Annotated in this window: 55 protein-coding genes and 1 other RNA gene; 50 read left to right on the plus strand and 6 right to left on the minus strand. The window is 38.5% G+C overall.

Going from position 1 to position 57,671, the window contains the following annotated elements; translation table 11 throughout:
• The first annotated feature begins 202 nt into the window (after positions 1–202).
• The 12 genes from ACVRWY_RS01635 (at position 203) to ACVRWY_RS01690 (ending at position 9,641) form a co-directional block, all read left to right on the plus strand.
• Positions 203–727: a biotin transporter BioY gene (locus ACVRWY_RS01635; protein ID WP_354367792.1), complete on the plus strand. Its 525-nt coding sequence runs from the start codon at positions 203–205 to the stop codon at positions 725–727.
• A gap of 64 nt (positions 728–791) precedes the next feature.
• Positions 792–1,568: an MBL fold metallo-hydrolase gene (locus ACVRWY_RS01640; protein ID WP_354367790.1), complete on the plus strand. Its 777-nt coding sequence runs from the start codon at positions 792–794 to the stop codon at positions 1,566–1,568.
• On the plus strand, positions 1,565–2,065 hold the full coding sequence (tadA, locus tag ACVRWY_RS01645) for a tRNA adenosine(34) deaminase TadA (protein ID WP_354367788.1): 501 nt from the start codon (positions 1,565–1,567) through the stop codon (positions 2,063–2,065). The genes ACVRWY_RS01640 and tadA overlap by 4 nt, the downstream gene beginning before the upstream one ends.
• A gap of 32 nt (positions 2,066–2,097) precedes the next feature.
• Positions 2,098–2,183: signal recognition particle sRNA small type (ffs, locus tag ACVRWY_RS01650), an RNA gene on the plus strand.
• 178 nt (positions 2,184–2,361) lie between these two features.
• Positions 2,362–2,910, plus strand: coding sequence for a hypothetical protein (locus ACVRWY_RS01655; protein ID WP_354367786.1), 549 nt, complete (start codon positions 2,362–2,364; stop codon positions 2,908–2,910).
• Between the two features lie 126 nt (positions 2,911–3,036).
• Positions 3,037–4,386, plus strand: a complete 1,350-nt coding sequence (locus tag ACVRWY_RS01660) for a glucose-6-phosphate isomerase (protein WP_354367784.1) — start codon at positions 3,037–3,039, stop codon at positions 4,384–4,386.
• Between the two features lie 130 nt (positions 4,387–4,516).
• Entirely contained in the window at positions 4,517–5,065 is a 549-nt protein-coding gene (locus ACVRWY_RS01665; protein WP_354367782.1) for a DUF4352 domain-containing protein, read from the plus strand.
• A 157-nt stretch (positions 5,066–5,222) separates the two neighbouring features.
• Positions 5,223–6,338 (plus strand): glycoside hydrolase family 3 N-terminal domain-containing protein, encoded by a 1,116-nt coding sequence (locus tag ACVRWY_RS01670; RefSeq protein WP_354367780.1) that lies wholly within the window; start codon positions 5,223–5,225, stop codon positions 6,336–6,338.
• A gap of 86 nt (positions 6,339–6,424) precedes the next feature.
• A complete protein-coding gene (dapD, locus tag ACVRWY_RS01675; RefSeq protein WP_354367778.1) occupies positions 6,425–7,123 on the plus strand; it encodes a 2,3,4,5-tetrahydropyridine-2,6-dicarboxylate N-acetyltransferase in 699 nt (232 codons plus the stop codon).
• A 108-nt stretch (positions 7,124–7,231) separates the two neighbouring features.
• Complete coding sequence (locus tag ACVRWY_RS01680) at positions 7,232–8,362, plus strand: N-acetyldiaminopimelate deacetylase (protein ID WP_354367804.1); 1,131 nt, start codon at positions 7,232–7,234, stop codon at positions 8,360–8,362.
• A gap of 78 nt (positions 8,363–8,440) precedes the next feature.
• Positions 8,441–8,980, plus strand: a complete 540-nt coding sequence (locus tag ACVRWY_RS01685) for a 5-formyltetrahydrofolate cyclo-ligase (RefSeq protein WP_354367776.1) — start codon at positions 8,441–8,443, stop codon at positions 8,978–8,980.
• Positions 8,964–9,641, plus strand: a complete 678-nt coding sequence (locus ACVRWY_RS01690; RefSeq protein ID WP_427895618.1) for a rhomboid family intramembrane serine protease — start codon at positions 8,964–8,966, stop codon at positions 9,639–9,641. Before ACVRWY_RS01685 ends, ACVRWY_RS01690 begins: the two co-directional genes overlap by 17 nt.
• Positions 9,642–9,693: 52 nt before the next feature.
• Here the strand turns inward: ACVRWY_RS01690 and galU are convergent, their stop codons facing one another.
• Both galU and ACVRWY_RS01700 read right to left on the minus strand, forming a co-directional pair.
• On the minus strand, positions 9,694–10,608 hold the full coding sequence (gene galU / locus ACVRWY_RS01695) for a UTP--glucose-1-phosphate uridylyltransferase GalU (RefSeq protein WP_354367772.1): 915 nt from the start codon (positions 10,606–10,608) through the stop codon (positions 9,694–9,696).
• Positions 10,609–10,970: 362 nt separating this feature from the next.
• Positions 10,971–12,350 (minus strand): DUF6287 domain-containing protein, encoded by a 1,380-nt coding sequence (locus ACVRWY_RS01700; RefSeq protein WP_354367770.1) that lies wholly within the window; start codon positions 12,348–12,350, stop codon positions 10,971–10,973.
• A gap of 467 nt (positions 12,351–12,817) precedes the next feature.
• Here ACVRWY_RS01700 and ACVRWY_RS01705 point away from each other — a divergent pair, with 467 nt between their 5' ends.
• On the plus strand, positions 12,818–13,756 hold the full coding sequence (locus ACVRWY_RS01705) for a helix-turn-helix domain-containing protein (RefSeq protein ID WP_354367768.1): 939 nt from the start codon (positions 12,818–12,820) through the stop codon (positions 13,754–13,756).
• A gap of 421 nt (positions 13,757–14,177) precedes the next feature.
• A complete protein-coding gene (gene galE / locus ACVRWY_RS01710) occupies positions 14,178–15,194 on the plus strand; it encodes a UDP-glucose 4-epimerase GalE (protein WP_354367766.1) in 1,017 nt (338 codons plus the stop codon).
• Between the two features lie 65 nt (positions 15,195–15,259).
• Here the strand turns inward: galE and ACVRWY_RS01715 are convergent, their stop codons facing one another.
• Positions 15,260–16,192: a glycosyltransferase family 2 protein gene (locus ACVRWY_RS01715; RefSeq protein WP_354367764.1), complete on the minus strand. Its 933-nt coding sequence runs from the start codon at positions 16,190–16,192 to the stop codon at positions 15,260–15,262.
• Positions 16,193–16,359: 167 nt separating this feature from the next.
• On the opposite strand from ACVRWY_RS01715, the gene ACVRWY_RS01720 reads away from it, so the two are divergent.
• Complete coding sequence (locus tag ACVRWY_RS01720; RefSeq protein ID WP_354367762.1) at positions 16,360–17,724, plus strand: tyrosine-protein kinase domain-containing protein; 1,365 nt, start codon at positions 16,360–16,362, stop codon at positions 17,722–17,724.
• A gap of 20 nt (positions 17,725–17,744) precedes the next feature.
• Positions 17,745–18,944 carry a hypothetical protein gene (locus ACVRWY_RS01725; protein ID WP_354367760.1) on the plus strand — a complete coding sequence of 400 codons (1,200 nt, stop codon included), beginning with the start codon at positions 17,745–17,747 and terminating at the stop codon, positions 18,942–18,944.
• A 16-nt stretch (positions 18,945–18,960) separates the two neighbouring features.
• Here ACVRWY_RS01725 and ACVRWY_RS01730 read toward each other — a convergent pair whose 3' ends face one another.
• Together ACVRWY_RS01730 and ACVRWY_RS01735 are read right to left on the minus strand one after the other, a co-directional pair.
• Entirely contained in the window at positions 18,961–20,454 is a 1,494-nt protein-coding gene (locus tag ACVRWY_RS01730) for a lipopolysaccharide biosynthesis protein (protein ID WP_447455778.1), read from the minus strand.
• Between the two features lie 120 nt (positions 20,455–20,574).
• Positions 20,575–21,501, minus strand: a complete 927-nt coding sequence (locus ACVRWY_RS01735) for a glycosyltransferase family 2 protein (protein WP_354367756.1) — start codon at positions 21,499–21,501, stop codon at positions 20,575–20,577.
• Between the two features lie 86 nt (positions 21,502–21,587).
• Between ACVRWY_RS01735 and ACVRWY_RS01740 the strand changes: the two genes are divergently transcribed.
• The 4 genes from ACVRWY_RS01740 to ACVRWY_RS01755 all read left to right on the plus strand — a co-directional run bounded on the left by ACVRWY_RS01740 (position 21,588) and on the right by ACVRWY_RS01755 (position 26,205).
• Positions 21,588–22,358, plus strand: coding sequence for a glycosyltransferase family 2 protein (locus tag ACVRWY_RS01740; RefSeq protein WP_354367754.1), 771 nt, complete (start codon positions 21,588–21,590; stop codon positions 22,356–22,358).
• 9 nt (positions 22,359–22,367) lie between these two features.
• Positions 22,368–23,159: a glycosyltransferase gene (locus ACVRWY_RS01745; protein ID WP_354367752.1), complete on the plus strand. Its 792-nt coding sequence runs from the start codon at positions 22,368–22,370 to the stop codon at positions 23,157–23,159.
• A 59-nt stretch (positions 23,160–23,218) separates the two neighbouring features.
• Complete coding sequence (locus tag ACVRWY_RS01750) at positions 23,219–24,619, plus strand: sugar transferase (protein ID WP_354367750.1); 1,401 nt, start codon at positions 23,219–23,221, stop codon at positions 24,617–24,619.
• A 101-nt stretch (positions 24,620–24,720) separates the two neighbouring features.
• Complete coding sequence (locus ACVRWY_RS01755; protein ID WP_354367748.1) at positions 24,721–26,205, plus strand: nucleotide sugar dehydrogenase; 1,485 nt, start codon at positions 24,721–24,723, stop codon at positions 26,203–26,205.
• A gap of 54 nt (positions 26,206–26,259) precedes the next feature.
• Here ACVRWY_RS01755 and ACVRWY_RS01760 read toward each other — a convergent pair whose 3' ends face one another.
• The gene (locus tag ACVRWY_RS01760) at positions 26,260–27,276 is read right to left on the minus strand and encodes an NAD(P)H-dependent glycerol-3-phosphate dehydrogenase (protein WP_354367746.1); all 1,017 of its coding nucleotides are present in this window, start codon (positions 27,274–27,276) and stop codon (positions 26,260–26,262) included.
• Between the two features lie 202 nt (positions 27,277–27,478).
• Here ACVRWY_RS01760 and ACVRWY_RS01765 point away from each other — a divergent pair, with 202 nt between their 5' ends.
• The 30 genes from ACVRWY_RS01765 to rpsG all read left to right on the plus strand — a co-directional run bounded on the left by ACVRWY_RS01765 (position 27,479) and on the right by rpsG (position 57,254).
• Positions 27,479–29,191, plus strand: coding sequence for an ABC transporter ATP-binding protein (locus ACVRWY_RS01765; RefSeq protein WP_354367744.1), 1,713 nt, complete (start codon positions 27,479–27,481; stop codon positions 29,189–29,191).
• Between the two features lie 23 nt (positions 29,192–29,214).
• Positions 29,215–31,011, plus strand: a complete 1,797-nt coding sequence (locus tag ACVRWY_RS01770) for an ABC transporter ATP-binding protein (protein WP_354367742.1) — start codon at positions 29,215–29,217, stop codon at positions 31,009–31,011.
• Between the two features lie 116 nt (positions 31,012–31,127).
• Positions 31,128–31,574 (plus strand): dUTP diphosphatase, encoded by a 447-nt coding sequence (locus tag ACVRWY_RS01775; protein ID WP_354367740.1) that lies wholly within the window; start codon positions 31,128–31,130, stop codon positions 31,572–31,574.
• 24 nt (positions 31,575–31,598) lie between these two features.
• Complete coding sequence (gene radA, locus ACVRWY_RS01780; protein WP_354367802.1) at positions 31,599–32,963, plus strand: DNA repair protein RadA; 1,365 nt, start codon at positions 31,599–31,601, stop codon at positions 32,961–32,963.
• A 105-nt stretch (positions 32,964–33,068) separates the two neighbouring features.
• Positions 33,069–33,569, plus strand: coding sequence for a beta-class carbonic anhydrase (locus tag ACVRWY_RS01785; protein WP_354367738.1), 501 nt, complete (start codon positions 33,069–33,071; stop codon positions 33,567–33,569).
• Between the two features lie 182 nt (positions 33,570–33,751).
• Positions 33,752–34,510: a TIGR00266 family protein gene (locus tag ACVRWY_RS01790; protein WP_354367736.1), complete on the plus strand. Its 759-nt coding sequence runs from the start codon at positions 33,752–33,754 to the stop codon at positions 34,508–34,510.
• 223 nt (positions 34,511–34,733) lie between these two features.
• Positions 34,734–36,188, plus strand: coding sequence for a glutamate--tRNA ligase (gltX, locus tag ACVRWY_RS01795; protein WP_354367734.1), 1,455 nt, complete (start codon positions 34,734–34,736; stop codon positions 36,186–36,188).
• Between the two features lie 421 nt (positions 36,189–36,609).
• Positions 36,610–37,485, plus strand: a complete 876-nt coding sequence (locus ACVRWY_RS01800) for a VOC family protein (RefSeq protein ID WP_354367732.1) — start codon at positions 36,610–36,612, stop codon at positions 37,483–37,485.
• A 102-nt stretch (positions 37,486–37,587) separates the two neighbouring features.
• Positions 37,588–38,112 carry a transcription repressor NadR gene (locus tag ACVRWY_RS01805; protein ID WP_354367730.1) on the plus strand — a complete coding sequence of 175 codons (525 nt, stop codon included), beginning with the start codon at positions 37,588–37,590 and terminating at the stop codon, positions 38,110–38,112.
• Between the two features lie 72 nt (positions 38,113–38,184).
• Complete coding sequence (locus tag ACVRWY_RS01810; RefSeq protein WP_354367728.1) at positions 38,185–38,733, plus strand: hypothetical protein; 549 nt, start codon at positions 38,185–38,187, stop codon at positions 38,731–38,733.
• A gap of 413 nt (positions 38,734–39,146) precedes the next feature.
• On the plus strand, positions 39,147–40,346 hold the full coding sequence (locus ACVRWY_RS01815) for an argininosuccinate synthase (protein WP_354367726.1): 1,200 nt from the start codon (positions 39,147–39,149) through the stop codon (positions 40,344–40,346).
• 210 nt (positions 40,347–40,556) lie between these two features.
• Positions 40,557–41,933 carry an argininosuccinate lyase gene (argH, locus tag ACVRWY_RS01820; RefSeq protein ID WP_354367724.1) on the plus strand — a complete coding sequence of 459 codons (1,377 nt, stop codon included), beginning with the start codon at positions 40,557–40,559 and terminating at the stop codon, positions 41,931–41,933.
• Positions 41,934–42,021: 88 nt separating this feature from the next.
• A complete protein-coding gene (gene rnpA / locus ACVRWY_RS01825; protein ID WP_354367722.1) occupies positions 42,022–42,381 on the plus strand; it encodes a ribonuclease P protein component in 360 nt (119 codons plus the stop codon).
• Positions 42,365–43,177 (plus strand): YidC/Oxa1 family membrane protein insertase, encoded by an 813-nt coding sequence (locus tag ACVRWY_RS01830; RefSeq protein WP_354367720.1) that lies wholly within the window; start codon positions 42,365–42,367, stop codon positions 43,175–43,177. The genes rnpA and ACVRWY_RS01830 overlap by 17 nt, the downstream gene beginning before the upstream one ends.
• A gap of 11 nt (positions 43,178–43,188) precedes the next feature.
• Positions 43,189–44,046, plus strand: coding sequence for an RNA-binding cell elongation regulator Jag/EloR (gene jag, locus ACVRWY_RS01835; RefSeq protein ID WP_354367718.1), 858 nt, complete (start codon positions 43,189–43,191; stop codon positions 44,044–44,046).
• Between the two features lie 245 nt (positions 44,047–44,291).
• On the plus strand, positions 44,292–44,426 hold the full coding sequence (rpmH, locus tag ACVRWY_RS01840; protein WP_002885866.1) for a 50S ribosomal protein L34: 135 nt from the start codon (positions 44,292–44,294) through the stop codon (positions 44,424–44,426).
• 78 nt (positions 44,427–44,504) lie between these two features.
• Complete coding sequence (locus ACVRWY_RS01845; protein ID WP_354367800.1) at positions 44,505–45,275, plus strand: TatD family hydrolase; 771 nt, start codon at positions 44,505–44,507, stop codon at positions 45,273–45,275.
• On the plus strand, positions 45,247–45,837 hold the full coding sequence (gene rnmV / locus ACVRWY_RS01850; protein WP_354367798.1) for a ribonuclease M5: 591 nt from the start codon (positions 45,247–45,249) through the stop codon (positions 45,835–45,837). The genes ACVRWY_RS01845 and rnmV overlap by 29 nt, the downstream gene beginning before the upstream one ends.
• 78 nt (positions 45,838–45,915) lie before the next feature.
• Positions 45,916–46,542 (plus strand): CPBP family intramembrane glutamic endopeptidase, encoded by a 627-nt coding sequence (locus ACVRWY_RS01855; protein WP_354367715.1) that lies wholly within the window; start codon positions 45,916–45,918, stop codon positions 46,540–46,542.
• Between the two features lie 123 nt (positions 46,543–46,665).
• A complete protein-coding gene (locus ACVRWY_RS01860; protein ID WP_354367713.1) occupies positions 46,666–47,133 on the plus strand; it encodes an HIT family protein in 468 nt (155 codons plus the stop codon).
• Positions 47,130–48,002, plus strand: coding sequence for a 16S rRNA (adenine(1518)-N(6)/adenine(1519)-N(6))-dimethyltransferase RsmA (rsmA, locus tag ACVRWY_RS01865; protein ID WP_354367711.1), 873 nt, complete (start codon positions 47,130–47,132; stop codon positions 48,000–48,002). Before ACVRWY_RS01860 ends, rsmA begins: the two co-directional genes overlap by 4 nt.
• A gap of 84 nt (positions 48,003–48,086) precedes the next feature.
• Positions 48,087–48,959, plus strand: coding sequence for a ribosome small subunit-dependent GTPase A (gene rsgA, locus ACVRWY_RS01870; RefSeq protein WP_354367709.1), 873 nt, complete (start codon positions 48,087–48,089; stop codon positions 48,957–48,959).
• Positions 48,960–48,965: 6 nt separating this feature from the next.
• The gene (rpe, locus tag ACVRWY_RS01875; RefSeq protein WP_354367707.1) at positions 48,966–49,625 is read left to right on the plus strand and encodes a ribulose-phosphate 3-epimerase; all 660 of its coding nucleotides are present in this window, start codon (positions 48,966–48,968) and stop codon (positions 49,623–49,625) included.
• On the plus strand, positions 49,585–50,253 hold the full coding sequence (locus ACVRWY_RS01880; protein WP_354367705.1) for a thiamine diphosphokinase: 669 nt from the start codon (positions 49,585–49,587) through the stop codon (positions 50,251–50,253). The genes rpe and ACVRWY_RS01880 overlap by 41 nt, the downstream gene beginning before the upstream one ends.
• 1 nt (position 50,254) lies before the next feature.
• Complete coding sequence (locus ACVRWY_RS01885; protein ID WP_354367703.1) at positions 50,255–51,508, plus strand: DNA recombination protein RmuC; 1,254 nt, start codon at positions 50,255–50,257, stop codon at positions 51,506–51,508.
• Positions 51,498–52,442: a 3'-5' exoribonuclease YhaM family protein gene (locus ACVRWY_RS01890; protein ID WP_354367701.1), complete on the plus strand. Its 945-nt coding sequence runs from the start codon at positions 51,498–51,500 to the stop codon at positions 52,440–52,442. The genes ACVRWY_RS01885 and ACVRWY_RS01890 overlap by 11 nt, the downstream gene beginning before the upstream one ends.
• Before the next feature lie 92 nt (positions 52,443–52,534).
• On the plus strand, positions 52,535–53,350 hold the full coding sequence (purR, locus tag ACVRWY_RS01895) for a pur operon repressor (RefSeq protein ID WP_354367699.1): 816 nt from the start codon (positions 52,535–52,537) through the stop codon (positions 53,348–53,350).
• Between the two features lie 85 nt (positions 53,351–53,435).
• The gene (locus tag ACVRWY_RS01900; protein WP_354367697.1) at positions 53,436–56,033 is read left to right on the plus strand and encodes an SEC10/PgrA surface exclusion domain-containing protein; all 2,598 of its coding nucleotides are present in this window, start codon (positions 53,436–53,438) and stop codon (positions 56,031–56,033) included.
• Between the two features lie 315 nt (positions 56,034–56,348).
• On the plus strand, positions 56,349–56,762 hold the full coding sequence (gene rpsL, locus ACVRWY_RS01905) for a 30S ribosomal protein S12 (RefSeq protein ID WP_009854984.1): 414 nt from the start codon (positions 56,349–56,351) through the stop codon (positions 56,760–56,762).
• 21 nt (positions 56,763–56,783) lie between these two features.
• On the plus strand, positions 56,784–57,254 hold the full coding sequence (rpsG, locus tag ACVRWY_RS01910) for a 30S ribosomal protein S7 (protein WP_354367695.1): 471 nt from the start codon (positions 56,784–56,786) through the stop codon (positions 57,252–57,254).
• Positions 57,255–57,671 lie beyond the last annotated feature (417 nt).

Here is a 57,671-nt window from a genome sequence, read left to right on the forward strand (position 1 = left end):
ATAGCGAAGATTTTGTGATATACTAGTCATGAGAAGATTCCTTTTTTGATGAGTGGTGGTACTCTTATCATATCAGGGAATCTTCTTTTTTGACTTCTAGAAGTCTCACATCTATTGTAACGCTACACTTGCGGATAATCATTTTAATGCGATGGCTTGAACTTTAGCAGTCCTTGCTATTTATAATATTTAGGAGTTACAGATGAAAACAAAAGAATTATCACAAATTGCGTTAATGACGAGCTTATTAGTGGTATTAGGATTTATTCCAGCTATTCCTCTTCCTTTTATTGCTGTCCCTCTAACCCTGCAAAATCTTGGGGTCATGCTAGTAAGCCTGTTTTTAGGATCCAAAAACGGTAGTCTTTCCATGCTATTATTTTTTCTTTTGGGCCTAATTTTTCCAGTTTTTTCCGGAAAAGCAACGTCTATTCCAACCCTTATGGGACCCACAGGAGGTTATGTTTTGGCTTGGTTGTTAGTCCCTTTATTATTTGGATATTTGTCATCCTTCTTGAAAAAGCAGAGCTTTTTAGGATTATTTGGGATGATGTGGCTAGCAGGAGTTTTGTTTGTAGATCTACTTGGTGCGGTCTGGTTATCTCAAGTGACAGAGATGGCGCTTAGTCAGTCCCTGGTTTCTAATCTTGTTTTTATACCTGGAGACACTGTGAAAGCACTGATAGCAACCATTTTAGCCTATCGTCTATCAGATTTTCGAGCATAAGTCTGTCTGCTATGGCTTGAAATTTTGATATAATAGTCTTATCTAAAGTAAAGAAGGTAAGACTATGAAATTAACGACATTAGGTTGTTGGGGAGGCTATCCCTACAAAGATGCTGGAACAACAAGTTTTTTGCTAACAGGACAAGATGGTTTTCAACTTTTAATTGATGCAGGCAGTCGTGCTTTAAATGAATTAGAAAAAGAAATTAGCCCTTTAGCCTTAGATGCTGTCATTATTAGTCACTATCATCCTGATCATATCGCTGATTTAGGAGTGTTGCGTCATTATCGTCAACTTTATCCCAAACACTTGTGGACACCAAAAGTTTTACCAACTTATGGTCACAATGAAGATCAGGAGGAGTTCGCCAAACTTCATTTAGATGGGGTAACAGAGGCTCGTTCTTATAATGTCAATGGTGTGGAACAAATTGGACCTTTTGATATTACCTTTATCAAGACTGTTCATCCTGTGGTTTGTTATGCCATGCGTATTGTTGAACGTGAGACTGGGCAAGTTTTGGTCTTTACAGGTGATACAGGTTATTTTGAGGACTTAGCAGACTTCACTAAAGAGGCGGATTTATTTTTAGCGGATGTCTATTTCTTTGAGGGAACAGAAAACCATTTTGCTCATCTTAGTAGTAAGGAAGCCGGTCTGATTGCCAGGGAAGCTAAGGTTAAAAAGTTAGTTTTAACCCATTTACCACAATTCCCAGCAGAAGGGATTCAAGAAGCCGGCTACTTAGAAGTTTTACGTCAGCAAGCGGCTTCTTATAGTGGTGCTATCCCTGTTGATTTAGCAAGTCCACATCGTTCTTGGGATTTAGGGGCGCTATGATAGTATTTACTGAAGAAGAGAAAGCCTATTTTATGTCTCAAGCGCTAGCTGAAGCTGAAAAATCGTTAGAAAAAGATGAGATTCCGATAGGCTGTGTGATTGTAAAGGACAAAAAAATTATTGGTCGGGGGCATAATGCTAGAGAAGAACTTAACCTAGCTGTGATGCACGCGGAAGTCATGGCCATTAACCAAGCTAATCAGTTCCTAGAAAGTTGGCGCTTACTAGATTGTACCTTATTTGTCACAATCGAACCCTGTGTCATGTGTAGCGGTGCTATTGGCTTAGCGCGAATACCTCAAGTAATTTATGGGGCGAAAAATCAAAAATTTGGCGGTGCAGGAAGCCTTTATGATATCTTAACAGATGAGCGCCTCAATCATAGGGTCTCAGTTGAAGTTGGTATTTTGGAAGAAAGCTGTGCAAGTATCATGCAAGAATTTTTTAAGCAACGTCGTAAGAAACAAAAAGAAGCTAAGAAAAAGCCTGCAGTTTAAACTTGCTAAAAATTTCTTTTATGCTATAATATTATCTGGAGCAACATTTGTGCGTGAAGTGGGTCAGGGGAGGAATCCAGCAGCCCTAAGCGACATCAAGTGTGTGCTCTTTTTTTGTCTCATATTGTCACTAGGAGGTGTCAAGAGATTTTCTGAGTCCATAATCTCCATCTTTAGACTGATTTTTTGAAAATCAGCTTTTTTTGTTTGCTAGAATAGGCCAAAATACCCTATGATTAAGGTCTAATTAAGTCAGGATTCTTATACTAGTAGAGAGAATAGGAGTGAAAAAAATCATGATTTTATTTGCTTTTCCAGGAACAGGAAAGACCACACTGGCTACCCATCGCCAAGAGGTCATAGATTTAGAATTATCAGAAATCAAATATGACAATAGTGGGGTTAGCCACTTAAATAAAGAAGAACGAAAATCTATCAAACGCCCTTTAAAGTCAAAGGATTACAAAGCTATTTATGTTCAAAGGGCTCTTTCTTATCATCAAGATGGTAAGGTTGTCTTAGCTGCCTTAAATTTTCTATTTCCCATTTTGTTTGCCTTGTTGGCGCTAGGAGAAAGTGATTTTCATATTGTTATTCCTCATTATCGATTGAGAAAAGAGTATAAAAAGCGCTATATTGGTCGTGGCAATAATAATAAGTTTATTTTTGAGGTGATGGCAATTTGGTACCCAACCCTTATCAGCTTAGGTCTTTTAGCTAAACTTTTCCCCCAGCGTATCAGTGTGCTATCAAAAGGAGAAACTTTAGAGGATTATTATGCGAATATTTCCATGTCAAAAGTCAGCTATTCTCCTGTTAAACGCTTCTTTTACGATTATGAATAGTTTAGGTCTGGCAAAATTACGCAATCGTTTGCTTTTTTTGTTAAAAATCAGCAAAAATCATTGAAAAATTAAACGTAAAGGGGTAAGATAGTAAGGACCCTAATTTATGGAGGAAGAAAAGACAAAATGACACATATTAAATTTGATTATTCAAAAGTGTTGGAAAAATTTGCAGGCCAACACGAAATTGATTACTTGCAAGGTCAAGTGACAGAAGCAGATAAACTCTTGCGTGAAGGAACAGGACCAGGATCAGACTTCCTTGGTTGGATGGACCTTCCAGAAAACTATGACAAAGAAGAGTTTGCTCGTATTCAAGCTGCAGCTAAGAAAATCCAAGAAACCAGTGAAGTCCTTGTGGTGATCGGTATTGGTGGTTCTTACCTTGGTGCGCGTGCAGCGATTGACTTTTTGAGCAACAACTTTGTTAACTTACTATCGGCAGAAGATCGTAAAGCTCCACAAATCCTTTATGCAGGAAACTCAATTTCATCAAGCTACTTAGCAGACCTTGTGGACTATGTAGCTGATAAAGAGTTCTCTGTGAACGTGATTTCTAAGTCAGGAACAACAACTGAGCCTGCCATTGCTTTCCGTGTATTCAAAGAGCTTTTAGTGAAAAAATACGGACAAGAAGAAGCAAACAAACGTATTTATGCGACAACTGACCGCCAAAAAGGTGCGGTTAAGGTTGAAGCAGATGCGAATGGTTGGGAAACGTTCGTTGTACCAGATGATATCGGTGGCCGTTTCTCAGTGTTAACAGCTGTTGGCTTGCTTCCAATTGCAGCATCTGGTGCAGATATCACAGCACTTATGGAAGGTGCAGCAGCAGCTCGTAAGGCTTACTCATCAGATAAGTTATCAGAAAACGAAGCTTACCAATATGCCGCTGTTCGTAACGTCTTGTACCGTAAAGGTTACTCAACTGAGATTTTGGTGAACTATGAGCCATCACTTCAATACTTCTCAGAGTGGTGGAAACAATTAGCAGGTGAGTCAGAAGGTAAGGATCAAAAAGGGATTTACCCATCATCAGCTAACTTCTCAGCTGATTTACACTCTCTTGGTCAATACATCCAAGAAGGAGCACGTATTCTCTTTGAAACAGCTATTCGTGTTGAAAAACCACGTAAAAATGTCATCATTCCAGAATTGGCTGAAGACTTAGATGGCCTTGGTTACCTTCAAGGTAAAGATGTTGACTTTGTTAACAAAAAAGCAACAGATGGTGTACTTCTTGCCCATACTGATGGCGATGTGCCAAACATGTACATCACGCTTCCAGAGCAAGATGAGTTTACACTTGGTTATATCATTTACTTCTTTGAAATTGCTATCGCACTTTCTGGTTACCTCAATGCTGTTAACCCATTTGATCAACCAGGAGTTGAAGCGTACAAGAAAAACATGTTTGCCCTTCTTGGTAAACCAGGTTTTGAAGACCTATCCGCAGAGCTTAACGCTCGTTTATAATCAAAAAAGAATCGACTCATTTTTGTCGATTCTTTTTAATAACTTCTCTTGAAAAATTAAAATAATATTGATAATATAAATATATACAGCCGCTATAAAAAGACCATTAAGTTTAATCGGAGGAATGAAGATGAAAAGTAAAGGATTAGGATTATTGGTATTGTCAAGCTTTGTTTTGTCAACTCTAACGCTTTCTACGACAACTGAGGTGAAGGCTGAGAGTCAAAAAGTGATTCAATTGGCAAAGAAAAACAAGAAAAAAGAAAAAACTTACAAAGTTGGAGAAGTGGTGACGGTTAAAAGTGTTGAATACACCGTTAATGGCAAAGAATTAACCACAAACGTCGGTGGCGAATTTGGTGCAACGGCAAATGATATTTTTCTTGTAGTAGATGTTACCGTTAAAAATAATGGTAAAAAAGCTTTGACGATTTCGGATGACTTCTTCAAATTATACAAAGGAGAAACAGAATATGAGTCTGATTCTGCAGCAGGTGTTTATGCGAATCAAGACTCATCTGCTAACTTCTTTTACTCTGAACTCAACCCAGGTAGTACAGTGACTGGTAAAGTTGTTTTTGATCTTACTGAGGCTGCTGCTAATGATCCTGAATTAGTATTACAGGTACAAACAGGCTTCTGGGGAACACAGACAGCAAAAATTGCTTTGAATCAGTAAAAATAAGATCAATAGGACTAAAAATATCTGTCTTAATCAGATATTTTAGTCCTATTTTTGTTAAAGCACTAGAAAATGACTATAAGTTAGCGATAGCATTTTCTTCATGCGTATGGCGTGCATTTTCTTTTTTTAGTCTTTACGTTATAATATATTTATGATATATAAACGTTTAATATGGCTATTCTCATCTTTAATTATTTTAGTAGGGCTAGCCATTATCGGAGTCTATTTTTTTAATCAACCCCAATTAAGAACCCTTCCTGTTGATGTCTCAACGCCACGGGTGCAAGAGCAAGTCTCTAAGATGACTTTGGAAGAGAAGGTCGGGCAACTCTTTTTAGCTAGAGTTCCTATAGACAATCAGATTGAGGACATTAAGACCTACCATCCTGGAGGTTATTTGTTGTTTGCACGAGATATGGAAGGACAAAGCCTTGAAAGTTTGAAAGCCAAGCTCTCTTCCTATCAAGCTGCGAGTCAGGTTCCTTTATTGATCGCATCGGATGAGGAAGGTGGCCAGGTTAGTCGTCTTAGCGCTCTATTAGAGCAATCTTTTAGCTCTGCTTTTGACCTTTATCAAGCAGGTGGATTAGAGGCGATTAAAGAAGATACGGCAAATAAAGCTGATCAGCTCAATCAGCTAGGGATCAAGGCTGGGCTATTTCCTGTTGCAGATTATGCGAGTAGTGCAGACAGCTTTATCTATTCTCGGACGATAGGAAAAGATATTCAGGCAACTTCTGACTATGTTGCAGAAAGTGTCAGAGTCTTGAAGGAGAAGCACTCAGCTTCTACTCTCAAACATTTCCCAGGTTATGGGGATAATGGTGATTCCCACTTGGACTTGATTTATGATAATCGCAGTTTGGATCAGCTAAAAGCTCAAGACTTTAAGCCCTTTGAGGCTGGGATAAAAGCAGGTGCTGATAGTATCTTAGTGTCACACAATATTATGACTCAGATAGATGGTTTGCCAGCTTCGCTTTCGCCGACCATTTATCAAACCCTAAGACAAGATCTGTCCTTTCAAGGTGTTGCCATGACGGATGATTTTGATATGGATGGTTTAGAAAATTTTACCACACAAGAAGATGCCGCCTATCTAGCGATTGCAGCAGGTGCAGACATGATATTAAGTTCGCATTACGCCAGTCAGATTCCTTACTTGGTTGAACAAGTGAGACAAGGCAATCTCAGTGAAGATCGAATTGATGAGGCAGTGACTAGAATTTTAACCATGAAGGCGAATCTGGGGATTTTAAAATCATAAAAACCATAAAAATAAGTGAAATGGCATGAAAAATCTGAAAATTCTGTTATAATAGAACATAAGATTTTGAAGTAGAGGAGAACCTTATGACAGCAACAAAAATGTCAGCACAAGAAATTATTCAATTTATCGCTCAAGCAGAGAAAAAAACCAGTGTTAAAGTGACTTTTGAAGGTGACTTAGCTGGAGCTACTCCAGAAAATGTGACCAAATTAGGTAATGTTTTATTTGGAGATTGGAAAGATATCCAACCTTTGCTAGTTAACTTAGTTGAGAACAAGGACTATGTGGTCGAACAAGATGCTCGCAATTCTGCCGTACCTTTATTAGATAAACGTGCCATCAATGCGCGTATTGAGCCAGGTGCTATTATCCGTGATCAAGTTGAGATTGGTGATAATGCGGTGATTATGATGGGGGCTGTGATTAATATCGGTGCTGAAATCGGTGCAGGAACGATGATTGATATGGGGGCTATCCTTGGTGGTCGTGCCATTGTTGGAAAAAATAGCCACGTTGGTGCTGGTGCTGTTCTTGCAGGTGTCATTGAGCCTGCTTCTGCCGATCCTGTTCGTGTGGGGGATAATGTTTTAATCGGTGCCAATGCTGTTGTGATTGAAGGGGTACAAATTGGTAATGGTTCAGTTGTTGCGGCAGGAGCTATTGTGACACAAGATGTTCCTGAAAACGTTGTGGTAGCTGGTGTTCCTGCACGTGTGATCAAGGAAATTGATGAAAAAACACAACAAAAAACAGCCCTTGAGGATGCCCTTCGTACCCTTTAAGATAAGACAAGTTTTCAACTTAATGCTTTATTAGGTTGATCTGTATGAAAGATAAAGATATAAGAAGCTAGGCACTTTGTTCCAGCTTTTTATATTTATTGTGAGGATATTATGCTTGATTTAATCCAAACCAGACGTGACTTACACCAAATTCCAGAAATTGGCCTTGAAGAGTTTAAGACACAAGCCTACTTGCTAGAAAAAATTGCTCAGCTAACAGCAGGGTATGACTTTGTCCAACAAAAAACTTGGCGTACAGGGATTTTGGTTTACCTAGAGGGTTCCAATCCAGAAAAAACAGTTGGTTGGCGTACAGATATTGATGGTCTTCCGATTGTGGAACAGACAGGATTGGCATTTTCTAGTCAACATGAAGGGCGTATGCATGCCTGTGGGCATGATTGTCACATGACAGTGGCATTAGGGCTTTTGGAAGCTCTTTTAGAAGTTCGCCCTAAAGATAATGTGTTATTTTTATTTCAACCTGCCGAAGAAAATTTTGCGGGAGGTATGCTAATGTATGAAGATGGGGCCTTTGGTGATTGGTTACCAGATGAGTTTTATGGGCTTCATGTTCGTCCCGATTTAAAGGTTGGCGATATTGCTACGAATACTGGAACACTTTTTGCAGGGACTTGTGAGGTTAAAATAACCTTTAAAGGAAAAGGAGGTCATGCGGCCTTTCCCCATGAGGCTAATGATGCTCTTGTGGCAGCAGCTTATTTTGTGACACAAGTTCAATCTGTGGTCAGTCGTAATGTTAATCCTATAAAAGGAGGAGTGGTCACTTTTGGCTCCCTACATGCAGGGACAACCAATAATGTTATTGCAGAAACAGCTTTTTTACATGGAACGATCAGGACCTTGACGCAAGAGATGAGCCTTCATATTCAAAAGCGGGTTAAAACCATTGCAGAAGGTGTCGCTGCTAGCTTTGATATGGATGTTGAGATAGAGTTAATTCAAGGAGGCTATCTGCCTGTTGAGAATAATCCAGACTTAGCCAAAAATTTAATGGCGTTTTTTGAGGAGCAAGAGGGTGTCAACCTTATTGATTGTTTGCCCGCAATGACAGGTGAGGATTTTGGCTATCTCTTAAATAAAATCCCTGGAGTGATGTTCTGGTTAGGAATTGATACCCCTTATGCCCTTCACCATCCTAAGATGAGTCCAGATGAAGCTGCTCTGCCTTTTGCCGTCAGAGAAATCAGCCAATTTTTGAAATCACGTGTTTTATAAATCAATAAGAGGTAAGAAAAGTGTCTATTTTCTTACTCTTTTTTTCAAAAAAATAGAAGAATAGTGTATGATAGTAACATGTTAAAAAAACAACTGCGACAAGAGATCCTATCTCTTTTGAAATCTCAAGATCCTATCCAAAAAGCGCAAGCCGATCAGCGCTTACTGGAGCAACTTTGCCAAAGTGAGTTTTATAAAAATGCTCAGACAATTGCTACCTTCCTATCTTTTCCATTTGAGTATGATACTAGCCTTCTTATCAATCAAATGCAAAAGGATAAAAAGAAAATCCTTATCCCTAAAACCTATCCAAAGGGAAAAATGGACTTTGTTGTTTATGAACCTAATCAGCTAGTTGAGACCCATTTTGGTTTAAGGGAGATTCCAAATGGAAAGCCTGTGGACAAGTCTGCGATTGATCTTATTCATGTACCTGGGCTGGTCTTTAATGAAGATGGCTTTCGAATTGGCTTTGGGGGCGGATACTATGATCGTTATCTCGCAGATTATCAAGGGATGACAGTAAGCTTGATTTATCCGTTTCAAATTTGCAACTTTGAGGAGAAAGAATATGATGTGGCAGTTAGAGAGGTGATGCGTGATGAAACAGATTTTTGATAGAAATTATCCCGTGACGAGCTTATTGTTAGGGTTAACGACAGTTGTCTTTTTGTTAACTCAGTTGGTTTATTTTGGGCAGGCAACAAGTGCTCAAACGATTTTTAATGTCGGAGGGATGCTGGGAGCTTATGTCAAGTATGATCCTACACAGCTTTGGCGTTTGGTAAGTCCGATATTTGTCCATATTGGTTGGCAGCATTTTCTTCTTAATATGTTGTCGCTTTATTTTATGGGACGAATGGTTGAGGATATTTTTGGTTCTAAAAATTATTTGTTGTTGTATGTATTGTCGGGTGTGATGGGGAATGTCTTTACACTATTTTTGACGCCAAATGTTGTTGCAGCAGGAGCATCAACCTCCTTATTTGGCCTTTTTGCAGCAGTTGCTTTTTTGGGTTATCAATCTAAAAACCATTATTTAAATCAGATTGGAAGAAGTTATTTTACATTAATTGTCATCAATATGGTCTTTAGTTTGTTTTCTCCAGATACGAGTTTAGCTGGGCATCTAGGTGGTGCAGTAGGTGGTTTGCTTTTGAGTGTTATGTTGAAAACTCAAGTAGATCCTTTTGCGTTTAAAAAAGAGCAACGTGTCACAGCCAGTCTAGTGTTTATAGGTTTAAGTTTGGGGATGATTGGTCTTTCCTTGTGGGGATAAATCTAGTCAAATAAAAAATACGTTTGAGCTAAGATAAAGCTCAAACGTATTTTTATTCTTCTGTTTTTGAAGTCTGTTGTCCATCAAGTTGTTTGCCAAGATCAATGATGTATTGTTTTAAGTCATCTTTGACTTGAGGGTGCTTGAGGGCGTAATCAATAGATGTTTTCATGAAGCCAAATTTATCACCAACATCATAGCGATTTCCTGTGAAATTACGCGCAAAGACACGCTGAGTTTTGTTAAGGGTATCGATGGCATCAGTGAGTTGAATCTCATTTCCAGCACCTGGTTCTTGATTTTCTAAGATATCAAAGATTTCAGGTGTGAGGAGGTAGCGTCCAATGATAGCAAGGTCGCTTGGTGCCTCTTCTGGCGCTGGTTTTTCAACAAAGGTTTCAACGCTGTAAAGACCATTGACCCCCTCACCCTGAGGAGCAATTACCCCATAGGCAGAAACTTCTTCATGTGGAACTTCCATTACGGCAATGGTTGAAGCATGGGTAGTTTCGTAGTCATCAATGAGTTGTTGGGTTAGAGGTGTCGCCTTATCGTCTGTGATATCCATCAGGTCATCACCCAGCATCACGACAAATGGCTCATTTCCAACGAAGGCTTTGGCTTGAAGAACGGCATCTCCAAGACCGCGAGGATGACTTTGACGGATAAAGTGAAGACGGATACCAGTTGTTTCGTCAACTAATCTTAAAAGATCGTGCTTTCCTTTTTCTTTTAGGTTGTATTCAAGCTCAAAGTTTGAGTCAAAATGGTCTTCGATAGAACGTTTTGATTTTCCTGTGACAACCAAGATGTCTTCAATTCCTGATTTGAGAGCTTCTTCTACGATAAACTGGATAGTTGGTTTATCAACAATCGGAAGCATTTCTTTAGCAAGTGCCTTTGTAGCAGGAAGGAAACGCGTCCCCAAACCTGCAGCTGGGATAACGGCTTTTCTGACTTTTTTCATGTGAGACTCCTTGGTTATTTTTTTAAAATTTTTAAATTAATTAACACAATGATATTATATCAAAAAAAGCTGATAAGGACAATGACATAGCACATAGAGGGCACGCCGTACGCATGAAGAAAATTTCGATTTTAGAAAGTGGGAATTATAACTAAATATCCATCAAATTAACACTAGAGAGGTCGTTGTGGTTGACAAGTTGATGATTCTAGTAATTTAAAGTGAAACTAATCTACTGACGACCCCACTAAAATATACAATAGGCATAAGTATAAAAACACGATTAGAACTCGGGATATAAGCTTACATATTTTCCGATAGTCACTATTTTACAAGATTTACAAATGTTGCTAGAGTAGTTATTATTTTTTAAGTGATTTTACTTTAGTAAGAATAGCAGCTCCAACCAATAAAATAAGACCAATAACGAGATAAACTAGATTCGTTGATTCTCCAGTATTTGGAAGTCGTTTTGAAATTTCTTTAGCAATTTTGTTAGGAAGATTTTTCTCTGCTTCAACTGCTTTTAACTTACTAGATGATTGAGTTGTATTATTGGATTTATTTACTTTTGAAGTAGAGGTACTTGATTTAGTGCCACTGTTACTTGATGTAGTCGTATTTTTATTTTCAGACGGTGTTGATTGTGTTGTTGACGTTTCTACACGATAGAAATAATCATTTAGGTTACCGGAGTTGTCGCTCTGACCAATTAAAATTCGCTCTTTCGTTTTATCTGAAGCATCTTGGTCTGATGCCTTAGCGCCAATAGGCATATAGGCTAATCCGTAGTGTCCCACTGCAGATGTAGTGACATTAGCGTTGAAACCACCGCGTGTTTTATCTTTCATAGCTGTAAATTGGCTAAGTTGACCATTTCCGATACTACCTGTGATTGCCCCATTTTTATCAATTGTTAGGACTTGACCGTTATTATTTTTCCAACTTCCAGCCACTGTTTCCCAAGTAATAGTCGAAGTTGATGTTGTAGAGCTTGAATCTGTACCTGATGCGCTTGTTGACGTTTCTGTTTCAGAAGCTGACGTACTTGTTGATGTTTCTGTTTCAGAAGCTGACGTACTTGTTGATGTTTCTGTTTCAGAAGCTGACGCACTTGTTGATGTTTCTGTTTCAGAAGCTGGCGCACTTGTTGATGTTTCTGTTTCAGAAGCTGATGCGCTTGTTGATGTTTCTGTTTCAGAAGCTGGCGCACCTGTTGATGTTTCCGTTTCAGTAGTTGAAGAACTTGGTGTAGTCCCAGGCGCAGCGTAGCGTCCGTTTTTGACTTGGAAGGTTGCAGACTCTCCAGTGTACCAGTAAGTCACTCCGTCAGTAGTTGTTGATTCCCAATCAAATTCATTGTAGAGGACAACTTTGTAGGTACCATCTGGGAGACTACCGATATAAAGATCATCATGGTTTGATGTTTGATTGTTTCTCAAAGTAAGAAAGACTGGTCCCTGGGTATCAGCAATTTTCCCTGTATTGACATCAATAATATCTGCAGCGAAGTTGATAACCGGTGTAGGAAGGCTATCGACGCTACCGGTAACACGAATCTTATTGCCAGTTGTTGTTTCAGTTAATGAAACTGAAATAGAGCTTTTTACCTGACTCGGTTGTGTAGTAGATGGGCTAGTTGTATTTGTAGCTGCTTCTTCAGCAAAGGTAGGAACGGATATTCCGCTAGATAGAAGAGCGAGAGTTGCTGCACTTGTAAATAAAAATTTCTTTGATTTCATATTATTCTCCTGTTTAATTTCCAAAGGAATAGACAATGGTCTTTTTATAGACCAAGTGAACTATAACCGTCCTTAGTTTTATTTTAAACAATCTGATTTCAACTTTTTTTATATTATATGTCTAGAGATACAGATAATGTAAATGTGTTAGTAGTCTTAGTAACTACTTTTTGTCATTCTAATTGACATTATCAAAAAGAGACGGTTATCCTATTTATTGGTGGACCAAATAGATGATTTTATTGTACCTCCGATTTATATTTAAAGAATTTATGATTATCAAAATATAAATCCTTAATTTAATAATAAAACAAAATAGATCAAAAACTTCCAATCGAACGTAAAAGTTCATTTTTTCTAAAAACGATTTAAATAGGAAAAAAAGTAAACATATAGGTTCGCAATTTTCCAATTTAAGAAATATGAAATATAATAGATACAGGAGAATAACGAAAAAGGAGTTTTATATGACAGAAACACAAGGTATTAGTGGAAAAGTTTTTAAATATCTTCGAGAAAAACGTGGATTATCCTTAAAAGAAGCAGCAGCTGATACAGTGACTCCACAATTTTCAGGTCGATTTGAAAAAGGGCAGTCAAGTTTGTCAATTGATAATTTTTTCCCTCTTTTAAATAATATTGGTGTTAATTTAGAAGAATGGGGAAATACTTATCAAGAACTCTTTCCGAGTGAATTTACAAAACGGCAAATAGAAGTTATTAATCTCGTTCATAAAGAACAGTATGCACAATCAGTTAAGTTGGTAAATCAACCTCTTAACGAAAACATCCCATATTATTGGGTTGTTGCTCACCGCGTTGTGACAAAAGTCGGAGCTGCGAATATGTTGGGTGAATCTTTCTTGACGGATTCTGATTGGAATGAAATTGAATTTGTAAAGGACAAATTAATTGAATTGGAGGTATGGGGAAAAATCGAGTATAATGTCTATGCTCAATTACTAGTTTATTTCAATGATGAATTTGTTCTTTTTAAGTTAAGACAATTAATAAATGGTTTGAAAAATGGTGAAGATGGAGGGTATAATCACTTTTTCCAAGGGATTGAGTATCTTTTTCTTGTATTGAAAGCCAGCCTGGAACATTTATCCAAACGGGGTTACTACGATGAAGTAGAAGAATGTGCGAAGGATATTATTGAAGTGATGGAAGTGACTCCACAATTAGGGACCTATTTTTTAGAGGCGATAGATATTAATATGCGTCGGGCTTATAATCTGCTTCGTCAAGATAATGTTGCGGGGGTAGATTTGGCACAAGAAATTATTCAGACCCTGTCTCAATTTCAAAAACTTTGTAATAGTTTCAATGTAAATAAGCGACAAGAACATTTCTTTAAAAACGTTACCCAATTGAATAAAACAGGTGTAGCAATTAACCCGTAGGCTGTCTTGTCAGCTCAGCAATATTTAAATAGATCATTCCAAGTTCTTTTTCTTGGAATTTTTTTATTCTACTTATTGAAGTTTTACAAAGTAATTTCGAGTGGTCTTTAATTTAAGTGCTGTTTGTAAAGTTTGTCTTCAACTCTTACAAATGATGAAATCCCTAAGGAGAAGCGGAGTTACCATTATATTTCTATTCATTTTGGGGAGGATTTGACACAATTAGTTGGAAATCGAGGATAGTGTGATTGTGCAAAAATAGGTTTTAGATTTAGATAATAAAATTAAAGGAGGAAAGAAAGTTTTTATGTGTATGATGATATAGAGGGGTGATTTTCTTTACAAGTCAATATAAGGGTGTTAGAATGAAGGAGACTAGTGATGCTTGAGCTAGTTAGAAGTAGAAGGATATGGAGAAAATATGAGAAAAGTACTAGTGACAGGTGGAAGTGGTTATATTGGCTCACATACCTGCTTAGAATTATTAGAATCAGGTTATGAAGTTGTGGTTCTTGACAACCTAAGTAATTCTAGCGATCAGAGTTTAAAAAATGTGGAAAAGTTGACTGGAAAAGCGGTGACTTTTTATCAAGGAGATATCTGTGATGGACGTTTTCTTGATAGTATTTTTGAAAAAGAAAAAATAGATGCTGTGATTCATTTTGCAGCTTTGAAGGCTGTAGGCGAGTCAGTTGTTCGCCCTCTAGATTACTATGAGACAAATATCAGTGGTACCTTAGCTCTACTACAGGTGATGAAAAAACATGAGTGTAAAAATCTTATTTTTAGTTCGTCAGCCACTGTTTATGGTCACCCTAAAACAAATCCTATTAAAGAAGATGCCAGTGTGTCTGCAACTAATCCTTACGGACAAACAAAACTAATGGCGGAAAGAATTTTAGAGGATGTTTATCTATCGGATCAGAGTTGGAATATTATTTTATTACGCTATTTTAATCCGATAGGGGCGCATCCATCTGGTGAGCTAGGAGAAAGTCCTCAATCTGTTCCGAATAATTTATTACCATATATTACGCAAGTTGCTATTGGTCAGCTTCCTTTTATTAAGGTGTTTGGTCAGGACTATCCTACAAAAGATGGGACAGGGGTGCGAGATTACATCCATGTAGTTGATTTAGCTAGAGGTCACCTTGCGGCCTTAGATCACCTAGAGAAGAATGAAGGATTAGAAGTTTACAATCTTGGCACAGGTCAAGGCTATTCTGTTTTAGATTTAATCAACATAATGTCTGACGTTGTGGGCAGAGCTATTCCTTATCAAATTGAAGGACGTCGCCCAGGAGATATTGCGACGTGTTTTGCTGATCCCACAAAGGCAAAAGATAAGTTAGGATGGGAGGCTACGTTTACAATCGTAGATATGTGCCAAGATGCTTGGCGTTGGCAAGAAAACTATCCTAACGGCTTCAATGAGTAGGGAAGAATAAAAAAGCCTAGCAACCTATTAGGCTAGCCAGGCTCTTTAGTACCATAATAAACTAGTTAATTTAGCTTTGAAATCAAGCGGGCTAACAAGAAGTTACTAGGAAGTAGATAGACTTTAATAATATAACGATGCAAAGCATACTCATCTTTGTAGAAAGTAGGGATAAAAGGATTTTTAAGGTAATTAAGTTCCTTGAGTTCTTTTACGGCTACCTTATAAGTCGTATAATCATTGATTTTTACAGCATTTGCAACCATCTGCAATAAATCTTCGATCATCTTAAAGGTAAAATAATCTTTAAATTCAGGATTCCTCTCTCCCATGATGCGATTATTTTCGAGAGATTCTCTATTTTTTTGAGGATTTGGTGTGGTACTAAGAGAGCCGTCTCTTGACCGATAGACATAGAGTTTTTCAGGTACAGTTGTGATCATTTTTGCTGCTATCATCAATTCAAAAATAATCCCTTCTCCCATTCCGGGTAGAAAGTGAAACTGTACGCGGTCAATCAGTTGTTTTGAAAAAATACGACTGCTTGGCTGTGTGTTATGGAAAAGATCTTTTAGGGTAGGTTTTCCATAAATCGGTTTGTACCAAACTGTTTTCTTCTTACCGTTTGATGAGTAACTATCTGTATCGCAAAGGACAATGTCAGCTTGCTCTTTCAAAGCTTTTTGATAAAGTTTTTCAAACATATCAACTTTTACAAAATCATCAGAATCAACAAAGGCAATAAACTCACCGCTAGCGATTTTTAGCCCTTGATTTCTGGCTTCTCCTACCCCTTGATTGTTGTTTAGAGAAATCACCTTTATGCGGGGATCTTGCTTTTGAAAATCTGTCATGATTTCCAAAGAACGATCGGTTGAGGCATCATTGACAAGTATGATTTCAATATCTTGTAAGGACTGTTTCTGTAAAGACTTGACACAATCTGCTAGGTAATCTTCAGTATTATAAACTGGGATGATAATGGAAACTTTTGCCACGTTTTTCTCCTTGATGAAATAGTAAATGCTCATGTTTAGGTCATTATACCATAAACCTAAAATGGAACTCAATAAAGTGACTATGAAATAGGACAGTAGGGTATGTTTTTATCAAATATAATGGTACAATGAAAATTATAAAAATTGAAATGATAAAGGAAACAAAAATGGATAAAGAATTAAGTTTACCAGCGATATTTAGGTTATTAAAAAATAAGATTCGTTGGATTATTTCAACTATTCTGGTTTTTATGGTCAGTGCAGTAGTGTTGAGTCTTTTTGTGATGAAACCACTATATAGTTCAACTGCAGAGCTACTTGTGAGTCCAAAAACCGCTTCCAGTCAACAATTGACCTTAAATCAGTTAGATACGAATGCCAAGTTGATAAAGACATATGAAAATATTATTCTATCAGATGATATTTTGACCATGGTTAATAAAAAAATATCGGCAGACTATTCTAATCAAGATTTAAGAGGTAAGATATCAGTTACCACAGATGCTGATTCTCAAACATTTGGCATTAAGGCAGAGGATTCCTCGCCAGCCTTGGCAGCGGAAATTGCAAATACTGTCGCTGAGATTTTTCAAGATAAGCTAGATAGTTATTATGCTTCTAACTTAAAAATAAGAGTAATTTCAGCAGCTAAGGTAGCAAATCAGAAAAGTTCCCCTAACTTGCTAAAAAATTTAGCCTTTTCAATAGCTTTGGGTCTTGTCGTTAGTTTTTTAGCCATCATCTTATTTGAGCTATTGACTCCAACAGTTGGAGGTACAGGATTATTAGAACGCTTTAAGTGGTTAGAGTTAGGAAGTCTTCAACTAGGAACTTTTACACAGCGAACTTCGTCAGCCAAGCGGAAGCAAACACGTAAAAAATTATTCAAACCAGAAGTCATTTATGATAAGGCGATTTTGGATAACATTGAGGGCATTAAAGTTAAGTTAAAACTCCAACTTAAAAAGCATCAGGCAAAATCTTTCCTTATTACTTCTCCAGAAACAGCAACAGGAAAATCCACTTTTGCAACTTATTTAGCCAAGAGTTTTGCGCGTGATGGTCAGAAGGTTTTACTGGTGGATGCTAATTTTAGAAATCCAAGTTTACATCATATTTTATCCCTGCCTAATGATAACGGTTTGACAACCTATTTAGAAGGTTTTGATGACGTAGAGCTACCACTCATGTCTCATGAAAAAATGAACGTATTAACGACTGGTCCAAAGCAAGCTCATAACACAGATTTATTGACTGGGAAAAAAATGGATGAACTTTTAATCAAACTGGAGGAACAGTTTGACTATATTATTTTTGATGCTAGTTCCTTAAATGGCATTCCTGATGCACAGATTTTGGCCACTAAAATAAAAAATGTTGTCATGTTAGTAAAAAGAGATTATACAAGAACTGACGATTTAATTGAGAGTAATCAATTTATTGTAGATTATGACATACAGGTTTTAGGTTATGTCTTTAATGGTGAAATCCGTGATAGGGAATCAACATTTCAGAAACTATTTTATAAATAGAGGTTATAGGAGCTGTTGATATGTATGATCGAAATCGAAACAGCTGGGATGTAGCGCTATTCTATTTAAGTCTGTCTATTTATCCTTTTAGTGTTATTCTAGCGGCAGTATTACGGTTACTGACTTTAGATTTTTTTGCCTCAAAGACCATATTTTTAGGCTACGGTTTAGTTGCTTTAGTAGCATTCTTTATTCTTTTGAGATTTCCAGTTTCTTTGAAGCGTCTCTCATCTTTATTTTTTGTCTACTTAGTTTATGTTTTTCTATTTTTAACATCACATCAATCTGTTCAAGGTAGATACTTAGATAGTGATATGGTAATGATTTATAGTTTCTATCTACCTTATGCTATGTTAATTTTGTCACGGATTTCTGACTTTTCTCCCTTGTTTGACAATAAAATCATTGATAGTATTAATAGCTTTTTGATCATTGGGTCTTTTTTTGTAAAGTTTATTTTGAAAGATGCAACAGGATATATGACATTTTCTTATAATCTATTGCCGTTTTGGATTCTGACATCATTTAGTTTCCTAAAGAAACCTACACTAATAAAACTGGGAGTTTTATTAGTGATGCTAGTGGAAGGTGTTGTCTACGGTGCCAGAGGTCCTCTTATATGGTTAGTGATTAGTATTCTGGTGTTTTATATTTTACAACGATTCGATAATCAAAAACCCATTACAATCTCAATGAGGTCACTGTTTACAGTTACTGGTATAGGTTTGGGATTAGTTTTATTTGTAATAGTGTTATTTCAGATTCTAACGCGCCTTAATGTCGCAAATTCCTATATCTTAAACCGTGCAGCAACAGGAGTGTTGACGCAGAGTACGGGTAGAGATAACATGATAAAAATTGCTCTGACTTATCTGAAGGGCATGGGTGTAGATTTTAATGGCATGTTTTTTGATCGTACAATCATGCCAGATGGTGTCTATGTGCATAATCTTTTTTTAGAAACATTTTTATCTTTTGGTTGGCTATTGGGATCTTTAATTATTCTTGCCTTATTTTACTTTATAGGGAAAACCTTTTTTAAAACTGATATAACTGGGAAGAAAGTTGTCGTTTTTTTGACATCTAGTTTTTTTCTCAAATATTTTTTAACAGGCAGTATCTATGATGATTATACCTTTATTATCTATCTAACGTTAATGTATGCCGTTTATAAACAATCTCATCCTGATAAATTAGTGATTTATGATAAAAAACGTTAAATAAAAACTCGGCTTTTTAAGCACCGAGTTTTTTTCTTTTAACTATCATGAAGAATAGCTGTTTATTGTAATAGTAATTTATCAAACAACTAATACTAGTTGTGATCATAATGCTTATAATTGCAAATACCACCCATGATATGGTAGAGGTTATATGGTGTAGAAAAGGAAAGGCTAAAAGGTTTGAAAAGCTAAAGACACTGATATCAATGAGTAATTGTTTTATGACAAATTGATAGCTGGCTTGTAAAAGATGCTTGTAGCTATACCAGATGTAGTAACACAAGCTATAAAGAAATGAAATAGTAGTTCCGATAGCTACTCCGACTAATCCCATGTTAGACACTAGTAAGAGAGAGATGATTAAATTCAATAAAGCTTCTAAATAAGTTCCTATTTGTGTATCTTTAAATTCACCTGAAGCAAAGATCAGGGTTCGATAAGGAAGACGAAGGGCATATAAAAATAATGCTAGTGTCATCATATAGCCAAAGATTGGTTGGTTATAGTCAGTATCCTTAACGTTCTTTGTATAAAGGATGACAAATGGTGTAATCAGTTGAAAGGTAGTGCTTAGGACAATGGTTGAACCAGTATGAATTAACCATTCAATCTTATTAAATTGTCTTGCCAATTCTTTTTTATCTGCAATATGTAAAGCTTTTCCTAAGAAGGGGCGTAATCCACTTGTTGCTGCATTTAAAAAAGTTTTAATCCCTTGAAATACAGTATTATAGATGGCGTAGATAGAGACTTCTTGTAAGCTAGCAAAAAGCGATAGAATAACAATATCTGTGCTTTCTTGTATGGTATAGGCGATATGTTGTCCTATGCCATACCATTGTTGCTGAATTTTGTAATTTTTATCAATTCGTTTTTTAGAAATATGATAGTGACGATGCACATAATAGCTGATAATAATCGGCGGGATAACAAAGATTAAAGCTGAACCGAGTCGTACACCAAAGATAGATTGATTAGCATTGATGAGGACAAGAGAAAGAAGGAGATTGGCAATGTTAGCTAACCCCTGAAGAATCTCTTTGATGTAGGCTTTTTGGTCAGATCCTAATATGATTTGACTAGTAATTCCCACAAAAAATTGTAATAATTGAGATAAGGATAAAACCAATATCAAGCCGATAATTTGTTGGCTTGAGAAGTGACTTGATAAGGTTCGTGGGAGAATGAAGCAGAGTATCCCGATGTAAAAGAGAAGGGCTAGTCCAACTTTATTGAAAAATTGTTGTGACTTATAGTAAATGGTTGACAGTGTTTCAGTATCTTCTTCTAGCAATGGCTTATACATACTGGCTTGCACAACTGCTCCCATTCCTAAGTCCAGCAAGCTAATCAGGGTCAGGTATTGGGTAATACTAGACATTAACCCATTAACTTCAGAGCCAAAGGCTTCAATATAAAGTCTTGGAAGGATGAGACTGCAAATAATGGAGACTAGTTTATTCAGTAAAGAGATAATTCCATTTAATTTTAAAGATTTTGTATTCACGGCATGACTTTCAGGATAAAATATGTTTGCATTGTACTATTTTTTGTTAAAATAGTATAGAGGTAGTATCTTTTTAAAGGGGATTTTTACGATTGTCTTTTGTGATAAGAAGTGATGTTATCAGCTTCTTTTAACAAGGGTTTTAACATTTCGTAACATAGTCTTACATTTCATCAATTGGTGTAGGGAAGAGTATCCAAAAACAGCAAAAATAAAATAAATGATTGGTACAAGTTTTGGAGATCGTTTAATAGACTGCTTGAGATATGTTCGAGTATGTTTTATATCTTTTAGACCAAAGTAGCGCATGGCAAGGTAATAGTCTTGGTAGGCCTCTAACTCTTTTTGGGGGATGAGGTTGAGCTGGTGATTAAGGGTTTTGGCACGTTTTGACACGATTTGATAGCCTTGGATAACCTTGGTACTGTTTCTAGAGATGCTATCTTCCTGTGTTTCATAGATGACGAGATCCTCTGCTATTTTATAACCCTGACTGATGTTCAAGAGTTTTAAAAATAGGTCCCAATCTTGACAACTTAAAAGTTGTTCATCTAATCCTCCAACAGCAAGAAAAATATCTTTTTTTACCATGAGGGTAGAGAATCCACCTAGATTATTTTGCTTAATGGTATCTTTGATAGGAATAATACCTTCGCCCAGGGTGGTGAATGTCTTAGCTCCAAATCCAGTTACGACAAACCCAATTTCTGGAAATTGGTTAAAGATTTGGATTTGTTTTTCTAGCTTAGTTGGTAAGAAATAGTCATCAGAATCTAGGAAAGCGATGTAGTTTCCCTTAGCCAACTTAACTCCCGTATTACGGCAGACATTAGCGCCTTGATTTTTGGGAAGTTGGAGATAGGTTAGATTAGAAAGTTGACTTTTGAGTCTTTCTAATGTGTTCATAGATCCATCTGTTGAATGGTCGTCAACGACAATGATTTCGATATTGTGATAAGTTTGACTGGTAATACTTTTAATGACCTCTTCAATGAGGTGCCCACGGTTAAAATTAGGTATAACAACAGAAATAAGTGGCTGGTTCATATTTTTTTCTTTCTAACTTTAGTCGCTTTTTATATTACTATATGATTCAATAATTTTCAAACAATACTTATGTAGGAGCTTTTATAATGCCATCTCAATTATCTCAACCACTAGTTAGTGTTATTATTCCCATGTATAACGCTTCAAGTTTTATAAAAGAAACGCTTCAGTCTGTTTTTCAACAAACTTTTCAAAATTTTGAAGTTATTGTTGTTGATGATCAGTCCACCGATAATTCTTATCAACTGGTATCAGAAATGTTATCAGCTTATTCAAATCTTAGTTTGCTAAAGAATGTGCAAAATTCGGGTGTTGCGATTTCAAGAAACAAAGGGGTAAGCTATGCTAAAGGCCGCTTCATTTGTTTTTTAGATGCGGATGATTTGTGGTTACCAAACAAGCTAGAAGTACAGGTTGCTTTTATGCTAAAATATGGTCATGCTTTTTCATTTACATCATATCAATTTGCAGATGAAACAGGCAAACCTATCAAAGCTCCTATAACTGTTCCGGAAAAAATCTCCTATCAGGAGGCATTGAGGAATCATACCATTTGGACCTCGACAGTTATGCTTGATTTAGAGCAACTTAGTAAAGAAGAGATTGCAATGCCTAATGTCAGGAGGGGGCAAGATACAGCTACATGGTGGAAAATTTTAAAAGTTGTTAAGTATGCTTATAGCATCAATCAACCCCTTTCCATTTATAGAAGGACCAATCAATCGCTATCAGCTAATAAGTTTGCTGCGATTAAAAGAACATGGTATTTATTTAGAAAAGTGGAAGGATTGTCAGTTATAGAGACTGTTGGTCCATTTATAGGATATGCTTATAATGCTATTAAAAGAAGGATGTAAGGAGAATGTATGGTCGTACTAGTTGCAACCTTAGATACTGAAAATGTTAAGGGCTTGGTTAAGGAGATGAATTTAGAAAATCTTGAGACCATTGTCGTCAACCAATCAAGGCAAGGAAGAGTGGCTTCACAACTGTTGGAAGATGGTAAAACTAAAATTTTATATAGCGATCGTCTCGGACTTAGTGCTAGCCGCAATGATGCTCTAAATTTAGCTCCATATACTGCAATTTGTCAGATTGCTGATGATGACATGGTCTTTGTGGAAGACTATGAAAAACTTGTTGATCAAGCCTATCAAGAGTTTCCAGATGCGGATATGATCGTTTTTTATGTCGATCAAGAGCGTAGTGAATTATCGAAAAAACCGTTAAAAAAGGGAAAAATGAATCATATCACTGCTATGAAGACTTCCTCTGTTCAAATCAGCTTTAAAAAGTCAAGCCTAGTAGATAGAGGGATTACATTTGATGAACGGTTTGGTATTGGAGCTCCTTATACCTTTGGAGAAGAAAATATTTTACTTTTCGATGCCTTGAGGAAAGGATTAAAGATTTACAGCTACCCAGAAAAAATAGCGACCTTGAGAGATAGGGAATCGCATTGGGATCGTACCCCAACCCCATCTTTGTGCCAAAATCGAGGAGCTGTTTTTAAGCGCATGTCGCCCAAATGGTATTGGCTCTTGATTATACAATTTGCCATTCGTAAACGTCAGATGATGCGTCCAGAAATTTCTATTTTAGCTAATCTAAAATATATGTTTCAGGGAGCTAGGGAATTTCAAAAAGCTAGGACGTAAATCAAGAGTAAAAGCGTTGTAGCAGTTGTTTGATGCTACAAAATGAAAGAGGAGATGGAATGATAAAAACAAAAAGTTTATGGTCCATTATAGTTTATGCTGTTGAAGTTATTTTAATGTTAGCAGGAATAGTTGTATCTTTGCAGTTTCAAGAGCTATTTGATCAATTTTCTAATTTAAATAACAATCTTTTAGAGTTGAGTGGTTTTAGCCGTGTTCTTCCTTGGTTAGTTCTGATTTATCTCATCATTTGTAACATGTTTGATTCACATGTGTATTATAATCGTTCCAAGAGCTCTTTATTTGTTAATGCTTTTTTTATTCAATTATTCTTTTCACTTGTCATGCTAATAGTAGAGTGGGGAAGTTTTCATCAGCTCCATGTTACAGGATGGTTTTATCTCGCCTATATTATCTTAAGCACAAGTATTTCTGGAGCTTTTTATATAATGGTTTCTAGCCTGTATAAACTCGTTATTGGTCAGAAACGTCTTTTGATTTTAGGAAAAGAAAAAGAGGTACTAGCAGCTATTGCTAATTTTCAGTCCTCGGCTTCTTCATTTCATGAGCTTAGTTATGTTGCCTTTTCTGACTACCTTGAGAAGATAAAAAAAGTGATTGATCAGATAGATGTTGTTTATCTTGTTGGTCCTATCGATCAATCAGAAGTTTTGGAGATTTACGATTATCTGATGAGGGAAAAGAAGGACATGTATTTAACAGCGAATTTAGAAAGTACGCTTGTCCGTGATTCAGATCTCTTTAATATTTCTGATGAAAATATGCTTCGTTTGGCCCCTTATTCGCTCTCCAAGGGACAAGATATCGTTAAACGTCTGTTTGATATTGTATTAGCCCTTTTCATGTTAGTGTTAAGTCTGCCGTTGACCCTACTAGCAGCTTGTATGATAAAGTTAGAAAGTGAGGGGCCGATATTTTATAAACAGGATAGAGTGACACGTGATAACAAGATATTTTCTATTTTAAAGTTCAGATCAATGACTGTAGATGCAGAAAAACACTCTGGTCCAGTGTTAGCACAAGCCAATGATCAACGTGTGACAAAGGTTGGGAAATTCATTCGAGCAACTAGGATTGATGAGCTTCCTCAGTTGATTAACGTCCTAAAAGGAGAGATGTCGATTGTTGGTCCAAGACCTGAGCGTCCGTTTTTTGTGGATCAATTTTCACAAGAAGACTCGCACTATCCTTGGAGACATCATGTTAGAGCTGGTTTAACAGGTTATGCTCAAGTTTATGGTAAGTATACCTCGGATTTTAGAGATAAGTTGAAATTTGATCTCTTATATATCAAAAATTATTCCTTGTTATTAGACATCAAACTTCTTTTAAAAACGGCTATTATTATTTTTGATAAGATGAGTTCACAAGGAAAAGAGGAGCAAGCATCAGATCAGCTAAATTTGACAGAACTTGAGCGAATAGTAAAGATATTATGATATTAAAAATAACAAAATAGTAATTAGAAACAAGAATGTTCTGCATTCTTGTTTTTTTTTTGAACAAATGCTATACTGACAGAAAGATAAGGAGGGGACATATGAAAAAGTTTTCTAAAGAAATTTTGGCAACTGTTCTTAAAGATTATAGGATAAGGCACCAATTAACTCAGGAAGATCTGGCTAACAAAGTTGGTATCAATCGTTCATTAGTTTCTCGAATAGAACAAGAAAAGTTTGTTCCCAGCATTGCTCAATTAGAAAGCCTAGCTGAATTAACCAACCATAAAATTGAAGATTTTTTTTCAGTTGAACAAAAAACTGTACAAAATATTGAGTCCAGTAGCACTATTGCAGTGGCGGGATTAGGCTATGTCGGAATGTCAATGGCGGTGTTACTAGCTCAGTATCATCAAGTAATAGCTGTAGATGTTTTGGAAGAAAAGGTGGTTCTTGTTAATAAGGGAGTTTCTCCTATTCAGGATGATTATATTGAACGGTATCTAAAAGAGAAGGACTTAAATTTGAAGGCAAGCTTAGATGCTAAAAAGGCTTATGAGGATGCTGAATTTATCGTCATAGCAGCTCCTACAAATTATGATAGTGCTACAAATTATTTTGATACGCAACACGTTGAGACTGTTATTAAACAAGTACTTGCTGTGAACCCTCAAGCAATTATGGTGATTAAATCTACTGTCCCAGTAGGGTTTACACTTTCTATGAGAAAAAAATATGGCACAGAAAATATTCTATTTAGTCCAGAATTTCTGAGAGAATCAAAAGCTCTTTATGATAATCTTTATCCCTCGCGTATCATTGTTTCTAGCGAATTAAATGATTCGGTAGAGTTAAAAGCAGCTGCTTCAAAATTTGCTTCTTTTTTAAAAACAGCTTCTCTAAAGGAAGATGTCAGTGTTTTATCTATGGGGGCGACAGAAGCTGAGGCGGTTAAGTTGTTTGCCAATACTTATTTGGCTTTACGGGTATCTTATTTTAATGAGTTAGATACATATGCTGAAATCAAGGGATTGAATACACAATCAATTATCGAAGGGGTTGGTCTAGATCCTCGTATTGGAACTTATTACAACAATCCATCGTTTGGATATGGAGGTTATTGCTTACCAAAAGACAGTAAACAATTACTAGCTAATTATGATAATATTCCTCAAAATATGATGACAGCTATTGTAGAATCTAATCGAACACGAAAGGATTTTATAGCAGATCAAGTTTTAAAAATGGCGGGCTATTACGACTATAGTGAACATGATACCTTCCACTATCAAAGTGAAAAAGAAGTAACTATCGGAGTCTATCGTTTAACCATGAAGAGTCATTCCGATAATTTTAGACAAAGTTCGATACAAGGGGTCATGAAACGGATTAAAGCCAAGGGTGCTAAAGTCATTATATTTGAGCCAACTTTGGAGAATGGCTCTAGCTTTTTTGGCTCTGAAGTGGTCAATCATTTAGAAGAATTCAAGAAAAAAAGTCAGGCTATTATTGCAAATCGTTACGATGACAACTTAGATGATGTTCGCAATAAAGTTTATACAAGAGATATTTTTGGTCGAGACTAAGCCTTATAAAAAAATGAATGCTCAGAAGATAAGCATTCATTTTTTTTATAAGGCTTAGTGCCATTCATTTTCTGAGCGTAATTCGTTTGACATCATACTTAGTATAGTTTCTTTGATATCAGCCCCTTCATAGATCGACTGATAGATAGCAGTAGTGATGGGCATATAAACACCAAGTTCCTGTGCAATCTCGTAAGCTACCTTGGTTGTTGAGATGCCTTCAATCACCATTCCCATATTGCGTTCGATGTCTTCTAGTTTCTCCCCTCGTCCTAGGGCATCTCCAGCGCGCCAATTTCGTGAGTGGATAGAGGTTCCTGTGACAATCAAGTCCCCAACGCCAGATAGACCGCTATAAGTGAGAGGGTCAGCTCCGAGCTTGACACCGAGTCTTGTAATCTCAGCTAATCCCCTTGTGATGACAGCAGCTTTGGCATTGTCTCCAAAACCAAGACCATGTAAGGCTCCTGCTCCAACCGCGATGATGTTTTTAAGTGCACCAGCTGTTTCGACACCAATCACATCCGTATTGGTATAAAGACGGAAATAGGTGTTGCTAAAAAGATTTTGAACATACTTTGCAGTGTCTAAATCTTTTGATGCTGCAGTAATTAGGGTCAAGTCACGTACAATAGTTTCCTCCGCATGACTAGGCCCAGAGACTACCACAACCTCACTACGAAGCTCAGCAGGAATTTCCTCTTCTAATATAGTAGACAGACGTTCATGTGTGCCAGGCTCTAAACCTTTTGAAGCATGCATGATGGTAACTTTATGGTTTAAAAGTTCAGCAACTTGTTTGGCCACTAGACGAGTCACTTTTGTTGGAACGACAAAAAGAATGGCGTCAACCTGATCTAAAGCTTCTTTTAAATCAAGATAGGCTTTGATGGATGGATCTAGCACCACATCTTTAAAATAATGTGTATTCGTATGATGGGTGTTAATCTCTTCAATCTGTTCAGGAATATTTCCCCAAAGACGAACATCATGCCCATTGTCATTTAATACTTGCGCTAGGGCTGTTCCCCAAGAACCTGGGCCCAAAACTGCAATTTTTTGTTTTGTCATATTTTTCTCCTCTTAATGATAGAAAACCATTCATATTATACCATATTTACGCTAAACTTGTACAATTGGAAGGAGTTGGATTAAAACAATCTTAAGACTAGCAAAGTTAAGGTGTTTGTGTTAGAATGATAGGCATTGAATAATGCAATACTTCCTGTTCACACCTTGAACCAGGAGTTTTTTCATGAAAAAGGAGGAAAATATGCTTAAAAAAGCACTTAAGCCGTACAAGTGGTATGTTATGGCTTCTGTATTGATGACGATTGTAATCGTATCAAGTGCGCTTTTACAACCGAACTACCTCAAAGATGTGTTAAGTGCGGTGATGGAAAACGATAAGGATAAGATTACATCAATTGGGATTTGGTTATTGGGGATTGCGGGTGCAGGTCTCCTAGCTGGTATTGTCAATACCGTCTTAGCCGCTAAAATTTCACAAGGTGTTTCTGCTGATTTGCGTGAGGCAACGTTTAGAAAAATCCAGACTTTTTCTTATGCCAATATTGAGGAATTTAATGCAGGGAACTTGGTTGTTCGCATGACCAATGATGTCACGCAGATTCAAAACTTGATGATGATGATTTTCCAAGTCTTGTTACGTCTTCCTATTTTGTTTATCGGTGCTTTCATCATGGCAGTAAGAACGCTACCAAGTTTATGGTGGGTCTTGGTGTTAATGGTTATCCTGATTGGAGCAGTAATGGCTGTTATCATGGGATTGATGGGGCCGCGTTTTGGGATTTTCCAAAGCTTGATGGATAAGATCAACAGTATTGCTAAAGAGAACCTTCGTGGTGTCCGAGTGGTCAAATCTTTTGTACAGGAAAAGTCACAATATGCCAAATTCAAGGAAGTGTCTAATGACCTGCTTGATCTCAATTTATTTATCGGGTATGGCTTTTCTATTATGATGCCTGTCTTGACCTTTATTGCTTATATGGCAACGTTTGTTTCTATTTACATGGTATCTAAAATGGTTGATACTGAGCCAGAGGCTATCGGAAACATTGCTTCCTTTATGACCTATATGATGCAAATTATGTTCTCAATTATCATGGTGAGCTTTATGGGGATGCAAGCTAGTCGTGCCTTTGTAGCCCTTAACCGTATTAAAGAAGTATTGGATACCGAGCCTGCTATGACCTTCAAAGAACATGCAGATGAGGATCTTAAAGGAGATATTGTCTTTGAGCATGTGAGTTTTACTTATCCACATGATACCGAGCCAACACTCAAAGATGTCAGTTTTACAATTCAATCTGGTCAGATGGTCGGAGTTGTGGGGGCAACAGGTGCAGGGAAATCAACCCTTGCGCAGTTGATTCCACGTCTATTTGACCCCCAAGAAGGACGTATTACAATCGGTGGTCGCGATCTTAAAGATCTTAATCAGACGACCTTAAGAAAGACAGTCTCTATTGTTTTACAAAAGGCTATTTTGTTTAGTGGAACGATTGCTGATAATCTTCGTCAAGGAAGTGCTGGTGCAGACATTGCAGCAATGGAGCGTGCAGCAGGAATTGCTCAAGCTAAAGAGTTTATTGATCGTATGGATGAGACTTATGAGAGTCAAGTTGAAGAGCGTGGGAATAACTTCTCTGGCGGACAAAAGCAACGTATGAGTATTGCCCGTGGTGTGATTGGAAATCCTAAAGTTTTGGTCTTAGATGACTCCACTTCTGCTCTTGATGCTAAATCTGAAAAGTTAGTTCAAGAAGCTTTAAATAAAGATTTAAAAGAGACGACGACAGTGATCATTGCTCAAAAGATTTCTTCAGTGGTTAAAGCAGATAAAATTTTGGTCTTAGATGAGGGCCGCTTAATTGGTGAGGGAACGCATGCTGAGTTAGTTGAGACCAATGCCGTTTACCGAGAAATTTATGAGACACAAAAAGGAAAGGAGGAAGAGGAATAAGCTGAGCTTAACCTCTATGTATAATGAAAACAGCACGATTTTTCTGGTTTTATTTTAAACGTTATAAGTTATCCTTTTTCGTGATTTTTTTAGCGATTATTATATCCACTTATTTACAAGTTAAAGCTCCTGTTTATCTTGGGGAGGCCTTGACAGAGCTTGGGACTTGGGTACAAGACTATTTTAAAGCTAAGGCAATTAGTGAGGCAACAGGACAAGACTTGGTACGTCCAAGTATGGATGCCTTTGGCTCAGTCATGTGGAAACTCTTTTTAACCTATGCTTTTACAGCCTTGTCAATGTTGATTTATACGGTACTTTTTTCACGTATCGTAGCACACTCAACTAACCGAATGAGAAAAGGCTTATTTGGGAAGTTAGAGCGCCTGACGGTAGCATTTTTTGATCGTCATAAAGATGGTGACATTTTATCTCGCTTTACCAGTGATTTGGACAATATTCAAAACTCTTTCAACCAGAGTTTAACGCAAGTGGTGTCTAATATTGCCCTTTATATTGGACTTGTGTGGATGATGTTTTCACAAAATACCAAGCTAGCTTGGGTGACAGTAGCTAGTACCCCAGTTGCTATTTTGTTCTTGATTTTTATTGTTCGTATGGCTAGAAAATACACTGATCTTCAACAGGCAGAGGTAAGTAAACTCAATGCTTATATGGATGAGAAAATTTCAGGTCAAAAAGCCATTATTGTGCAAGGTTTGCAAGAAGAGACGATTGCAGGCTTTACAGTATTAAATGATAATGTTAGAAGAGCAACTTTTAAAGGTCGTCTTTTTGCTGGTTTGCTTTTCCCAGTGATGAATGGAATGAGCTTGATTAATACAGCTATCGTCATCTTTGTGGGCTCAACTCTAGTATTGGATGATAAGTCAATGACAACAGCAGCTGCACTTGGTTTAGTGGTTACCTTTGTTCAATATTCACAACAATATTATCAACCGATTATGCAGGTGGCTTCTAGTTGGGCAGAGTTGCAATTAGCCTTTACTGGTGCAGGGCGTATTCAAGAAATGTTTGATCAAGAAGAAGAGGTTCGTCCTATCTCTGCTCCTAAATTCACAGAATTAAAAGAAAGTGTTGAAATTGAAGGGATTGACTTTGGTTATCTACCAGGTCAGCGTGTTCTTAAAGATGTGACGATTTCTGCTCCTAAAGGGAAAATGGTGGCGGTCGTGGGACCAACAGGTTCTGGTAAGACCACTATTATGAATCTCATTAACCGCTTTTATGATGTGGATAAGGGGGCTATCAAGTTTGATGGTCGTGATATTCGTGAATACGATCTTGATAGCCTACGTGAAAATGTTGGGATTGTGTTACAAGAATCTGTTCTTTTTAGTGGCAGCATTAGAGATAACATTGCTTTTGGTCGTCCAGATGCCAGTCAAGAAATGGTAGAAGCTGCTGCTCGAGCGACCCATATCCATGAATTTATTGATAGCCTTCCAGATCAGTATGAAACCCTGGTTGATGATGAAAATAACATCTTCTCGACAGGTCAGAAACAATTGATTTCTATTGCGCGCACCTTGTTAACAGATCCTCAAGTTTTGATTTTGGATGAAGCAACGTCAAACGTTGATACGGTGACAGAAAGCAAGATTCAGCAAGCTATGGAAGCTGTTGTGGCAGGGCGTACGAGCTTTGTGATTGCCCATCGTTTAAAAACTATTTTGAATGCTGATGAAATTATTGTCTTAAAAGACGGTGAAGTGCTAGAACGTGGAAATCACTACGAACTGCTTAGACAAAAAGGTTTTTACGCTGAACTTTATCATAATCAATTTGTATTTGAATAGCACAAAAGACAAGGTGATGAGACCTTGTCTTTTTGAAAAAAGAAAATTATCAGGCTTTTTGCTTTTCTTTTACGAATAGCCTATAATAGAGGAATTGAGTAGAAAGTGAGAAAATTATGTCTAGAATCCGTGGATTTGAATTGGTATCAACCTATCACAACGAAGATTTACTGCCTAAGCGAGAAACAGCACATGCGGCTGGATATGACCTAAAGGTTGCAGAAAAAACCATTATTGCCCCAGGGGAGATCAAGTTGGTTCCAACAGGGGTAAAGGCTTATATGCAAGCAGGAGAAGTCCTCTACCTTTATGATCGCTCGTCCAATCCAAGAAAAAAAGGTTTGGTCTTGATTAACTCTGTTGGTGTGATAGATGGGGATTATTATGGTAATGCTGCAAATGAGGGGCATATTTTTGCACAAATGCAAAACATTACGGAGCAAGACGTGGTCCTTGAAGTTGGTGAACGCGTAGTACAAGGTGTTTTTGCGCCCTTTCTTGTTGCTGATGGTGATCTAGCAACTGGTCAACGAACGGGTGGGTTTGGAAGTACTGGAAACTAAAGAAGAGTTGGGGAGGATAGAAGAATAGCTAAGAAGAAAACCAATTTTGTTTGTCAAGAGTGCGGGTACAACTCTCCTAAATACTTGGGGCGTTGTCCCAATTGTTCGTCTTGGTCTTCTTTTGTTGAAGAAGTAGAGGTGGCCGAGGTTAAAAATGCTCGTGTCAGCCTGACAGGCGAGAAAACCAAACCTGTTAAATTAAATCAGGTAACCTCTAGTCAGGTTGCTAGAACCCAAACGGATATGGAGGAGTTCAACCGTGTGTTAGGTGGAGGTGTTGTTCCAGGGAGCTTAGTGCTGATAGGAGGAGATCCAGGGATCGGAAAGTCCACTTTGCTTTTACAGGTTTCGACTCAGTTAGCCAATAAAGGCACCGTGCTTTATGTATCAGGGGAAGAGTCAGCAGAGCAAATCAAACTACGCAGTGAGCGCTTGGGTGATATTGATAATGAGTTTTACCTCTATGCTGAAACCAATATGCAATCAATCAGAGCCGAAGTCGAAAAAATTCAGCCCAATTTCTTGATTATTGACTCTATCCAAACCATCATGAGTCCAGACATATCCAGTGTTCAGGGATCTGTTTCACAAGTTAGAGAAGTGACAGCTGAGTTGATGCAACTTGCTAAAACCAATAATATTGCGACCTTTATTGTTGGTCATGTGACTAAGGAGGGTACACTGGCAGGACCACGGATGCTAGAGCATATGGTGGATACTGTCTTATACTTTGAAGGGGAACGTCAACACACTTTTAGGATTTTGAGGGCGGTAAAGAACCGTTTTGGCTCGACAAATGAAATCGGTATTTTCGAGATGCAGTCAGCTGGTCTGGTAGAGGTCTTGAATCCGAGTCAAGTCTTTTTAGAGGAGCGTCTTGATGGGGCAACAGGATCGGCTATTGTGGTAACAATGGAAGGAACAAGGCCTATCTTGGCTGAGGTTCAAGCCTTGGTAACACCAACTGTATTTGGAAATGCTAAGCGGACCACAACAGGATTAGATTTTAATCGGGCAAGTTTGATTATGGCAGTCTTGGAAAAGCGTTGTGGCTTGTTACTACAAAATCAAGATGCCTACCTAAAATCAGCTGGTGGAGTGAAGTTGGATGAACCTGCCATTGATTTAGCTGTTGCTGTAGCCTTGGCATCTAGTTATAAGGACCAACCAACTAACCCTCAAGATTGTTTTATTGGTGAAATTGGATTGACAGGTGAGGTCAGACGGGTCAATCGGATTGAACAAAGGGTAAATGAAGCAAGTAAATTAGGCTTTACTAAGATTTATGCTCCGAAAAATTCCCTACATGGTCTAACTGTTCCAGATGGTATCCAAGTGATAGGTGTGTCAACAGTCAGTGAAGTCTTGCAGAAAGTATTCAATAGCTAGCTTTTTCTGTCTTTATCAGGGACATTTTCAGAAAAACATGATAAGATAGATGAAACTAATATGAAACCGTCATGCTTTTCATTGCACAAAAAGGAGGATGAAGAAATGACACGATTTGATGATTTTTTGACGAATAACCAAAACTTTGCGAGGGTTTTTCCAAATGGTCATATCCCGACACCGCCAAGAAAAGAGGTTGCCATTGTGTCTTGTATGGATGCAAGGATTCATGTGGCTCAGATTTTTGGCTTGAGTTTGGGAGATGCCCATATTATTCGTAATGCTGGTGGACGTGTTACAGATGATATTATCAGGTCGTTGGTGATTTCAGAGCAGTTACTTGGGACAAAGGAGATTATTGTGATGCATCATACCGATTGTGGTTTGCACAAAAAGGATAATCAAGCCTTGTGGACCAATTTAGCGCCTGTTTTAGGTGATGATGTCAAATCGGTGGATTTTCTTCCTTTTGAAGACATTGAAACCAGTGTGACAGATGATGTTCTATTACTAAAAAATAGCCCCTTGATTCCTAAAGATATTGTGATTAGTGGGGCAATTTATGATGTGGATACTGGACGTGTTTTACCAGTTATCCGTGCTTAATAGCAGCTGTTGATAGAAAAAAGGTTGGCGCTTGAGCTGACCTTTTTTTAAAAGTGTTGTTTCTATTGCGGTTAAGCGTAAGCCGTGCTTTTTTTGCTATAAAACCTTATTTTTGATTGACAAGTGGTCATTTGAAAAGTATAATTGTATTATATTAACAATACAAAAAAGGAGAACCTCTCATGTCAGATAATCGAATGAAATATACCATTGATAGTAATATGCAATTTCCACTTGTTGAAATTGCTCTTGAAGCTGGTGAATCTGCCTATATCCAACAAGGATCTATGGTTTACCATACTCCTAGTGTTAGCTTAAATACACGTCTGAATGCGCGTGGAGGATCAGGTCTAGGGAAGTTATTGGGAGCGATTGGGCGTTCCATGACTTCTGGAGAATCCATGTTCATCACTCAGGCCGTGTCAAATGCAGCAGACGGGAAGTTAGCGCTAGCTCCATCAACTCCAGGTCAAGTGATTGCTCTTGAGTTAGGGGCTAAGCAATATCGTCTTAATGATGGAGCTTTCCTAGCTCTTGATGGCTCTGCTCAATATAAGATGGAACGTCAAAGTGTTGGACGAGCTTTCTTTGGTGGGCAAGGCGGTCTTTTTGTCATGACGACAGAAGGTGAGGGAACTCTCTTAGCTAACGCTTTTGGTTCTATCAAAAAGTTAGAGCTGACAGGTGGTACGATTACTATTGATAATGCGCATGTGGTGGCTTGGAGCCGTGATCTTAATTATGACATCCACCTTGAAAATGGCTTTTTGCAGTCTATCGGTACTGGTGAGGGAATTGTTAATACCTTCTCAGGCTACGGTGAAATTTATGTTCAGAGTTTAAATATTGAAACCTTCGCTCAAGTGATCGGTAATCACATTGTTACAGGTGGAGGAGATGGTGGCGGTGGAAGCACCTCTATCTTAGATGCCTTGATGTAATACAGTATAGTAGGAAAGTAAGGAATGATTGAAATGCCTTTCTTTCCTTTTTGTTTTATCCTACTTTCTTGTCGCAAGCTTTCAAGGTATGTTATAATAGTGGGGATTGAAACTTTTAAGGAGAAAGGGACTAAATCAGTTGCAATGGTTAATAAAAGTAGCTAGAGCATTACTTTTATTAACGGTTTGTTTTCTGTTTTAGTTAGTCTTGGTATCTTACATTATGTCAAATACTATTCGTGTGCGTTATGCACCAAGTCCAACAGGGCTACTACACATCGGTAATGCCCGTACAGCTTTATTTAACTATCTTTTTGCCCGTCATCACGGTGGTGACTTTATCATCCGTATCGAAGATACTGACCGCAAACGTCATGTGGAGGATGGTGAGCGTTCTCAGTTGGAAAACCTACGTTGGTTGGGGATTGATTGGGATGAAAGCCCAGAGACACATGAGAACTACCGTCAGTCAGAGCGTTTGGAACTTTATCAACAGTATATTGATCAACTCTTGGCTGAAGGTAAGGCCTATAAATCTTATGTGACCGAAGAAGAGCTGGCAGCAGAGCGTGAGCGCCAAGAAGCAGCTGGGGAAACACCACGTTATATCAATGAGTTTCTAGGCATGTCTGAGGACGAAAAAGCAGCTTACATCGCAGAGCGTGAAGCAGCAGGTATTGTCCCAACAGTTCGCTTGGCTGTCAATGAAGCAGGCATCTATAAGTGGAATGATATGGTCAAGGGCAACATCGAGTTTGAAGGGGCTAATATCGGTGGTGATTGGGTCATCCAAAAACGTGATGGTTACCCAACTTACAACTTTGCAGTTGTTATTGATGACCATGATATGCAGATTTCGCACGTTATCCGTGGGGATGACCACATTGCCAATACGCCAAAACAGTTGATGGTTTATGAAGCACTTGGTTGGCAAGCACCAGAGTTTGGTCACATGACCTTGATTATCAACTCTGAGACTGGTAAAAAGTTGTCCAAACGTGATACCAATACTCTTCAGTTCATCGAAGACTACCGCCGTAAAGGTTACATGCCAGAAGCTGTCTTTAACTTTATCGGTCTTTTGGGCTGGAACCCTGGTGGCGAAGACGAAATCTTCTCGCGTGAGGAATTTATTCAACTCTTTGATGAAAATCGTCTCAGCAAATCGCCAGCAGCCTTTGACCAGAAGAAAATGGATTGGATGAGCAACGAGTACATCAAGAATGCTGATTTGGAGACTGTTTTTAATCTTGCTAAGCCATTCTTGGAAGAGGCTGGTCGTTTGACAGATAAGGCAGAAAAATTAGTAGAACTCTATAAACCACAGATGTCATCTGCGGATGAAATTGTGCCTTTGACAGATCTTTTCTTCTCTGATTTCCCAGAGTTGACAGAGGCTGAAAAAGAAGTCATGGCAGGCGAAACAGTTCCAACTGTTCTCAACGCTCTTAAGGCAAAATTGGAAGCCATGACAGACGAAGACTTCCAACCAGACAACATCTTCCCACAAATCAAGGCAGTCCAAAAAGAAACAGGCATCAAGGGTAAAAACCTCTTCATGCCAATCCGTATCGCCGTCTCAGGTGAAATGCACGGACCAGAGCTACCAAACACCATTTATCTGCTCGGTCGTGAAAAATCTATCCAACATATTGATAATATGTTGAAGAGTTTGTAAACAAATTTTCGCAGCCACACGACTGCGAGGATTTACTTATAAAAGGTAAGGTCTTACAAATAACCTTTTGATAGAATCCTATCCTATACTGTAGTATAGGATAGTTTTATTTTTGAAAGAAGGTTTCAAGAACTCATAATGGGTTTTAGTGTCTTTATTTAAGAGTTCTTGTAGCTTTCTTAGCTCGATAATAGTAAGATAGTTTTTTGTGAGAATATTATATCTGCTATAGCGTCTGAATTTGACGATTAGGCAGTACTGTAAAGTGTGATTTCTTATTGTGATGAGTATTAATAACGTCCAGATTTGTATAGAGACTCTCTATTTATTTGGGATAATGCAACGGTAATTGGTGGACAACTTGCTTTATTTTTTTAGGAGCAAGTGTTATCCTAAGGTTAGTAATTCGAAGGAGAAATCAATGCAAACCATCATTCCACATCTCTGGTACGATACAGAGGCAAAAGAGGTTGCAGAGTTCTATGTGGACCTTTTCGGCGGCAAGATTGACTGGACCTATACGATTACAGATACGCCTTCTGGCGACTCTGATTTGATCCAATTCCAGCTAGGGGACATGACCCTGGCTGCTATTAGCGCAGGGCCGTATTTCAAGCTTAATGAGTCTATGTCGCTCATGGTAAATGTAGCTAGTAAGGATGACGTAAGCCGTCTTTATGAGGCTTTATCAGACGGTGGACGTGTGCTTATGCCTTTGGCAGAATATCCTTTCAGTCCTTACTATGTTTGGTTGGAAGACCGCTTTGGTTTATCTTGGCAATTGTCCTATGTACCAGACTTAGATAACCCCTATCAGTTTGATATCTTTCTACTCTTCTCGCAAGAGCAAGTCGGGTTAGCCCAGCCTATGCTAGATTATTACAAGGATAAGCTGCCTCAAGCTCATCTTGGTCGCTTGTCTTACTATGGCGAAGGTGAGGCTGCGGTTGCTGCTGCCAAGTTGAATTATGCGGAGCTTTTAATCGGAGATCAAAAAATGATCGCCATGGATCATGGATATGGTGGTGTGACCTCTTTTAACGAAGCCTTTTCGCTAATGGTCTATGTGGATAGTCAGGAAGAAGCGGATAGTTGGTATGAAACTGTTTCGGCAGTTCCAGAAGCAGAAATTTGTGGTTGGGCCAAGGATCAGTTTGGGCTTTCTTGGCAGATTGTGCCACGTATTTTGATGGAGGCATATGATACGGCTAGCCCAGAACAGATTAAGGCTGTGAATGCTGCAGTAATGACAATGAAACGTCTAGATATCGCAACTATTCAAGCCTTATTAGATTAATAATGTGTAACAGGAACTGAGTAGCAGTTTCTGTTTTTTTCTTAGACAAGAATGAAATGGCTCGGATTTTGGTATAATGAAAGAAAGTAGAGGGGAGACGATATGAAAGCAATAGAAAGACGAAAGCACATTTTATCACTTTTACAGAAAACATCTCAACCACTTTCAGCGAATTACCTAGCAAAAGAATTTGGGGTCAGTCGCCAAGTTATTGTGGGAGATGTAGCCTTGCTTCGCGCAGAAGGGGCTTTGATTTTGGCGACTCCAAGAGGCTACCTACTACAATCTTCTCTAGCGTCTATTGAGGGAGCTTATGTTCGTAAAATAGTTTGTCAGCATGGTCCAAAGGAGGTTGAAAGAGAAATGACGATCTTACTAGAAGGAGGAGCCCAGATTTTAGATGTCGAAATTGAACATCCTATTTACGGTTTATTGTCTGGTAAACTGAATATTGCAAGCTTTGAAGATAGAGATCATTTTTTGGATAATTTGAAGCATTATCAGGGTGTGCTTTTGAGTAATTTAACGGAGGGTGTCCATACCCACACAGTCTCATTTCCTTCTTTTCAAGCCTACCAAGAACTTTCTCTTGCCTTAATGAATGCTGGAATTTTATTAGAAGATTAGAAAACATTACAGGTGTCTTGACACCTGTAATGTTTTGTTTTATAATCAGACTCATGGAAAGAGAGGTTACTGATGTCTCAATTAACACTATCCCCTAAAAGTTCTGTCAAGCAGTTATCTATTAGTGCAATTTTAACAGCATTTGCTATTCTAATTCCACTGATGATGCCGATTAAAATTATTATTGGACCAGCATCTTATACACTTGCCAGTCATATTCCCTTGTTTATTGCTATGTTTATTTCACCTACAACAGCCATAATGGTAGCTTTGGGTTCTAGTCTAGGGTTCTTCTTAGCAGGCTTTCCAATTGTCATTGTATTTCGTTCATTTACTCACTTAATGTTTCTCACTTTGGGTGCATTTTTAATTAAACGATTTCCAAGTTTAATGGATTCTAAGCACTTTTTTATATTAGGGGTTGGACTTAATCTGCTTCACGGTTTAGGGGAGTATGTTGTTGTCATGATACTTACTTCAAGTGGGCAGACTTCTGATACCTATTGGGTGACTATGCTTGGCTTGATTGGTCTAGGTTCAACCATTCATGGGATGATAGATTTTAGTTTAGCGTATTACTTTTGGAGAATTTTGAAAGAGCGAAAAATTTATCAATCATAATCTGTGCTGAGAAAGAATATGTTGCATAAGTCGGGGAGTATTCTCTGACTTTTCTTTTGTAAATAGGAGCTGTTTATTTGATTGAAACAAGGAGTTATGTAGGGTAGCCAATGTTGAATCTAGCTTGTTAATGGATATAAAAATGAGGAAGACGGCAATGATGAATAAATAATTTAGAGGCTGTCGCTCTTATTACATGGTAAAAAACGATTAGTGGGGCTGTGTAGGCGTTATACACGCTGACCTATGAAATAGTATTATATTCCCTATTTTATAGCAAAACATGAATTTTTATCCAAAAAACAAAAAATATTTGCATAAATATGTTGACAAAAGAATAAATATGCATTATACTGTATAACATAAGGTTGAGTGATATCAACCCATTAAGAATAAGAAAAGAGAAAAATGTTATGTCAAAAGAAAAAGTTATCCTTGCTTACTCAGGTGGTCTTGATACGTCCGTTGCGATTACTTGGTTGAAAAAAGACTATGATGTTGTAGCGGTATGTATGGACGTTGGTGAAGGAAAAGATCTAGATTTTATTCATGATAAGGCCTTGACTGTTGGAGCGATTGAGTCTTATGTGATCGATGTAAAAGAAGAGTTTGCACAAGATTATGTTCTTCCAGCCCTTCAAGCCCATGCTTATTATGAGCAAAAATACCCACTGGTATCAGCTCTTAGCCGTCCATTGATTTCTAAAAAGTTAGTTGAAATTGCACACAAAACAGGTGCGACAACTATTGCTCATGGATGTACTGGTAAAGGAAATGACCAAGTTCGTTTTGAAGTTGCCATTGCAGCGCTTGATCCAAGCTTGAAAGTAATCGCCCCAGTGCGTGAGTGGAAGTGGTCTCGTGAAGAGGAGATTGAGTACGCTAAAGAAAATGGTGTTCCTGTGCCAGCTGATCTTGATAATCCTTACTCAGTCGATCAAAACCTTTGGGGACGTGCAAATGAGTGTGGTGTTCTTGAAAATCCTTGGAATCAGGCTCCAGAAGATGCCTTTGGTATTACAACAGCTCCAGAACAAGCTCCAGATACTCCAGAATATGTGGACATTGAGTTTAAAGCAGGTGTTCCAGTTGCAGTTAATGGAGAAGAGCTTAGCCTGGCTAATTTAATTCAAAAATTAAATGTGATAGCTGGCGCTCATGGTGTAGGACGGATTGACCACGTTGAAAACAGATTAGTAGGAATCAAGTCACGTGAAATTTATGAATGTCCAGGAGCTATTACTTTACTAACAGCTCACAAAGAAATCGAAGATTTGACTTTGGTTCGTGAAGTTTCTCACTTTAAACCAATCATCGAAAATGAATTATCAAACTTGATTTATAATGGACTATGGTTTAGCCCAGCAACCAAAGCTTTGATTGCTTATATTAAAGAAACACAAACTGTCGTTAATGGAACAGCCAAAGTTAAGCTTTATAAAGGGCATGCGCAAGTTGTAGCTAGAAAATCACCAAACTCACTTTATGATGAGAACTTGGCAACCTATACTTCAGCTGATAGCTTTGATCAAGATGCTGCAGTTGGCTTCATCAAACTTTGGGGGCTTCCAACACAGGTTAACGCACAAGTACAAGAACAATCACAGAATTAAAGGGGTCAAGAAAGGACTTCAGATAAAAGTACACAGAGAGGTACATCTGAGTCTCTTTTCTTAATCTTTATCGACAAGGTTATCCTGAGAGATAACTTCGAGGATAAATAAACCCATCCGAGAGAGTTGGGATTTATCATCATGTGCAGGGACACAGGCTAAGGATGAGAATACTCGTCCTTTTTCATTGATGAGAAAAGAGGATAGACAATGGCAGATAAAAAATTATGGGGTGGCAGATTTGAAGCGGGCCTTGAAAAATGGGTAGAAGAATTTGGAGCATCCATTGCATTTGATCAAAAAATGGCAAAATATGATATCCAAGGCTCTCTGGCTCATGTGACCATGTTGGGAAAGACAGGTATTATTGAAAGTGCAGAAGCAGATACGATTAAAGCTGGTTTAGAAGAGCTTTTAAAAGAGTATGAAGCAGGGCAACTGGTATTTGATATTTCTAATGAAGATATCCATATGAATATGGAATCGCTTCTAACAGAAAAAATTGGTTCGGTAGCTGGGAAACTGCATACGGCGCGTTCTAGAAATGACCAAGTCGCAACAGATATGCACTTGTATTTAAAAGATAAGTTGCTAGAAGTGGTTGAGAAGCTGGCAAATCTTCGTCAGGTGTTGGTTGATTTGGCAGAAGAAAATGTTTACACTATTATGCCAGGTTATACTCATCTTCAACACGCTCAGCCTATTAGCTTTGGGCATCACTTGATGGCTTACTACAATATGTTCACCAGAGATAGTGAGCGTTTTGAGTTTAACATGAAACATGCCGATTTATCTCCGCTTGGAGCAGCTGCGCTTGCTGGCACAACTTTTCCGATTGATCGTCAGCTGACCTCAGACATGATGGGATTTGCCAAACCTTATAGCAACTCTTTGGATGCTGTTTCTGATCGTGATTTTATCTTAGAATTTTTATCCAATGCTAGTATTTTGATGATGCATATGAGCCGTATCTGTGAAGAAATTATCAATTGGTGTTCCAATGAATTTCAGTTTGTCACACTATCTGATACGTTTTCAACAGGCTCATCCATCATGCCACAGAAGAAAAATCCAGATATGGCAGAGCTAATCCGTGGAAAATCGGGTCGTGTTTACGGCAACTTGATTGGTCTTTTGACTGTCATGAAGTCCCTACCTTTGGCCTACAATAAAGATTTACAAGAAGATAAAGAAGGGATGTTTGATACCGCAGAGACCATTACCGTTGCGATTGATATCTTGGCAGGAATGTTAAAAACCATGACCGTCAATCAGGAACACATGGCAGAGTCCACAGAAAAAGACTTTTCAAATGCAACAGAATTAGCAGATTATTTAGCAAGTAAGGGCTTACCGTTTCGTGAGGCACATGAAGTGGTTGGTAAGCTAGTCTTGGAGTGTACAAAGGCAGGCTACTACCTTCAAGATGTGCCATTTAGTCGCTATCAAGAAATTTCTGATTTAATTGAGGAAGATATTTATCTTGCTTTGCAGTCTAAAACAGCTGTGGAGCGCCGCGACTCGCTTGGAGGAACAGGGTTCAAGCAGGTATTATGGCAGATTGAGGAGGCAAAAAACTCTTTCTAGTTGAAAAATAAGTCAAGAAACTGAGGTTTTTTGGCTTTTTTTTGATTTATGGTATAATAGATGTAATTTAGAGGTTTGGAGTCGTATTTTGCGAAAATCATTTCGAGTAAAGAGCGAGAAGGACTTTAAGGTAATTTTTGAGGCAAGTCAAAGTGTCGCCAATCGAAAATTTGTAGTCTATCGCTTAGAAAAACAACAAAAACACTACCGAGTAGGGCTCTCAGTTGGGAAAAAACTAGGCAATGCCGTGGTGCGAAACCGCATAAAAAGACGATTACGTCACTTAGTGATGGAATTTTCCCCCTATTTAGTAACGGATGACTTTGTCGTGATTGCTAGAAAAGGGGTAGAAGAATTGTCTTATCAAGAGTTGAGGCAAAATTTGATGCATGTCTTGAAACTCGGAAATCTTTATCAGGAAGGTTTATCAAGTGAAAAAGAAGATTAAAGTAGTAGGGATGCTCCTTATGGGCTTACTTATATTGACAGCCTGTGGGACAGGCAATATTACCAGCTCAAGCTCAGGTGGCTGGGAACAGTTTGTCTATTTATTTGCAAGAGCTATTAGAGGCTTGTCTTTTGGTAATATTGGGGTGGGAATCATTCTCTTTACCCTTGTGATTAGGACAGTTCTCTTGCCTGTCTTTAATTTACAGATTAAGTCAAGTCAGCGCATGCAGGCGCTTCAGCCAGAGCTCAAGGCTTTACAAGCTCAGTATCCAGGTCGTGATACCGATAGTCGTATGGCTCTTGCAGAGGCATCACAGCGTTTATATAAAGAGCATAAGGTTAATCCTTATTTGACCTTACTGCCTATTTTTATTCAATTGCCAGTTCTTTTAGCGCTTTATCAGGCTCTCACTCGAGTAGAGTTTTTAAAAACTGGTCATTTCTTATGGTTAGATATTTCTCAGCCTGATCCTTATTTTATTTTGCCAGTGTTAGCGGCAGGATTCACTTTTTTATCTACATGGTTAAGTTCAAAATCAGCACTTGAGAAGAATTTTGCGATGACCATTATGACTTATTTTATGCCAGTGATGATTTTCTTTTTCTCTATCAGTGTGGCAAGTGGGGTGGCTCTTTATTGGACGGTTTCAAATGCTTACCAAGTAGCGCAAACCTTAATCTTTAATAATCCTTTTAAAATTATTGCGGAGCGTCAGCGTTTAGCACAAGAGGAAAAAGAAAAAGAGGCACGACTAAGAAAAGCTAAGAAGAAAGCTCAGAAAAAGAGAAAATAAGGAGAATAAAAATGGGACAGTTCACAGGATCTACTGTTGAAGAAGCCATTCAAAAAGGATTAAAGGAGTTGAGACTTTCTCGCTTACAAGCACGCATTAAAGTGGTGTCTCGCGAGAAAAAAGGATTTTTGGGATTATTCAAAAAACCAGCTGTTGTTGAGGTGGCAAGATTAGAGGATTTTAGTCAGACGGCGGAGCTTAAGTCTGTGATGGTCGAGGCGGAAAAGCTAGACTCAGCAAGGCAGAAAAAAAGCTCGGAGAGTCTGAGTTTATCGCTTGAGGAGAGTTTGTCGGCATCTAGTTCAGAATCTCTTTCGGAATCTCTTTCAGATTCTCTTGTCCAAGCAGCATCAGAAAGCTTTGTTGAAGAGTTCCAGTCAGAAAGTGTATCGTCTGATGAAAAATCTTACCCTAATATTTCAGAAGCAGCAGAAGCTATTGGTCACTATATTCAGACCATCATTTATGAGATGGATATTGAGGCTAATGTCTTATTAGATTATAGCCGTCGAGTGATTAATTTACAGATTGAAACCTCAGAGCCAGGTCGTGTCATCGGTTATCATGGTAAAGTCCTTAAATCTTTACAACTTTTGGCGCAAAATTTCTTACATGACCGTTATTCTAAACATTTTTCTGTTTCTTTAAATGTCAACGATTATATTGAACATCGTACAGAGACTTTGATTGAGTTTGCTAAGAAAATTTCAAATCGTGTCTTGGAAACAGGTCAAGATTACGTCATGGATCCTATGACCAATAGCGAACGTAAAATTGTCCATAAAACCATCGCCCAAGTTTCTGGTGTGGAAAGCTATTCTGAAGGTAGTGATCCCAATCGTTATATTGTTGTGACCTTGGGTGACTAGAACGCTTAGAAATAAGCGTTTTTTAGGTTCATCTTGAGGACTATTCATTAGTGTTAAAGCTATTTTTGCTCATTTCCTAGCTTAAATCAAAGATAATGAGTATTGATTTGAAAAAAAACATCGTCTCTCTCAAATAATTCTTGACAAGAGGATGCTATTTGTTATAAAATATTATGGTATGTTTAGTAACTGATCAAATAATAGCCGGCTAAACGAATACGAAAATCTATGAGGAGGTATTCAAAGTGAAACGTACTTACCAACCAAGTAAAATCCGTCGTCAACGTAAACACGGATTCCGTCACCGTATGTCAACTAAAAACGGACGTCGCGTGCTTGCAGCTCGTCGTCGTAAAGGACGTAAAGTGTTGTCAGCTTAATGCGACTAAAAAAACCGACAGTAACTCGAGTCTGTCGGTTTTTTGATTGGGAAAATATGATAGAATAAAGATATGACAATAGAAATTTTTGACACCCATACACACCTAAACGTAGAAAATTTTACTGAAACTGTCGCAGAGGAGTTAGCCTTGGCTAAGGAGATGGGCGTGACGACTCACAATGTGGTTGGTTTTGACCATGACACGATTGAGCGTGCGCTTGAGTTAGCAGATAGCTATCCTGAGATTTATTTGACACTGGGTTGGCATCCGACAGAGGCGGGCTCCTATAGTGATGCGGTAGAGGTTTACCTTCGTGAGAAACTCCAGCATGATAAAGTGATTGCCCTTGGCGAGATTGGCTTGGACTACTACTGGATGGAAGATCCAAAAGAGGTTCAGGCGGAGGTCTTTAAGCGCCAAATGGCTCTGGCAAAAGAGCTGGATTTACCCTTTGTCGTTCACACCCGTGATGCCCTTGAGGATACTTATGCTATCATCAAAGAGGTTGGTGTAGGACCTCGCGGTGGGATTATGCATTCTTACTCAGGGTCTTTGGAAATGGCAGAGCGCTTCATCGAGCTTGGGATGATGATTTCATTTTCAGGCGTGGTGACCTTTAAGAAGGCCTTAGATATCCAAGAAGCTGCACAACATTTGCCGTTAGACAAGATTTTGGTGGAAACAGATGCTCCTTACCTTGCTCCTGTTCCTAAACGTGGCCGTGAAAATAAAACAGCTTATACACGCTATGTCGTTGAAAAAATAGCCGAGCTTCGAGGTTTAACGGTTGAGGAAGTGGCGCGTGCCACAACAGAAAATGCAAAGAGGTTGTTTGGTCTTGACTGAAAAAATAAAAATCCAAGAAGTGATTGTGGTTGAGGGCAAGGACGATACTGCAAACCTGAAACGCTTTTATGAGGTGGATACTTATGAAACCAGAGGCTCTGCCATTGATGAGGATGATCTAGCGCGTATTGAGCGTCTCCATGATTTGCGCGAGGTGATTGTCTTTACTGACCCCGACTACAATGGCGAGCGCATCCGAAAAATCATCATGCAGGCTATTCCCACGGTCAAGCACGCCTTTTTACAGCGAGACGAAGCAACTCCAAAGTCAAAAACCAAAGGCAGATCACTAGGAGTAGAGCATGCTAGTTTTGAAGACTTGGAAAAAGCTCTCTCCAGTGTCCGTGGTTACTATGATGACGACAATAACTTTGACATCACCAAGTCAGACCTGATGCGCCTAGGGCTCCTTATGGGCGGTGACAGCCGCAAGCGCAGAGAATATCTAGGAGAACACTTGCGCATCGGCTATTGCAACGGCAAGCAGTTGCTCAAACGATTGGAGTTGTTTGGGATTAGCCTGGCGGAAGTGGAAGATGTGATGGGGGAGTATAAAAGTTGATGATGAAAAAAGTTGTTCTTTGATTCATCTTTGTATTAGAAGTGTTATTGAAGGTAAGATAAATATAAGGAGATTACAATGAAGGTTGTGAAACAATTATTACTAGCTTTTTTTGTGTTATTATTGTCGTCTGATATACGCAACACACTAGTTTCTTTGATACTGGGAAATAGTATAGAAAATCTCTCTCAGATGACATTAGGGCAAGGTATATTATTGATTCTATTATTTTCTACTTTGTTTCTGATACTGTTGTTTATTGGTCGCAAAGGACAATGGTTGAATTGGGATGATAGCTTATTTTCTAAAGAAAATGTAAAATGGTTAATATACACTATCTGTGGAGCATCACTGGCTTATGCATCATTCATATTTATATTTCATGATAGTCAGGAAGTTCTTCCTCTGAACTCGATTGATTTTTGGCTCGGTATTGGATCAATGATTTTAATTGCTCCTATGGCAGAGGAGATGGTTTTTCGTGGCATATTGCCAAAAGTTATTTTTTCTCAACATCTAAAATTGAGTCTTTTGATAACGGGTTTTCTATTTATATTACCACATTACCCAGATAGCCTTGTATCTTGGCTTGATTACGGCATATCTGCACTCCTGTTATCTTATTTATATTATAAAACCCGTAGAGTAGAGTTAACTATTATTTTACACATTTTTATGAATGCTTTGGTAATCATTTTTGGTTAGGATATTTTCTTGATGAAGAAAAGTATCTGATACTAAAAAACAAATTTGGAATTACAGCCATTATGAGAAAGTTAAGTGTTGTTTCACGATTGAGTGAGATGGCCTTGTGATTGGAGAATTTTTATGTGTCTTATCTGTGAAAGGATTGAATGGATTAAGCAAAATGAAAATCCGTATTTTGTAAAAGAACTTGAGACAGGGTATGTCGTTATTGGGGATCACCAACATTTTAAAGGGTATACTTTATTTTTGTATAAGGAGCACGTCACTGAATTGCATGATTTACCTCTTCTTTTTCGAAATCAACATTTATCAGAGATGGCGGACGTATCGGAACTTGTTAGCGAAGCTTTTTTTGCTGATAAAATAAATATTGAGAGTCTAGGGAATGGAGATAGTCATCTACATTGGCATATTTTTCCAAGAAAATCTGGTGATTTAGGCGATTACGGTCGTAATGGTAAAGGACCGGTTTGGTGGTTGCCGTTTGATAAAATGTATGCAGATGAAAAGTGTGTGAAGGGACAAGAGCTAGAAAAGTTGAAAAAACGTCTATTAGCAGAGTTTGAAAATAGGAAGAAAAATAAATGAGAATTGCAGACAAAAACGTTACTCGTGCCGTCCTTGAGTGCCACGGGTTTACCTTTAAGAAATCCTTCGGTCAAAACTTTTTGACTGATACCAATATTTTACAGAAGATTGTGGATACGGCAGAGATTGACCAAAATGTCAATGTTATCGAGATTGGGCCTGGAATCGGAGCTTTGACTGAGTTTTTGGCAGAAAATGCTGCCGAGGTTATGGCCTTTGAGATTGATGACCGCTTGATTCCGATTTTGGCGGACACCTTGGGTCGTTTTGACAATGTGACCGTAGTCAATCAAGATATCCTCAAGACCGATTTGCAGACCCAGATTCAGAATTTCAAGAATCCTGACCTGCCCATCAAGGTCGTGGCCAACCTGCCTTACTACATCACTACCCCTATTCTCATGCACCTGATTGAGAGTAAGATTCCCTTCAGCGAGTTTGTGGTCATGATGCAGCGGGAGGTGGCCGACCGCATTTCTGCCGAGCCAAACACCAAGGCCTACGGTAGTCTGTCCATCGCGGTTCAGTACTACATGACTGCCAAGGTGGCCTTCATCGTACCTCGTACCGTATTTGTGCCTGCACCAAATGTGGATTCCGCGATTTTAAAGATGACACGCCTTGATAGCCCTGCGGTAGCTGTTCAGGATGAGGACTTCTTTTTCAAGGTTGCTAAAGCCAGCTTTGTTCACCGTCGTAAGACCCTGTGGAATAACTTGACCAATGCTTTTGGAAAGTCTGATGAGGTTAAAGCTAAGTTAGAACTTGCCTTGGAAAAAGCAGAGCTTACCCCAAATTTACGTGGTGAAGCCTTATCACTTGAGGACTTTGCGAGATTGTCAGATGCTTTGAAAGCAGCAGGATTATAAAGAAATAAGAAAGGCAAACCTATCTGGGTTTTGTCCTTTTTCTTTTTTTGATATAATAGGGATATTAAGTATTAAGGAGTTCATTTGCGAGGAAGAATTATCAAATCCCTAGCAGGATTTTATTACGTTGAAGCGGACGGTCACGTTTATCAGACCAGGGCGCGTGGCAATTTTAGAAAAAAAGGTCAAACACCTTATGTAGGGGACTGGGTTGAGTTTTCAGCAGAAGACCATTCAGAAGGTTATGTGTTAGCGATTGAAGAGCGTCAAAATAGTTTAGTGAGACCGCCAATTGTGAATATCGATCAAGCAGTGGTCATCATGTCGGCTAAGGAGCCTGATTTTAATGCGAATCTTTTAGATCGTTTTCTGGTGCTTTTGGAGCATAAACGGATTGAGCCGATTATTTATGTTTCAAAGCTTGATTTATTGGAGGATCAAGCAGAGCTAGACCAGTTGCGTCGTGTTTATCAAGAAATTGGTTATGAGGTATGTTACAACTTAGAGGAGCTCTTACCATTATTAAAAGATCGTGTAACGGTTTTTATGGGACAAACAGGGGTTGGGAAATCAACCTTGCTAAATAAAATTGCCCCAGAGTTAGCTTTAGAGACAGGTGAGATTTCAGATAGTCTTGGACGTGGCCGTCACACGACGCGAGCAGTGAGTTTATACACTGTTCATGGGGGGAAAATTGCAGACACCCCAGGTTTTTCTTCCTTAGACTATGAAGTCACAAAGAGTGAGGACTTAAATCAGGCCTTTAGAGAACTAGCGCGTCTAACCCCACAATGTAAGTTCAGATCGTGTACCCATACCCATGAGCCTAATTGTGCAGTCAAGCAGGCGCTTGAGCAGGGAGAGATTTTTCAAGGACGCTATGAAAATTACTTACAACTACTCAGTGAAATTGAAAATCGTCGTGAAACATACAAGAAAACAGTTAAAAGAAAGTAGGTTATTATGTCACAATTTAAGATTGCCCCATCTATTTTAGCAGCAGATTATGCTAATTTTGCGACAGAGTTGAAGCGTGTTGAAGCAAGTGGTGCCGAATATGTTCATATTGACATCATGGATGGTCAATTTGTACCAAATATCAGCTTTGGTGCAGGTGTGGTCGCTGCTATGCGTAAGCATAGTAAGTTGATTTTTGATTGTCATTTGATGGTGGTAGATCCTGAGCGTTATGTGGATGAATTTGCTCAAGCAGGCGCCGATATTATAACCATTCATGTGGAAGCAACCACCCATATTCATGGTGCTCTTCAAAAGATTAAGGCAGCAGGGATGCAAGCAGGTGTCGTGATTAACCCAGGAACTCCCGTTGAGGCTTTGATACCTGTTTTGGATTTGGTTGATCAGGTTTTGATTATGACAGTTAACCCAGGATTTGGAGGGCAAGCCTTTATTCCTGAGATGGTCGAAAAGATTAAAAGAGTTGCCCAACTGCGTCAAGAAAAAGGTTTAGACTTTGATATTGAAGTGGATGGTGGGATTGATGATAAGAGCATCAAAGCCACAAAAGATGCGGGAGCTAACGTCTTTGTAGCAGGTTCTTATGCCTTTAATGGAGATTTGAATGAACGTGTGGCAACACTCAAAAAAGCAATTGAGGCCTAAAACGGTTGCTGTTTTTGCCTCTGGTGACATCACAGGAGCTTGTTTTGATTTTGATTATATTGTAGGGGTGGACCGAGCTTGTCTATATCTCTTAGATAAGGGGCTGCCACTGGATTTGGCTGTGGGAGATTTTGATTCCGTATCAACCTCAGAAAAATCCTTGATCGTCAAAAAAGCTCAAAGAATCTGTCAAGCCCAGCCTGAAAAAAATGATACAGATACAGAGTTGGCCTTAAAAGAGGTCTTTCGTCAGTATCCAGAAGCTCGTGTAACAGTTTTTGGTGCCTTTGGTGGACGTTTGGACCACGCTTTGTCTAATCTCTTTATGCCTAGCGATCCTGAACTTGCCCCCTTTATGCGTCAGCTTTTCTTAAGAGATCAGCAAAATCATATCAGTTACTATCCCAAGGGGAGTCATCTGATTATGCCAGAGCCTCAGCTACCCTATGTTGCCTTTATGACAAGTGGTGAGGGGGCTTTGGAGATTTTAGGTGCCAAATACCCTTTAGCTTCTTCGAATTATTTTAAGAAGAAGATTTATACCAGTAATGAATTTTTAGATGATCCCATAAAAGTGACCGTAGAAGATGACTATGTTGTAGTGATAAGGAGTAGAGATAGGAGGTAGCATGTTATATCTGATTTTGATCATCATAGTAATCCTTTTGCTATATTTGATTTGGAAGCAAGCAGATGACCAACGAAGACAAGTACAATTTCAAGAAGAAGAAGCGGATCGCTTATCCGATCAACTGTCTTATCAGTTGGAAGTCGCCAATAAAAATTTGCTTCTTGAGCAAAGTAAGCAACTACAGGAATTACAAAGAGATCTTTATCAACAGCTATTGTCTATTAGAGAAACCTTAGGGCAACACTTAACGGAGCATCGTGATCGCTCAGATCAACGCTTGGAAATGATGACCAAGCAGTTGACGGACGCAGTCAGATTGATGCAAGACTCTAATGAAAAGCGTTTGGAAGAGATGCGGGTGACCGTAGAGGAAAAGCTAGATAAAACATTGCACAGCCGTTTACAAGCTTCCTTTGCAACGGTTTCTCAGCAATTAGAAAGTGTCAATCAAGGTCTGGGTGAGATGAAGACGGTTGCGCGTGATGTGGGAACTTTAAATAAAGTTCTGTCCAATACTAAAACTAGAGGGATTTTGGGGGAATTGCAATTAGGACAAATCATTGAAGATATTATGAGTCCTAGTCAGTACGAAGTGGAAGTCCCAACTGTTTCAGGCTCTAGAGAGCGTGTAGAATATGCCATCAAACTCCCAGGACAAAGCCAAGGGCAGACCATATATTTGCCGATTGATTCAAAATTTCCTTTAGAGGATTATTATCGCTTAGAAGATGCCTATGAAAGAGGTCAAAAGGAAGAAATCGAGCTGCACCGAAAAATGCTTTTGGCGGCTATCAAACGTTTTGCTAAGGACATCAATAAAAAATACCTTAATCCTCCTGAAACAACCAATTTTGGAATTATGTTTTTACCGACAGAAGGACTATATGCGGAGGTCGTCAGACATCCTGCTTTCTTTGATAGTTTGCGTCGGGATGACCGTATCGTGATTGCAGGTCCGTCCACCTTATCAGCTTTATTAAATTCCTTGTCTGTTGGCTTTAAGACCTTGAGTTTGCAGCGTTCAGCTAATGATATTGGACGTGCTCTAGGTCAGATTAAAACCGAGTTTGGTAAATTTGAAGGTCTTCTAACGAAAACGCAGACCCAATTAAACCGTGCGAGTCAAAATATCGATAGTCTTTTATCGACACGAACCAAGGCCATATTACGTAGCCTAGATCGTCTTGAGCAAGTGGAGCAAGATGATTCTTTCTTACCAAATCTAGAAATTGAGGAAAACCATGAAAATTAACCAGATGAAAAAAGACCAACTTTTTGAAGGCTATTACCTTATTAAGTCGGCGGAAGTACGAAAAACTAGAGCAGGTAAGGATTATATTGCGTTTACCTTTCAAGATGATACAGGAGAAATCAATGGAAACCTATGGGACGCACAAGCTCACAATGTGGAAAAATTTATAGCAGGTAAAGTTATCTTTATGAAGGGACGACGAGAGGTCTATAATGGGATGCCTCAAGTGAACCAAATCACCTTGAGACTGGTTCATGAGGGAGAACCTTCCGATCCTAAAGATTTTAAAGAAAAATCACCTGTTAACCTTGATGATATTAAAGAATATCTTGATCAGATGATTTTTAAGATTGAAAATGCCACTTGGCAACGGATTGTGCGTGCGCTTTATCGTAAGTTTGGAAAGGAGTTTTACACCTATCCAGCAGCTAAAACCAATCATCATGCTTTTGAAAATGGTTTATCTTACCACACTGCTACGATGGTGCGTTTGGCAGATGCGATTGGAGACATTTATCCAGACCTCAATAAGAGCTTATTATTTGCAGGCATTATGTTGCATGACTTGGCCAAGGTGATTGAGTTGACTGGGCCAGAAAATACAGAATATACTGTACGCGGTAACCTGATTGGCCATATTTCCTTAATCAATGAGGAAATTACAAAAGTTATCACAGAGCTAGATATCCCTGATGATAAAGAAGAAGTTATTGTGCTTCGCCATCTGATTTTAAGCCACCATGGACAGCTGGAATATGGTAGCCCAGTACGTCCTATGATTATGGAGGCTGAGATTCTTCATATGATTGATAATATTGATGCGGAAATGATGATGATGCAGACAGCACTTAGTCGTGTATCCGAGGGAGAAATGACGAATCGTGTCTTTGCTTTGGACAATCGTTCCTTCTACAAACCAAAATATCATCAGTAAAAAACCAAGAAAAACGAACATGAGGTGACTTAATGTTCGTTTTTTACTTATATTATGATATAATAGCAGAAAATAAATTTCTGGAGAACTGTATGAAATTAAGAAGAAGTGAGCGTATGGTGGTCATCTCTAACTACCTCATCAATCATCCTTATCAATTAACAAGCTTAAATGTATTTGCTGAAAAATATGAAACAGCCAAGTCATCCATCTCAGAAGATATCTCTATTATTAAAAAAGCCTTTGAAGAAGCTCATATTGGCGAAATTGAAACAGTGACAGGAGCTAGCGGAGGAGTTATTTTTACACCTACTATTTCTAAAGAAGAGGCATACCAAGTCGCTTCAGATTTACGTGATCGCCTATCTGAAAGTGATCGTATCTTACCTGGAGGCTACATTTACTTATCAGATTTATTAAGTACACCACATATTCTTAATCAAGTAGGGCGGATCATTGCTTCACATTTTAAAGAAAAGAAGATAGATGCAGTGATGACCGTAGCTACCAAGGGTGTCCCTTTAGCTAATGCGGTAGCAAATGTTTTAAATGTACCATTTGTTATTGTTCGTCGCGATTTAAAAATAACGGAGGGATCGACCGTCAGCGTGAACTATGCTAGTGGTTCGAGTGACCGCATTGAGAAGATGTTTTTATCAAAACGCAGTCTAAAGCCTAACAGTAATGTCTTGATTGTAGATGATTTCTTAAAAGGTGGCGGGACGATTACAGGAATGGTCAGTCTATTATCTGAATTTGATAGCCACTTAGTCGGTGTTGCTGTATTTGCAGAAAACCAGCAGGAAGAAAAGGATTTGGTGGATTATAAATCTCTTCTTAGTGTGGCTGAATTAGATACAAAAAATAAATTTATTCGTGTTGAATTAGGGAATTTATTTGAACTGTAACAATTTTGTAAAAGAGATAGGATTGTCCCTCTCTCTTTTTTATGATAAAATTCTAATTGTTTATAGATATAATGAGGTATTAAAAATGAACATAGAAAATCAATCAATTGATAATAAAAAAACGAATAAATTAACAGCGACTTTGGCAACGACTTCTGCAACACTTGCTGTTCTAGGTGCAAGTGGACTTAACCAGACTGTTCACGCCGAGGATGTAGAATCAGCCACTCAAGTGACAACAACTACAGAGGAGACAACAACACAGTCAACTCCAACCATCGAAGAGGCTACTGCAGCAGTTGCTGATGCTGAAAAAGAAGTGGCGACAGCTAGTGATGCGGCACAGCAAGCTACTCAAGCTGCCACCGAGCAAGATGCGGTAGTAGCAGACTTGACTGAGCAAGTGGCTGCAGCAGAGACAGCTGTGACAACAGCAGAAAGTGCCGTAGCAGAGGCAGAAATTATCGCTTCAGAATCTAGTCCTGAAGTTATCTCTGAAACTCAAGATGAAATCGAAGCAATTACTTCTGAGTTAGAAACAGCCACTACAGCTTCAGAGGTAGCAGGTCAAGCTGTACAAGAAAAAGAGGCTGAGGTTGCTGCTGCTAACACGGCATTACAGGAATCTAAGAATGCCGTTAGTGAAAGTGAGGAAACAATTGCAACTTTGTCAGAGTCTGTCCAATCTCCTGAGAAATTGACTGAAGAAAAGGCAAGTAGTGAGGCTAAGGTAGCGAGTCTTGAAAAAGAAGTTGCAACTGCTGACAAAGAACTTGAAGCCGCAAAGGCAACCGCTTCAACAGCGATTTCAACAGAATTGACGCAAGCTAAGACAGAGTTGTCAGTAAAAGAAGCAGAGCTGAGTCAACTTCAAACTGCTACAACAGAAGTGAAGTCTGTTACAGGTGGAAATACTCTAGTAGTGCCTGCTAATTATGCGACACAGCTTTCCAATATTCGCAATTATAATTCCATCTCTGCTGCTGCTAAGAATGAATTGATTCAAATTGGGAAAGCGGCGGCAGCTGCAAATGGAGTTGTGGGTGATGGTTTTGTTGGCTCTAGTACAGCTTATAAGACCATTGCAGAGGACACGACACGCTTAGTTGATGTCAATAACATCAGCCATGAAGTTCAAGTAGAATTGACTCAATTTGTTGTTGAGTTACTCAATCCCGTACGCGCAGCCTTTAATTTATCACCTTTAACTATTACAGACTCCTCAATGGCATTTGCTGAAAGTGTTTCTGCAGCTTATGTTAGCAAGCATTCTCGTATTCAATATGAAAATGGCGCTCATGATACCGCTATTTTAAATCAAGAAGCAAGTAAAGCAGGTTTAACCACAGCTTCTTGGTATGAAAATATGGGAACAACTTGGTTGTCTAGTCATACAACAACGGTAGATGCTCTAAAGAGTAAGATCTATTATCAATTGATTTACATGCTCTTTACAGATGCTAGCTCAAACTTTGGTCACACTCGTACCTTCTTGAAAGGTGATAGTGGAGAGGCAGCCTATATTGGTGTAGGAATTAATGGTTTGGGTGCAACAGGTGTTTCTACTGCCTTTACACAACATTATCTAGTTGTTAAAGAAAGTGAGATTCAATCATCAGGTTTCTCTCGAACACCAATTGTGGCAACAAAATCAACTGTTGATGAAACTAAGGTTTCTCAGGTTCGTCAAGAAATCAGTAATCTTAAAGCTAAAATTTCAGACTTACAATCTAAACAATCCAATATTTCAACTTACTCAACGGTAGTGGCTGCGCAAAATAAAGTTGACACTCTATCCGCTCAATTATCTAGCGAAAAAGCGACTTTATCAACTTTAACCACTCAGCTAACTACAGCTACTCAGTCTGTAGCGGCCAATCAAGCTGCTCTAGAACTAGAAGAGAAACGCTTGGCAGAATTACAAGCTGTTGTAGTAACGGCTCAAAATAATTTTGATACGGTTAAATCTGAACTAGGAGATTTGATTGTGGCAAAAGGTGCAGCTGATTACAAAGTGAACACTTTAAGTGAAGAGTTAGCTGCAACTAAAGAGTTATTAGCGAAGTATCAAAATGAAAACTTATTAGCAGAAAGCCAAGAACAATTAGCGGCAGCTATTGAAACGTTAGAGACTCTGACATCTCAATTGGCTTTAGCGCTTGAAGAACAAGAAACCTTAGCAAATCAACTAAAAGAAGCCAATACACAGCTTGAAGCAAAACAAGCTACATTAGTAGCTGCTCAAAAAGTCTTGCTAGAACTACAAAAAGAGCAATTGGCAAAACAAGAGTCTGTGATTCCGACAGAGCAAGACGGAGTGATTACAGAAGTTGTTCTTGCTCAGAAGCCTGTTAATACGACAGGTCTCAAGCCTGTTGATACAGTGTCGAACGAACAAGTCAATATCCCAGTAAGTGAGCAAGTGGCTCAGTTAGAGCAGAAAAATCGTGTTGAGAAGGCTAGTCGTAACGTCTTGTCACAGACAGCACAGAAACGTCCTGCTTCACCAAGCGTAGTAATGTCTAATTCTGCGGTATCTAATGGGACAAAAGCCTTGGATAAGACAAATAACACACTTCCGACAACAGGAGAGGCGACTTATGGTTCTGCTAGTCTTCTTGGATTTGGTATGTTAAGTGCAGCAGCTTTAGCTAGTTATAAACGTAAAAAAGATGAGAGATAAGGCGAGATAGAATCTTTTTCTGCCTATGAACTTCAAAAGTTAGGATAAGTCTAACTTTTGAAGTTTTTTATTTATTCGATTATACTTGCTAGGTCTGCAGTCATCCATTGATTTCTTCCTTAAGTCTATTTTTTAGAAAAAAAGAATTGACGTGAATGATGATATATGTTATTATATTTAACGGTACTTTTTACTTTTGGTCTCTCAAAAGTGTACAGAGACGTGCTGACAATTGTTGCAAAAGTACACACAGATATGGGCGGTCACCACGTGCCATGTCAACCAAAAATAAAAAATTTTACAGGAGAAATGTAGATGCCTACAATTAACCAGTTGGTTCGTAAACCACGTAAATCTAAAGTAGAAAAATCTAAATCACCAGCCTTGAACGTTGGTTACAACAGCCACAAAAAAGTTCAAACTAACGTATCTTCACCACAAAAACGTGGTGTAGCAACTCGTGTTGGTACAATGACACCTAAAAAACCTAACTCAGCCCTTCGTAAATTCGCTCGTGTACGTTTGAGCAACCTTATCGAAGTTACTGCGTATATCCCAGGTATCGGACACAACTTGCAAGAACACAGTGTGGTTCTTATCCGTGGTGGACGTGTAAAAGACCTTCCAGGGGTACGTTACCACATCGTCCGTGGTGCACTTGATACTGCAGGTGTAGCTGATCGTAAACAAGGCCGTTCTAAATACGGTGCTAAACGTCCTAAAGGATAATAAGAAGGGGGATAAGAAAAAATGAGTCGTAAAAATCAAGCGCCAAAACGCGAAGTATTACCAGATCCAATCTACAACTCAAAACTTGTAACACGTCTTATCAACCGTGTTATGCTTGATGGTAAACGTGGTACAGCAGCAAGCATCGTTTACGGTGCCTTTGATCAAATCAAAGAAGCTACAGGTACTGACGCACTTGAAGTATTTGAGACAGCTATGGAAAACATCATGCCAGTTCTTGAAGTACGTGCCCGTCGTGTCGGTGGTTCTAACTACCAAGTCCCAGTTGAAGTTCGTCCAGAGCGTCGTACGACACTTGGTCTTCGTTGGTTGGTAAACATCTCACGTGCCCGTGGTGAGCACACTATGGTTGATCGTCTTGCAAAAGAAATCATGGATGCAGCAAACAACACAGGTGCAGCTGTTAAAAAACGTGAAGATACTCACAAAATGGCAGAAGCAAACCGTGCATTCGCACACTTCCGCTGGTAAGATAGGATATTTTAGCCTTAAGCAAATGCTAGCCAAAATAGGAAAAGCGACAAAGAAACTTCAGTTTCTAGGAGATTTTATCTTTTTGGCAGACATTTGTAGCTAAAATTCAACTAAGATTAAGATACGAGGGCGTCAAGCAACTCCTAGACAAAATAGGGAAGCGAAGCAGATTGCTTTGCAATCAATGAGGTTCATCTTTTTGTCAGTGAGTTGTAGCCTGAGTTCAATTAGGATGTGAGGACGTTAAGACAATTCAAGGAAAAATAGGAAATCAGACGCAGGACCTTAAGGTCCAAGGAAGATTTATCTTTTTTCCAGAATTTTTAGTCCGAGCTCAACTAATTAAGATACAGAGAACGTGCCTGCCGACGAAAAATAGGAAATCGAAGCAGAATGCTTTTGCATTCAATGGGA

This window comes from Streptococcus porcorum (genome assembly GCF_053203725.1).

Coding starts and splice junctions, on each gene's coding strand:
- ACVRWY_RS01635 (WP_354367792.1), top strand. CDS start 203: ATGAAAACAAAAGAATTATCACAAATTGCGTTAATGACGAGCTTATTA.
- ACVRWY_RS01640 (WP_354367790.1), top strand. CDS start 792: ATGAAATTAACGACATTAGGTTGTTGGGGAGGCTATCCCTACAAAGAT.
- tadA (WP_354367788.1), top strand. CDS start 1,565: ATGATAGTATTTACTGAAGAAGAGAAAGCCTATTTTATGTCTCAAGCG.
- ACVRWY_RS01655 (WP_354367786.1), top strand. CDS start 2,362: ATGATTTTATTTGCTTTTCCAGGAACAGGAAAGACCACACTGGCTACC.
- ACVRWY_RS01660 (WP_354367784.1), top strand. CDS start 3,037: ATGACACATATTAAATTTGATTATTCAAAAGTGTTGGAAAAATTTGCA.
- ACVRWY_RS01665 (WP_354367782.1), top strand. CDS start 4,517: ATGAAAAGTAAAGGATTAGGATTATTGGTATTGTCAAGCTTTGTTTTG.
- ACVRWY_RS01670 (WP_354367780.1), top strand. CDS start 5,223: ATGATATATAAACGTTTAATATGGCTATTCTCATCTTTAATTATTTTA.
- dapD (WP_354367778.1), top strand. CDS start 6,425: ATGACAGCAACAAAAATGTCAGCACAAGAAATTATTCAATTTATCGCT.
- ACVRWY_RS01685 (WP_354367776.1), top strand. CDS start 8,441: ATGTTAAAAAAACAACTGCGACAAGAGATCCTATCTCTTTTGAAATCT.
- ACVRWY_RS01690 (WP_427895618.1), top strand. CDS start 8,964: ATGAAACAGATTTTTGATAGAAATTATCCCGTGACGAGCTTATTGTTA.
- galU (WP_354367772.1), bottom strand. CDS start 10,608: ATGAAAAAAGTCAGAAAAGCCGTTATCCCAGCTGCAGGTTTGGGGACG.
- ACVRWY_RS01700 (WP_354367770.1), bottom strand. CDS start 12,350: ATGAAATCAAAGAAATTTTTATTTACAAGTGCAGCAACTCTCGCTCTT.
- ACVRWY_RS01705 (WP_354367768.1), top strand. CDS start 12,818: ATGACAGAAACACAAGGTATTAGTGGAAAAGTTTTTAAATATCTTCGA.
- galE (WP_354367766.1), top strand. CDS start 14,178: ATGAGAAAAGTACTAGTGACAGGTGGAAGTGGTTATATTGGCTCACAT.
- ACVRWY_RS01720 (WP_354367762.1), top strand. CDS start 16,360: ATGGATAAAGAATTAAGTTTACCAGCGATATTTAGGTTATTAAAAAAT.
- ACVRWY_RS01725 (WP_354367760.1), top strand. CDS start 17,745: ATGTATGATCGAAATCGAAACAGCTGGGATGTAGCGCTATTCTATTTA.
- ACVRWY_RS01735 (WP_354367756.1), bottom strand. CDS start 21,501: ATGAACCAGCCACTTATTTCTGTTGTTATACCTAATTTTAACCGTGGG.
- ACVRWY_RS01740 (WP_354367754.1), top strand. CDS start 21,588: ATGCCATCTCAATTATCTCAACCACTAGTTAGTGTTATTATTCCCATG.
- ACVRWY_RS01745 (WP_354367752.1), top strand. CDS start 22,368: ATGGTCGTACTAGTTGCAACCTTAGATACTGAAAATGTTAAGGGCTTG.
- ACVRWY_RS01750 (WP_354367750.1), top strand. CDS start 23,219: ATGATAAAAACAAAAAGTTTATGGTCCATTATAGTTTATGCTGTTGAA.
- ACVRWY_RS01755 (WP_354367748.1), top strand. CDS start 24,721: ATGAAAAAGTTTTCTAAAGAAATTTTGGCAACTGTTCTTAAAGATTAT.
- ACVRWY_RS01760 (WP_354367746.1), bottom strand. CDS start 27,276: ATGACAAAACAAAAAATTGCAGTTTTGGGCCCAGGTTCTTGGGGAACA.
- ACVRWY_RS01765 (WP_354367744.1), top strand. CDS start 27,479: ATGCTTAAAAAAGCACTTAAGCCGTACAAGTGGTATGTTATGGCTTCT.
- ACVRWY_RS01770 (WP_354367742.1), top strand. CDS start 29,215: ATGAAAACAGCACGATTTTTCTGGTTTTATTTTAAACGTTATAAGTTA.
- ACVRWY_RS01775 (WP_354367740.1), top strand. CDS start 31,128: ATGTCTAGAATCCGTGGATTTGAATTGGTATCAACCTATCACAACGAA.
- ACVRWY_RS01785 (WP_354367738.1), top strand. CDS start 33,069: ATGACACGATTTGATGATTTTTTGACGAATAACCAAAACTTTGCGAGG.
- ACVRWY_RS01790 (WP_354367736.1), top strand. CDS start 33,752: ATGTCAGATAATCGAATGAAATATACCATTGATAGTAATATGCAATTT.
- gltX (WP_354367734.1), top strand. CDS start 34,734: ATGTCAAATACTATTCGTGTGCGTTATGCACCAAGTCCAACAGGGCTA.
- ACVRWY_RS01800 (WP_354367732.1), top strand. CDS start 36,610: ATGCAAACCATCATTCCACATCTCTGGTACGATACAGAGGCAAAAGAG.
- ACVRWY_RS01805 (WP_354367730.1), top strand. CDS start 37,588: ATGAAAGCAATAGAAAGACGAAAGCACATTTTATCACTTTTACAGAAA.
- ACVRWY_RS01810 (WP_354367728.1), top strand. CDS start 38,185: ATGTCTCAATTAACACTATCCCCTAAAAGTTCTGTCAAGCAGTTATCT.
- ACVRWY_RS01815 (WP_354367726.1), top strand. CDS start 39,147: ATGTCAAAAGAAAAAGTTATCCTTGCTTACTCAGGTGGTCTTGATACG.
- argH (WP_354367724.1), top strand. CDS start 40,557: ATGGCAGATAAAAAATTATGGGGTGGCAGATTTGAAGCGGGCCTTGAA.
- jag (WP_354367718.1), top strand. CDS start 43,189: ATGGGACAGTTCACAGGATCTACTGTTGAAGAAGCCATTCAAAAAGGA.
- rnmV (WP_354367798.1), top strand. CDS start 45,247: ATGCAAAGAGGTTGTTTGGTCTTGACTGAAAAAATAAAAATCCAAGAA.
- ACVRWY_RS01855 (WP_354367715.1), top strand. CDS start 45,916: ATGAAGGTTGTGAAACAATTATTACTAGCTTTTTTTGTGTTATTATTG.
- ACVRWY_RS01860 (WP_354367713.1), top strand. CDS start 46,666: ATGTGTCTTATCTGTGAAAGGATTGAATGGATTAAGCAAAATGAAAAT.
- rsmA (WP_354367711.1), top strand. CDS start 47,130: ATGAGAATTGCAGACAAAAACGTTACTCGTGCCGTCCTTGAGTGCCAC.
- rpe (WP_354367707.1), top strand. CDS start 48,966: ATGTCACAATTTAAGATTGCCCCATCTATTTTAGCAGCAGATTATGCT.
- ACVRWY_RS01880 (WP_354367705.1), top strand. CDS start 49,585: ATGAACGTGTGGCAACACTCAAAAAAGCAATTGAGGCCTAAAACGGTT.
- ACVRWY_RS01885 (WP_354367703.1), top strand. CDS start 50,255: ATGTTATATCTGATTTTGATCATCATAGTAATCCTTTTGCTATATTTG.
- ACVRWY_RS01890 (WP_354367701.1), top strand. CDS start 51,498: ATGAAAATTAACCAGATGAAAAAAGACCAACTTTTTGAAGGCTATTAC.
- purR (WP_354367699.1), top strand. CDS start 52,535: ATGAAATTAAGAAGAAGTGAGCGTATGGTGGTCATCTCTAACTACCTC.
- ACVRWY_RS01900 (WP_354367697.1), top strand. CDS start 53,436: ATGAACATAGAAAATCAATCAATTGATAATAAAAAAACGAATAAATTA.
- rpsL (WP_009854984.1), top strand. CDS start 56,349: ATGCCTACAATTAACCAGTTGGTTCGTAAACCACGTAAATCTAAAGTA.
- rpsG (WP_354367695.1), top strand. CDS start 56,784: ATGAGTCGTAAAAATCAAGCGCCAAAACGCGAAGTATTACCAGATCCA.